This window comes from Mesorhizobium sp. WSM4307 (assembly GCF_007003945.1).
In the GTDB taxonomy this organism is placed as follows: Bacteria; Pseudomonadota; Alphaproteobacteria; order Rhizobiales; family Rhizobiaceae; genus Mesorhizobium.
In genome coordinates this window covers 107,834-163,227 of record NZ_VFTB01000012.1, presented here as the reverse complement: position 1 = coordinate 163,227, position 55,394 = coordinate 107,834, and the positions used below count along the sequence as shown (strand labels likewise).

At 64.6% G+C, this 55,394-nt stretch carries 55 protein-coding genes and 2 pseudogenes (2 of these 57 running past the window's edge); 25 read left to right on the top strand and 32 right to left on the bottom strand.

Annotation, left to right across the window (positions count from 1 at the left end):
* Positions 1-1,626, top strand: partial view of an acyl-CoA synthetase gene (locus FJV83_RS27905; protein ID WP_142885526.1) — the 3' portion only. The gene continues 21 nt to the left of window position 1, outside the view; the window shows 1,626 of its 1,647 coding nt (coding positions 22-1,647); its start codon lies off the left edge, out of view; it ends in the stop codon at positions 1,624-1,626.
* Between the two features lie 69 nt (positions 1,627-1,695).
* Here FJV83_RS27905 and FJV83_RS27900 read toward each other — a convergent pair whose 3' ends face one another.
* The 6 genes from FJV83_RS27900 to FJV83_RS27875 form a co-directional block, all read right to left on the bottom strand.
* On the bottom strand, positions 1,696-2,511 hold the full coding sequence (locus tag FJV83_RS27900; RefSeq protein WP_246691931.1) for a hypothetical protein: 816 nt from the start codon (positions 2,509-2,511) through the stop codon (positions 1,696-1,698).
* Positions 2,512-2,551: 40 nt separating this feature from the next.
* Entirely contained in the window at positions 2,552-3,778 is a 1,227-nt protein-coding gene (locus FJV83_RS27895; protein ID WP_142885525.1) for a hypothetical protein, read from the bottom strand.
* 234 nt (positions 3,779-4,012) lie between these two features.
* Positions 4,013-4,645 carry a class I SAM-dependent methyltransferase gene (locus FJV83_RS27890; RefSeq protein ID WP_095789303.1) on the bottom strand — a complete coding sequence of 211 codons (633 nt, stop codon included), beginning with the start codon at positions 4,643-4,645 and terminating at the stop codon, positions 4,013-4,015.
* A gap of 181 nt (positions 4,646-4,826) precedes the next feature.
* Positions 4,827-5,426: an NADPH-dependent F420 reductase gene (locus FJV83_RS27885; protein WP_142885586.1), complete on the bottom strand. Its 600-nt coding sequence runs from the start codon at positions 5,424-5,426 to the stop codon at positions 4,827-4,829.
* Between the two features lie 31 nt (positions 5,427-5,457).
* Entirely contained in the window at positions 5,458-6,210 is a 753-nt protein-coding gene (locus FJV83_RS27880; RefSeq protein WP_095789301.1) for a glucose 1-dehydrogenase, read from the bottom strand.
* A gap of 67 nt (positions 6,211-6,277) precedes the next feature.
* Positions 6,278-7,012 (bottom strand): SDR family oxidoreductase, encoded by a 735-nt coding sequence (locus FJV83_RS27875; protein ID WP_095789300.1) that lies wholly within the window; start codon positions 7,010-7,012, stop codon positions 6,278-6,280.
* Between the two features lie 228 nt (positions 7,013-7,240).
* Here FJV83_RS27875 and FJV83_RS27870 point away from each other — a divergent pair, with 228 nt between their 5' ends.
* The gene (locus FJV83_RS27870) at positions 7,241-8,164 is read left to right on the top strand and encodes a LysR family transcriptional regulator (protein WP_095789299.1); all 924 of its coding nucleotides are present in this window, start codon (positions 7,241-7,243) and stop codon (positions 8,162-8,164) included.
* A 114-nt stretch (positions 8,165-8,278) separates the two neighbouring features.
* Here the strand turns inward: FJV83_RS27870 and FJV83_RS27865 are convergent, their stop codons facing one another.
* On the bottom strand, positions 8,279-8,560 hold the full coding sequence (locus FJV83_RS27865; RefSeq protein WP_245318287.1) for a hypothetical protein: 282 nt from the start codon (positions 8,558-8,560) through the stop codon (positions 8,279-8,281).
* Positions 8,561-8,901: 341 nt separating this feature from the next.
* On the opposite strand from FJV83_RS27865, the gene FJV83_RS27860 reads away from it, so the two are divergent.
* From FJV83_RS27860 to FJV83_RS27835, 6 genes are all read left to right on the top strand, one after another.
* Entirely contained in the window at positions 8,902-9,786 is an 885-nt protein-coding gene (locus tag FJV83_RS27860; RefSeq protein ID WP_142885524.1) for a hypothetical protein, read from the top strand.
* A 223-nt stretch (positions 9,787-10,009) separates the two neighbouring features.
* Positions 10,010-11,896 carry a molecular chaperone HtpG gene (htpG, locus tag FJV83_RS27855; RefSeq protein WP_142885523.1) on the top strand — a complete coding sequence of 629 codons (1,887 nt, stop codon included), beginning with the start codon at positions 10,010-10,012 and terminating at the stop codon, positions 11,894-11,896.
* A 197-nt stretch (positions 11,897-12,093) separates the two neighbouring features.
* Positions 12,094-12,954, top strand: coding sequence for an ABC transporter permease (locus tag FJV83_RS27850; RefSeq protein ID WP_245429705.1), 861 nt, complete (start codon positions 12,094-12,096; stop codon positions 12,952-12,954).
* Positions 12,951-13,790, top strand: a complete 840-nt coding sequence (locus FJV83_RS27845) for an ABC transporter permease (protein ID WP_095789296.1) — start codon at positions 12,951-12,953, stop codon at positions 13,788-13,790. Before FJV83_RS27850 ends, FJV83_RS27845 begins: the two co-directional genes overlap by 4 nt.
* Positions 13,787-14,929: an ABC transporter substrate-binding protein gene (locus tag FJV83_RS27840; protein WP_095775108.1), complete on the top strand. Its 1,143-nt coding sequence runs from the start codon at positions 13,787-13,789 to the stop codon at positions 14,927-14,929. The genes FJV83_RS27845 and FJV83_RS27840 overlap by 4 nt, the downstream gene beginning before the upstream one ends.
* Positions 14,922-16,094, top strand: a complete 1,173-nt coding sequence (locus FJV83_RS27835; protein ID WP_246691930.1) for an ABC transporter ATP-binding protein — start codon at positions 14,922-14,924, stop codon at positions 16,092-16,094. Before FJV83_RS27840 ends, FJV83_RS27835 begins: the two co-directional genes overlap by 8 nt.
* Before the next feature lie 51 nt (positions 16,095-16,145).
* Here the strand turns inward: FJV83_RS27835 and FJV83_RS27830 are convergent, their stop codons facing one another.
* The gene (locus FJV83_RS27830) at positions 16,146-17,126 is read right to left on the bottom strand and encodes a GlxA family transcriptional regulator (protein WP_095793582.1); all 981 of its coding nucleotides are present in this window, start codon (positions 17,124-17,126) and stop codon (positions 16,146-16,148) included.
* A 161-nt stretch (positions 17,127-17,287) separates the two neighbouring features.
* Here FJV83_RS27830 and FJV83_RS27825 point away from each other — a divergent pair, with 161 nt between their 5' ends.
* The 4 genes from FJV83_RS27825 (at position 17,288) to FJV83_RS27810 (ending at position 23,283) form a co-directional block, all read left to right on the top strand.
* Positions 17,288-19,891: an EAL domain-containing protein gene (locus FJV83_RS27825; RefSeq protein ID WP_185973353.1), complete on the top strand. Its 2,604-nt coding sequence runs from the start codon at positions 17,288-17,290 to the stop codon at positions 19,889-19,891.
* Between the two features lie 264 nt (positions 19,892-20,155).
* The gene (locus tag FJV83_RS27820; protein ID WP_142885521.1) at positions 20,156-21,715 is read left to right on the top strand and encodes an FAD-dependent monooxygenase; all 1,560 of its coding nucleotides are present in this window, start codon (positions 20,156-20,158) and stop codon (positions 21,713-21,715) included.
* A gap of 80 nt (positions 21,716-21,795) precedes the next feature.
* Positions 21,796-22,506 carry a hypothetical protein gene (locus tag FJV83_RS27815; protein WP_142885520.1) on the top strand — a complete coding sequence of 237 codons (711 nt, stop codon included), beginning with the start codon at positions 21,796-21,798 and terminating at the stop codon, positions 22,504-22,506.
* 135 nt (positions 22,507-22,641) lie between these two features.
* Positions 22,642-23,283, top strand: coding sequence for a glutathione S-transferase family protein (locus tag FJV83_RS27810; RefSeq protein WP_142885519.1), 642 nt, complete (start codon positions 22,642-22,644; stop codon positions 23,281-23,283).
* A gap of 51 nt (positions 23,284-23,334) precedes the next feature.
* Here the strand turns inward: FJV83_RS27810 and fusA are convergent.
* Positions 23,335-24,234 (bottom strand): annotated as a pseudogene (gene fusA, locus FJV83_RS27805) (elongation factor G); the annotation flags it as partial.
* 61 nt (positions 24,235-24,295) lie between these two features.
* Positions 24,296-24,646 (bottom strand): hypothetical protein, encoded by a 351-nt coding sequence (locus FJV83_RS27800; protein ID WP_142885517.1) that lies wholly within the window; start codon positions 24,644-24,646, stop codon positions 24,296-24,298.
* Positions 24,647-24,896: 250 nt separating this feature from the next.
* On the opposite strand from FJV83_RS27800, the gene FJV83_RS27795 reads away from it, so the two are divergent.
* Positions 24,897-25,337, top strand: coding sequence for a hypothetical protein (locus tag FJV83_RS27795; RefSeq protein ID WP_095775100.1), 441 nt, complete (start codon positions 24,897-24,899; stop codon positions 25,335-25,337).
* A 123-nt stretch (positions 25,338-25,460) separates the two neighbouring features.
* Positions 25,461-25,898, top strand: coding sequence for a VOC family protein (locus tag FJV83_RS27790; protein WP_142885516.1), 438 nt, complete (start codon positions 25,461-25,463; stop codon positions 25,896-25,898).
* Between the two features lie 170 nt (positions 25,899-26,068).
* Here FJV83_RS27790 and FJV83_RS27785 read toward each other — a convergent pair whose 3' ends face one another.
* Positions 26,069-27,691 (bottom strand): ABC-F family ATP-binding cassette domain-containing protein, encoded by a 1,623-nt coding sequence (locus FJV83_RS27785; RefSeq protein WP_142885515.1) that lies wholly within the window; start codon positions 27,689-27,691, stop codon positions 26,069-26,071.
* A 386-nt stretch (positions 27,692-28,077) separates the two neighbouring features.
* On the opposite strand from FJV83_RS27785, the gene FJV83_RS27780 reads away from it, so the two are divergent.
* Both FJV83_RS27780 and FJV83_RS27775 read left to right on the top strand, forming a co-directional pair.
* A complete protein-coding gene (locus tag FJV83_RS27780) occupies positions 28,078-28,389 on the top strand; it encodes a hypothetical protein (RefSeq protein WP_179296013.1) in 312 nt (103 codons plus the stop codon).
* 31 nt (positions 28,390-28,420) lie between these two features.
* Positions 28,421-28,756 carry a hypothetical protein gene (locus FJV83_RS27775; RefSeq protein WP_142885514.1) on the top strand — a complete coding sequence of 112 codons (336 nt, stop codon included), beginning with the start codon at positions 28,421-28,423 and terminating at the stop codon, positions 28,754-28,756.
* 317 nt (positions 28,757-29,073) lie between these two features.
* On the opposite strand, the gene FJV83_RS37760 is transcribed toward FJV83_RS27775, so the two are convergent.
* Together FJV83_RS37760 and FJV83_RS37755 are read right to left on the bottom strand one after the other, a co-directional pair.
* Positions 29,074-29,358, bottom strand: coding sequence for an SDR family NAD(P)-dependent oxidoreductase (locus FJV83_RS37760; RefSeq protein ID WP_348645161.1), 285 nt, complete (start codon positions 29,356-29,358; stop codon positions 29,074-29,076).
* A 28-nt stretch (positions 29,359-29,386) separates the two neighbouring features.
* Positions 29,387-29,764 (bottom strand): annotated as a pseudogene (locus FJV83_RS37755) (SDR family NAD(P)-dependent oxidoreductase); the annotation flags it as partial.
* A 176-nt stretch (positions 29,765-29,940) separates the two neighbouring features.
* Here FJV83_RS37755 and FJV83_RS27765 point away from each other — a divergent pair.
* The gene (locus FJV83_RS27765; protein ID WP_142885513.1) at positions 29,941-30,570 is read left to right on the top strand and encodes a glutathione S-transferase family protein; all 630 of its coding nucleotides are present in this window, start codon (positions 29,941-29,943) and stop codon (positions 30,568-30,570) included.
* Positions 30,571-30,572: 2 nt separating this feature from the next.
* Here FJV83_RS27765 and FJV83_RS27760 read toward each other — a convergent pair whose 3' ends face one another.
* The gene (locus FJV83_RS27760) at positions 30,573-31,172 is read right to left on the bottom strand and encodes a YdeI family protein (protein WP_142885512.1); all 600 of its coding nucleotides are present in this window, start codon (positions 31,170-31,172) and stop codon (positions 30,573-30,575) included.
* Positions 31,173-31,423: 251 nt separating this feature from the next.
* On the opposite strand from FJV83_RS27760, the gene FJV83_RS27755 reads away from it, so the two are divergent.
* Positions 31,424-32,035 (top strand): hypothetical protein, encoded by a 612-nt coding sequence (locus FJV83_RS27755; protein WP_142885511.1) that lies wholly within the window; start codon positions 31,424-31,426, stop codon positions 32,033-32,035.
* Between the two features lie 28 nt (positions 32,036-32,063).
* Here the strand turns inward: FJV83_RS27755 and FJV83_RS27750 are convergent, their stop codons facing one another.
* The gene (locus tag FJV83_RS27750; protein ID WP_142885510.1) at positions 32,064-32,540 is read right to left on the bottom strand and encodes a cupin domain-containing protein; all 477 of its coding nucleotides are present in this window, start codon (positions 32,538-32,540) and stop codon (positions 32,064-32,066) included.
* Between the two features lie 65 nt (positions 32,541-32,605).
* On the opposite strand from FJV83_RS27750, the gene FJV83_RS27745 reads away from it, so the two are divergent.
* Positions 32,606-33,061, top strand: a complete 456-nt coding sequence (locus FJV83_RS27745; protein ID WP_142885509.1) for a MarR family winged helix-turn-helix transcriptional regulator — start codon at positions 32,606-32,608, stop codon at positions 33,059-33,061.
* Between the two features lie 126 nt (positions 33,062-33,187).
* Positions 33,188-33,916 carry an SDR family oxidoreductase gene (locus FJV83_RS27740; RefSeq protein ID WP_142885508.1) on the top strand — a complete coding sequence of 243 codons (729 nt, stop codon included), beginning with the start codon at positions 33,188-33,190 and terminating at the stop codon, positions 33,914-33,916.
* Here the strand turns inward: FJV83_RS27740 and FJV83_RS27735 are convergent.
* Entirely contained in the window at positions 33,913-34,902 is a 990-nt protein-coding gene (locus FJV83_RS27735; RefSeq protein ID WP_142885507.1) for a LysR family transcriptional regulator, read from the bottom strand. The genes FJV83_RS27740 and FJV83_RS27735 overlap by 4 nt on opposite strands.
* A 19-nt stretch (positions 34,903-34,921) precedes the next feature.
* Positions 34,922-35,827 carry a S1C family serine protease gene (locus FJV83_RS27730; protein WP_095200613.1) on the bottom strand — a complete coding sequence of 302 codons (906 nt, stop codon included), beginning with the start codon at positions 35,825-35,827 and terminating at the stop codon, positions 34,922-34,924.
* Between the two features lie 307 nt (positions 35,828-36,134).
* Between FJV83_RS27730 and yghU the strand changes: the two genes are divergently transcribed.
* On the top strand, positions 36,135-37,001 hold the full coding sequence (gene yghU / locus FJV83_RS27725) for a glutathione-dependent disulfide-bond oxidoreductase (RefSeq protein WP_095789277.1): 867 nt from the start codon (positions 36,135-36,137) through the stop codon (positions 36,999-37,001).
* 77 nt (positions 37,002-37,078) lie between these two features.
* Here yghU and FJV83_RS27720 read toward each other — a convergent pair whose 3' ends face one another.
* Positions 37,079-37,378 (bottom strand): DUF1236 domain-containing protein, encoded by a 300-nt coding sequence (locus FJV83_RS27720; RefSeq protein WP_095775199.1) that lies wholly within the window; start codon positions 37,376-37,378, stop codon positions 37,079-37,081.
* Between the two features lie 414 nt (positions 37,379-37,792).
* Complete coding sequence (locus FJV83_RS27715) at positions 37,793-38,008, bottom strand: exopolysaccharide production repressor protein (protein WP_348628976.1); 216 nt, start codon at positions 38,006-38,008, stop codon at positions 37,793-37,795.
* A gap of 243 nt (positions 38,009-38,251) precedes the next feature.
* Between FJV83_RS27715 and FJV83_RS27710 the strand changes: the two genes are divergently transcribed.
* From FJV83_RS27710 to FJV83_RS27700, 3 genes are all read left to right on the top strand, one after another.
* A complete protein-coding gene (locus FJV83_RS27710) occupies positions 38,252-38,992 on the top strand; it encodes a sulfotransferase family protein (protein ID WP_142876873.1) in 741 nt (246 codons plus the stop codon).
* A gap of 114 nt (positions 38,993-39,106) precedes the next feature.
* The gene (locus tag FJV83_RS27705; protein ID WP_095775085.1) at positions 39,107-39,391 is read left to right on the top strand and encodes a hypothetical protein; all 285 of its coding nucleotides are present in this window, start codon (positions 39,107-39,109) and stop codon (positions 39,389-39,391) included.
* A 515-nt stretch (positions 39,392-39,906) separates the two neighbouring features.
* A complete protein-coding gene (locus FJV83_RS27700; RefSeq protein ID WP_095775084.1) occupies positions 39,907-40,098 on the top strand; it encodes a hypothetical protein in 192 nt (63 codons plus the stop codon).
* A gap of 43 nt (positions 40,099-40,141) precedes the next feature.
* Here the strand turns inward: FJV83_RS27700 and FJV83_RS27695 are convergent, their stop codons facing one another.
* The 10 genes from FJV83_RS27695 to FJV83_RS27650 form a co-directional block, all read right to left on the bottom strand.
* Positions 40,142-41,389 (bottom strand): amidohydrolase family protein, encoded by a 1,248-nt coding sequence (locus FJV83_RS27695; RefSeq protein WP_246691929.1) that lies wholly within the window; start codon positions 41,387-41,389, stop codon positions 40,142-40,144.
* A 323-nt stretch (positions 41,390-41,712) separates the two neighbouring features.
* On the bottom strand, positions 41,713-42,264 hold the full coding sequence (locus tag FJV83_RS27690) for an isochorismatase family protein (RefSeq protein WP_142885506.1): 552 nt from the start codon (positions 42,262-42,264) through the stop codon (positions 41,713-41,715).
* A gap of 80 nt (positions 42,265-42,344) precedes the next feature.
* Positions 42,345-42,788 carry a hypothetical protein gene (locus tag FJV83_RS27685; protein WP_142885505.1) on the bottom strand — a complete coding sequence of 148 codons (444 nt, stop codon included), beginning with the start codon at positions 42,786-42,788 and terminating at the stop codon, positions 42,345-42,347.
* Between the two features lie 81 nt (positions 42,789-42,869).
* On the bottom strand, positions 42,870-44,393 hold the full coding sequence (locus FJV83_RS27680) for a WD40 repeat domain-containing protein (RefSeq protein WP_142885504.1): 1,524 nt from the start codon (positions 44,391-44,393) through the stop codon (positions 42,870-42,872).
* 200 nt (positions 44,394-44,593) lie between these two features.
* The gene (locus FJV83_RS27675) at positions 44,594-45,364 is read right to left on the bottom strand and encodes an exodeoxyribonuclease III (protein WP_142885503.1); all 771 of its coding nucleotides are present in this window, start codon (positions 45,362-45,364) and stop codon (positions 44,594-44,596) included.
* 7 nt (positions 45,365-45,371) lie between these two features.
* Positions 45,372-46,016 carry an alpha/beta fold hydrolase gene (locus FJV83_RS27670; protein WP_142885502.1) on the bottom strand — a complete coding sequence of 215 codons (645 nt, stop codon included), beginning with the start codon at positions 46,014-46,016 and terminating at the stop codon, positions 45,372-45,374.
* A gap of 208 nt (positions 46,017-46,224) precedes the next feature.
* Positions 46,225-47,349 carry a tetratricopeptide repeat protein gene (locus tag FJV83_RS27665; protein WP_142885501.1) on the bottom strand — a complete coding sequence of 375 codons (1,125 nt, stop codon included), beginning with the start codon at positions 47,347-47,349 and terminating at the stop codon, positions 46,225-46,227.
* Complete coding sequence (locus FJV83_RS27660) at positions 47,346-48,254, bottom strand: Ku protein (RefSeq protein ID WP_095775078.1); 909 nt, start codon at positions 48,252-48,254, stop codon at positions 47,346-47,348. The genes FJV83_RS27665 and FJV83_RS27660 overlap by 4 nt, the downstream gene beginning before the upstream one ends.
* A gap of 234 nt (positions 48,255-48,488) precedes the next feature.
* A complete protein-coding gene (ligD, locus tag FJV83_RS27655) occupies positions 48,489-50,993 on the bottom strand; it encodes a DNA ligase D (RefSeq protein WP_142885500.1) in 2,505 nt (834 codons plus the stop codon).
* A gap of 69 nt (positions 50,994-51,062) precedes the next feature.
* Positions 51,063-51,287: a hypothetical protein gene (locus FJV83_RS27650; protein ID WP_095775076.1), complete on the bottom strand. Its 225-nt coding sequence runs from the start codon at positions 51,285-51,287 to the stop codon at positions 51,063-51,065.
* A gap of 413 nt (positions 51,288-51,700) precedes the next feature.
* Here FJV83_RS27650 and FJV83_RS27645 point away from each other — a divergent pair, with 413 nt between their 5' ends.
* Complete coding sequence (locus FJV83_RS27645; protein ID WP_095775075.1) at positions 51,701-52,015, top strand: EthD family reductase; 315 nt, start codon at positions 51,701-51,703, stop codon at positions 52,013-52,015.
* Between the two features lie 107 nt (positions 52,016-52,122).
* On the opposite strand, the gene FJV83_RS27640 is transcribed toward FJV83_RS27645, so the two are convergent.
* The 3 genes in view from FJV83_RS27640 to FJV83_RS27630 are tightly spaced (at most 29 nt apart) and all read right to left on the bottom strand, a layout consistent with a single transcriptional unit that may run on beyond the window.
* Positions 52,123-53,346 carry a GNAT family N-acetyltransferase gene (locus tag FJV83_RS27640; RefSeq protein ID WP_142885499.1) on the bottom strand — a complete coding sequence of 408 codons (1,224 nt, stop codon included), beginning with the start codon at positions 53,344-53,346 and terminating at the stop codon, positions 52,123-52,125.
* 29 nt (positions 53,347-53,375) lie between these two features.
* Positions 53,376-54,611 (bottom strand): GNAT family N-acetyltransferase, encoded by a 1,236-nt coding sequence (locus tag FJV83_RS27635; protein WP_185973346.1) that lies wholly within the window; start codon positions 54,609-54,611, stop codon positions 53,376-53,378.
* Positions 54,612-54,614: 3 nt separating this feature from the next.
* Positions 54,615-55,394, bottom strand: the 3' portion of a protein-coding gene (locus FJV83_RS27630) for a hypothetical protein (RefSeq protein ID WP_179296010.1). It continues 522 nt past the right edge of the window; 780 of the gene's 1,302 nt are visible here — the last part of the coding sequence; the start codon falls outside the window, past its right edge; it ends in the stop codon at positions 54,615-54,617.

Genomic DNA, 55,394 nt, shown 5'->3' with positions numbered 1-55,394 from the left:
GAGGACGCCGTTGCGGCCTTTCGCATCGAGGATGAAATCGCCAGGCTTGACGGCGACCCGGCGACCGGCATCAACGCCTATGTCGAATGCTGCGGCCGCCATGCCGGTGAGAACCGGCTGGCGCTGCGCGCGATCTCGGCCGGCGGCGAACTGCGGCAGTTCAGCTTCGACGACCTCGCGGACATGTCGGGCCGCGTCGCCAACCTGCTCAAGGATGCAGGCGTCGGCCCCGGCGATGTCGTCGCCGGCATGCTGCCGCGCATTCCCGAACTCATCGCGCTCATCCTCGGCACCTGGCGCATCGGCGCCGTCTACCAGCCATTGTTCACCGCCTTCGGCCCGAAGGCCATCGAGCACCGCCTCGGCTACAGCGGCGCCAAGCTGGTGGTGACCAATCCGGCCAATCGCGGCAAGCTCGACGAGATCGAGACCTGCCCGCCGATCGCCACCCTTCTTGGTCCCGGCGATGCCTTGCCTCAAGGCGACATCGATTTCCGCGCCGCCCTTGCCTCTGCCTCCCCCGATTGCGAACCCGTCATGCGCAAGGGCGACGACCTGTTCATGATGATGTCGACCTCGGGCACGACGGGCCTGCCCAAGGGCGTGCCGGTGCCGCTCAGCGCGCTGCTGGCCTTCGGCGCCTATATGCGCGACGCCATCGGACTGCGCCCCGATGACGTCTTCTGGAACATCGCCGATCCCGGCTGGGCCTATGGCCTCTATTACGCCATCACAGGCCCGCTGCTGCTCGGCATCGCCACCACCTTCAACGAGGGCGCGTTCAACGCCAGGAACACCTATGACGTCATCGAGCGGCTCGGCGTCACCAGCCTTGCCGGCTCGCCCACCGCCTTCCGCCTGCTGCTCGCCGAAGGCCCTGAAGCCGCCGCCCGCATCAAGGGCCGGCTGCGCGTGGTGAGCAGCGCCGGCGAGCCGCTGAACCCGGAAGTGATCCGCTGGTTCGACGCCCATCTCGCCGTGCCCATCCATGACCATTACGGCCAGACCGAAAACGGCATGATGGTCAACAACCACCATGGGCTTTCGCATTCCGTGCGCGCGGGCTCGGCCGGCTTTGCCATGCCGGGCTATCGTATGGTGGTGCTGGACGACGAAGGCAACGAGCTCGGCCCCAACCAGCCCGGCGTCCTCGCCGTCGACATCGCCAACTCGCCGCTGCGCTGGTTCGACGGCTACCACCAGGCCGAGACGCCGGCGATCGCGGGCGGCTACTACCGCACCGGCGACACGGTGGAATATGAGCCGGACGGCTCGGTGTCCTTCATCGGCCGCGCCGACGATGTCATCACCTCGTCGGGCTACCGCATCGGCCCGTTCGATGTCGAAAGCGCGCTCATCGAACATCCCGCGGTCAACGAGGCGGCGGTGGTCGGCGTGCCCGACCCGCAGCGTACCGAGATCGTCAAGGCCTTCGTCATCCTGGCGCCCGCCTACCAGGCCAGCCCTGACTTGGCCGAGGAACTGGCGCAACACGTCCGCAAGCGGCTCTCGGCCCACGCCTATCCGCGCGAGATCGATTTCGTCGCCGAATTGCCGAAGACGCCGAGCGGCAAGATCCAGCGGTTCCTGCTGCGGAAGGCAGAGGTGGAGAAGCGGAAGGGGTGAAGGGCCGCATATGCCGGCTCAACCCGGGCGACGCCTGCGGAGCGGCGCGTGCCCTGTTGCAGATCGGTTCTACATTATCGCTATGACCCTGCCCGCCGCATCGAGGCGACAACCGACTTGCGCTTGCCGGACTTCGATGCCACCGCGCCCTGCATAGTCTATTCGCACCTGGATCGGCGCCGTCAGTGCACTCCCACGTCGACGCAAGGCACCAGCGCTCACCGCGCGGACCCGCACGGCGCCAAGCGGCCTGGCGGCGGACAGGATCGCCGCTCGACAGGCTTGCACGACCGCGACCGGCGTGCCGGGTTTCGCTTTCAGTGCTTCCACGGGTGCAAAGGGATATCCCCTGGCGAGGTCGCCCTGACCGGCTTTGGAAGGCCTGAGGACGGGCGGCAGGGCGATCGATGGCCTGGCGGTCTTGGCAATGACGGCGTTGGCAGTGGCGGTCTTGCCAGCGGCGGTCTTGGCGGACCCAGTGCCTTTCGCGGCAGAACCGCTGGCTGCCGTGGCGGCCGAACCACCGGAAGCGGCCGCCGATCCGTTTCCGGCGGACGGATCGGCGCCCAGGCCGACACCGGTCGAAAGGCCTCCGCCTGTGGAGCCAACGTTGCCGCCGGCACTGACGCCTGCGGAGCCTACGCTACCGCTGGCACTGACGCCTGCGCTGACTGATCCGGCGCCTGCGCCGACGGAAGCGCCGACATTTGCTCCGCCGACACCGCCGACGCTCGCGCCCACCCCTACGGACGCGCCTTGCGAACCGGCGCTCACTCCGGCATCGAGCCCGAGACCGCCGACCTTGCCGCCTAAACCTGCATCGAGGGCCGAGGCAGGCCCGATCGCGATGCCGATCGTCAACGCGGCCGCGACATATTTTTTCACTGTCATCCTCCCTGCGCCGTGCATTTCGCTCACCTGTCTTTCACTGCGAGAGTGGGCGGGTTGGCAGCAATGCGGGGGGAAGAGCCATCGTTGCCAGCAGGACAGCTTGTGCTGACCTTCGACCCTTCACCTTCCATTTTTTCGGCAAGCCCGGTTGATGGGCTGCGACCGGCAGCGAACTCGCGAGCGCGCTCTTGGAAACACCTGCCTTGGGCGCGCGCACCACTGCCGCGGTCCGACGTTTCTCCCTGATACTGTCGATTTTGGCGCTGTCGATTTCGTCGCGCGCGGCACTGAGGCTGCGGGCCAGGCCGTTGGCTCTTTCGCGCTCCTGGTCCAGAGCCGCGCTCAAATCCATCGAGCTCTGCTTCAAGGCGTCGCTTTGCTTGCGAGCAATGTCGAGGGCACGCATGGCTGAATCTGCTCGTTGATGTTCCAGTTCGAGCGCTTTGCGAGCCTGCTTCGCGGCGTCGTCGGCCTGTTGCCGGTCCTTCACCGCCTTGGCCTGCTCCGCGGCGGCCAGATTTGCGCCTGTCTTGAGCGCATCGATGGTGTGACGGGCCGTGGCGAGTTCCTGCTCTAGCAGCCCGACCTTATGGCGCTCTTCATCCAGCGCCTGCTTCGCGGCGTCGTCGGCCTCTTGCCGATCCTTCACCGCCTTGGCCTGCTCCGCTGCGGACAGATTTTCGCCTGCCTTGAGCGCATCGATGGTCTGACGGGCCGTGGCGAGTTCCTGTTCCAGCAGCCCGACCTTGTGGCGCTCCTCATCCAGCGCCTGCGTCGCGGCGACCTGGGAGCCATCCACGGAGGGCGGCGCTTCAGGCATCGCGGCTTTCTTGCTGTCCCAGAGACTGGCTTCCGCCCTGAAATTTTCGATGGCACGCTGCGCCGTCTCCAGATTGAGCGTGAGTGCTTCGTCCGTCCGCTGCTGCGCTTTCAGGGCCTGCGCTTGCCTGGCCAATTCAGCCCGTGCCGCGGCCAGTTCGCGGCGCAAGGCCGCCTGCTCATCGTCGCCTTTGGCGATATCGGTGCGCTCCGAAACCGCGACCGGCGACCCGCCATTGGCTGCGGCGGTCGCGGACGCATCGGGCGCCAGCTGGCTATTTGCCGGAGATGCCAACAGCAGGATGAGGATTGACGAAACGACCGGCAGCATGGCGTTGCACCCGCTGCCAAATATCCCGTGAAGCACGATCGAAGGCCGTCGTTCGGTAAAGGTGAAGTCAAAGCGCAGACATTTGGACCTGGTACCCTGCAAATGATTCATCACTTGACCTCACCTGGCGCGACCCTCACCGCGATCGTATTCTCCACTAATTCGAGCTACGGCTGGATGCCGCGTCACCTGGACGCTACCTCCTATTTCCTTGCTTGTTGTCATTCGAACGAACGAAACCTTGCTGGGGGACGGCTCCGTTCGAAATAGCGGCGCCGAGCATGCCCCGGCAGGCGCGCGGCCAGATTTCCGCGGCAGTGCCAATCTCATCGTTGGCGAACAGTGTCAGATCTTCACAAACCGATAGGCGAAGCGATCGGTCTCGCCCTTGATCGAGGGATCGAACACCTTGATCGAATGCGCATCGTCCTTGTTCGCCAGTATGGTGCTTTCGGCGTCTAGTACGAACCCGGCTGCCTCCACCTCCTCGCGGACGGATGCAGGTTCAATCCGATGCAGCGACTGGGCGTCGCTCGTGCCCGCCCCTGCGGCGGCGGCGTGGTCGACGATGACGTATGACCCACCGGGCTTCAGCCGCTCGTGGACGGCTCGATTGAAGTCGGCCGCCGTCGCGCCCTTCTTCTGAATCAGCGCGGTGTGGAGATCGTGGTAGAACAGGTGCAGCCACAGGACATCCGCGGGTTGCGTGGCCTGCGGCATCGCGACGAGGTCCGCCGAGACGGCTTCGACGTTCTCTCGGCCCGGTTCCTTCGCAAGCGTCCGCATGCGGCCGACCGGATCGTTCTTGAAGTCGGCGACTTCGGCCGGCACGAAGCTGTAGACCCGTCCTTCGGGTCCCACGACGTCGGAGAACAAGCGCGTCCAGTCGCCGTCGCCTGGGTAAACGTCAATGACAGTGGAGCCCGCGTCTATACGTGCGAACCGGATCAATTCGGATAGCTTGGATTGGTCGTACATCGGAGTCTCCTTTAGGTTGAGCATTCGACGAGTGCGAGGGGGCGATCCATGGCTGAGCCACCGTCAAAGCCGATGGCTGCAGCGGGCTTCTCAAGGCTCATGGGAATTTCTCAATTCCGCACGGATCGGATCGTGCCCGATCCGCGCATCGTGGCCCCGCCGGTTGGCAGGTCAGTGTTCATCAGTCGAACTTGACCAGGTCCTTGAAGATCAGTTGACCCCAGCTGTTTCCGCGCGCCTGGACGAGCAGCCCACCTTCCGACAGCCCGCCAAGTTTGATCGGCGAGAAACCGAGATTTTCCGCAAGCGCACCAATCTCCGCCGCGGCGTCGTCATGGTCGCTCGCCAGGAACACGACCCTCCTGCCACCATGCACGGCCGGATCCTGATCAAGGACGGCAGCGACCAGATGGTTGAAGCCCTTGACCAGTTTTGCACCGGTGAAGGCCTGTGCGATGAACCTGGAAGAAGGCTGTCCCCCCAGTTTTTCAGGAGGCACGCCGTAAGCATTGGTCACATCGACGATGGTCTTCCCCTGCCAGGTGGCGAGCGCCTTCGCGACCTCAGGGTGCGACTCGAAACGGACAGCCAGAAAGATGATGTCCGCCTTGACCGCGTCGGCCAGCTTCTTGGGAATGATCGTGGGTCCGATCGCGGCCGCATCGGCTGCAAAGCTTTCCGGCCCGCGCGTCGTTGCAACGGACACGTCGATGCCCTTGCGGGCAAACGCCTTGGCCAATGCCTGGCCGATATTGCCGAAGCCGATAATTGAATAGCTCATGATGCTTCTCCGATCTTGTTTTAACGCGGGGTCAGACCTGCGCCATGCCTCCGTCGACGGCGAGATCCACGCCGGTGATGAAAGAACTTTCATCGGAGGCGAGGAACGTGACGGCAGCCGCGATTTCCTCTGGCTTGCCCCTGCGACCCATTGGGATCTGTGACGCAAACTGCGCGGCCGCTTGCTCGGCTTGCTCAGGGGTAAGGCCTGTCGTTGTCTCCAGCGCGGGGGTCTCGATTGCTCCGGGGCTCATCGTATTCACTCGGATCTTGCGGTCTTTCAGCTCCAGTGTCCAAGCGCGCGAGAAGTTGCGCACGGCCGCCTTACTCGCGGCGTATGTGCTAAACCCCGGCAATCCCAACACGTTCGAAACCGAAGAATTCAGGATGATCGAACCGCCGTCTTTGAAGAGGGGAAGGGCCTTCTGCACCGTGAAGAACAGCCCCTTCACGTTCACATCGAAGGTCTGATCGAAGTGGGCCTCAGTAGCGACCGCGAGCGGTGCGATTGTCCCCGCGCCCGCGTTCGCGAAGAGAACGTCGATGTGACCATGTTTCTCTTTCACGATGGCATAGAGCCGGTCCAGATCCTCCAAGCGAGCCACGTCGCCCGTGACCGTCGTAATGTTAATCTTGATGACGGCTGCGGCCTCCTTCAGCTCTTTCTCTCGTCGCCCGGTGATGACGACGTGTGCACCTTCTTCCACGAAGCGCTTGGCCGTCGCCAAGCCAATCCCGCTGCTTCCGCCTGTGACGACTGCAACCTTACCTTCGAGTTTTTTCATAATCTTTCACCTTTGGTCGTGTGTTTGGTTTTTCGTAGAGTTTGAGAAGCGTGGTCCCGCATCGGGGTCACAGTTGTGCCAGGCCGCCGTCGACGGCGACTTCGCTGGCAGTCATGAAGCTGCTGTCCGACGACGCGAGAAAGGCGGCCACGGCCCCGATCTCCGCCGGATCGGCCATGCGCTGGAGCGGAGTCATCGCGCCGTAGGCCTTCTGGCCTTCCTCGCCCAGCGCCTCTCTCGCGAGTTCGGTCGCCGTCGCCCCTGGCGACAGCACGTTGACCCGGATGCCGGTGCCCTTCAGGTCTTCCGCCCAGGTCCGCGCGAGGTTGCGCACTGCCGCCTTGCTCGCGCTGTAGGCGGTGAACCCCGGAGCGCCCGTGGTGCCGGCGCTCGATCCGGTCAGGATGATCGAGCCGCCCTGGCCCATCAGCGGCAACGCCTTCTGGACCGTGAAGATCGTACCCTTCACATTGGTGTCGAAGGTTTCGTCAATGTGCTCGGCGGTGATCTGGCCGAGCGGAAGCGGGCCGCCGGCCCCGGCATTGGCGAAGACGATGTCGAGGCTTCCGCGCTCGGCCTTCACCGCCGCGTAGAGCCGGTCGAGGTCGGCCTCATTCGAGACCGAGCCCTTCACCGCGCGGGCATTGGGCCCGAGGTCGGCCACGGCGGCGTCGAGCGCTTCCTGCCGGCGGCCGAAGATGAAGACGAAGGCGCCCTCCTCGATGAAGCGCTTTGCCGCGGCGCGACCGATGCCGGTGGCGCCGCCGGTGATGACGGCGGTCTTGCCATTCAGTCTGTTCATGTCATGTATCCTTTGTTTCGCCGTCTCGTGTCCTTGGCTGTACGGGGAAGTCCCGCGAGAGCCTCAAGATGGGTTCGCCGAAGTCGGGCGGTGAGTGCGCAATCGCGCACATCGGTGGTGCGAAAACGATCCAGCTGGATGATTGAACGCCGCGACGACCGCGCGAACCACGGCTGAGCGTGTTAGAATGGGCTTTGCAAACCGCACTGCGCGGCGCAGGAACGCACCATGATCGACTGGGATGACGTTCGCTACTTTCTTGCCGCCGCGCGCGGAGGCTCGGTGCGGGCTGCCGCCGCGCACCTCGGAGTGAATCATTCAACCGTGCTGCGACGCATCGCCCAGCTCGAGGAACGTCTCGGGGCGCAGATGTTCGAAAAGCTGCCTTCGGGCTACCGCCTGACGGCTGCGGGCGAGGAGGTCCTCGAACTCGCGGAGCGGATGGAAGCGTCGTCGCACCAGTTAGAGACGCGCGTCTTCGGTCGCGACCAGAGCGCGCGCGGGCTTTTGCGGGTGACACTTCCACCGTTTCTCGCCACACACCTGCTCATGCCAGATCTCGCCGACTTCGCGCGTATGCATCGCGACATCGAGATGGAAATCTTGACCACTGGCGAGGTGGCGAATCTGACCAACCGGGAGGCCGACGTCGCGATCCGCATTGTCGCCGACCGCAAGACCCTGCCGCTCAATCTTCACGGACTGAAGGGGCCGGAGTTGTTCAGCGGCGTCTACATGTCTCGCGATCGACTAGCCGCGTTGCGTGCGGGCACGCCTGATCCCATCCGGTGGATCGTCATAGACAATCATGGAATTCCGGACTGGGCGCGCCAGGGAGAAGTTCACACCATGGGAGCTCCGTTCAGGACGCCGGATGCCGAGACGCAGATCATCGCGGCGCAGCAAGGAATCGGGATGACGAAACTGCCGTGCTTCGTCGGAGATACCGACCCCCTGCTGGTCAGGGTGCCGGGCATCAACCCGCCCATGCATGGGACACTCTGGCTTCTCACGCAGGGCGAGACACGCAAGACGAAGCGCGTGCGGCTCTTCACCGACTTCGTATCCCGCAGGCTCGCCGCGTACGCGCCGCTTCTCGCGGGCCTGTCCGTATCGCGCGAGGCGACAGTGCAGCCGTTGCCAGCCAGATGACCGAATGGCGGCTTTTAGCAGCAAAGAAACCTTGGCACGAATGACCGAATAGAGGCGCATTGCCGCCATTCGAAGCCCAGACAACCTGAGCCGATCAAGGACGCTTGGCCGAAATCAGTGCGCCACGCCATCCGAAGCGTGCAGCAGCCTCCAGGCCGAGCCTACGTGCCCATGGAACTGCGACGCAAACCTCTCAGCGGCGACATCCTCCAGGCCGTCATCGACCAGCGCCTCGATGCTTCGCCGCATCAGGGCGAGTTGCATCTGCCTTGCGTGTTCCTGGTCCGCCTCCCGCATGATTTCCGTCACGTGGTAGGCGACGACGGGTTGGCCGAGGCATGAGAGCAGCGCGTTGGCCTCGGCTGTTACAGCGGTCACTGCGTCTTCGATCTTCATTCTGGCGATCCTCATCAAGAATGATGCTGACGCCTCCCCGCAAAGGCGACGGTGGTCCGTCGCTTCTTCTTTGATTTCAGCCTGCTGCGCCACGGAAAGCGGCGCGCCAGGCTTGCAATTACTGTCTTCTCCGGCCCCTCGGGCTGCCTCGTTTGGCCTGGAAATAGTATCCGTCAAATTTGATTCAAAGGCGAACGGATAGTTAATCGATGGTTAATGGCAGCACTGGCCACGCCTCCCCGATCAGGATATTTCGCCTCGGCGTCTTCTGCCGCGCAATAGCCGCAAAGCTGCCCGATGGCTGCCTGGCCTGTTGATCCGCCACGAAGAAAGGTTCTGTCATGCGGTTGGTCTGGACGGTCATGTTTGCCCTGGCGAGCAGCGCTGCCTTCGCCGCCTCGCCCGAGGATGATTATATCGCCGCGCGCGACAAGGCGATTGCCGACATCGCGGCGATGGAGAGCACGAACACACCCGTGGAGACGCTCGATGCGGCCAATGAAAAGGCCCGCGCCGATCTCGAAAAACGGCTTTCCGCCCTGCTCGGCCCTTTCACGGTCAAGGATTTTCCGGCGGCCGGCACGATCAACATCGAAAGCCTGAGTTCCTCCGATGTCGGCTTCGGCATGCTGGACGGGCTGCGCCACGGCACCGAGGACGGCCCCAGCATCGTGGCCTCGACACGCGGGCTGGTCGAGCGCTGGCTTAAGTCGCGCGCCGCCGAGACGGACGCCGATCTCAAACTGCCCACCAGCTTCGACGCGGCGCTCAAGCTCGATGCCTTCTACACCCAGGCCATCGGCAGCGACGCCGCCTTCACCAGCACGCTCGACTTCGCGCTGAAGAAGCCTGACGGCGCCGACATGGCGATCGCCCGCCTCGGCGGCTGGGCACAGGATATCGGACCGAACTCCGACCAGGAGGTCGTCGTCACGGTCGTCAAGGGCAACAGCGTCCTGATCGCCGAAGCGCCTGCGACTCCGCCAGTCCCGAAGATCGCGGCCTGCGACGCCGCGTGGACCGCCGCCGACGCCGCCGCCCAGAAACTCGCCAAGCAGGCCACCGACGACAGCGACGAAAACACATCCGACGCCGCCAACGCCGCCTGGACGAAAGGCGACAACGACTTCCGCGCCTGCATGGGCAAGAGCCTGCCGGACACCCCGGCCTACCCCGCCCTGCTCGCCCAGGCGCAGGCGCTGGCGGATCACATGGCGGCGAATTAGGCGCGCAAGAGAGTGGCGCGACGCCGACGCTGCCAATCTCCCCACCTGTGGGGGAGATTGGCAGTTCGCCGCCGGCGCCCTCTTGTTGCCCCGGCATCCCACCACCATATCGTCGGCGCGCTGGCACACTGAACGCAGTTGCCAGCACCGCAAAAAATGGTTGAAAGGAAAGTCCCGAACGCGCCAGGCGCGGCGGGCCGATGAACAGCGTGGGGAAATCTGCATGACGACGGATACGAAAGCGACGGAAACCAGGGCATTCGAGGCGGATGTTTCGCGGCTGCTGCACATGATGGTGCACTCGGTCTATTCCGATAAGGACGTGTTCTTGCGCGAACTGATTTCCAACGCCGCCGACGCTTGCGAGAAGCTGCGCTTCGAGGCCGTCAGCCGCCCCGAACTGCTGGGCGACGACCCCAAGCCGCGCATCTCGATTTCGGCTGACGCCGACAACAGAGAGATCACCGTCGAGGACAACGGCATCGGCATGAGCCGCGACGACATGGCCGAGGCCCTGGGCACGATCGCCCGCTCGGGCACGCGAGCCTTCATCGAGCGCGTCGGCGCGGGCACCGAGGACACGCAGCTCATCGGCCAGTTCGGCGTCGGCTTCTACTCCGCCTTCATGGTCGCCGACCGCGTCGACGTCATCAGCCGCCTGGCCGGAAGCGAGGAGGCCTGGCGCTGGTCCTCCGACGGCAAGGGCTCCTACGAGATCGCCCCCGCCCCGCTGGAAGCCGCGCCGAAGCGCGGCACCCGCGTCGTGCTGCACCTGATGGATGACGCCGTCTCCTACACCGGCTCCTACCGGCTGGAGCAGCTGGCCAAGTCGCAGTCCGGTCATGTGCCGGTACCGATCACGCTGGTGGAAAAGCCCGGCGCCGAGGCGCGCGACATCGCCGATGGCACTGCACTCTGGGTGCGGCCGAAGAGCGAGATCAAGCCCGAGGAATACACCGACTTCTACCGCGGCGTCGCCGGCCAGTATGACGAGCCGGCCGCCACCATCCATTTCCGCGCCGAGGGCCGGCAGGAATACTCCGTGCTCGCCTTCGTACCCGGCTCGCGGCCGTTCGATCTGTTCGACCAGGACCGCAAGGGCCGCATGAAGCTTTATGTGCGCCGCGTCTTCATCACCGACGATGCCGATCTTCTGCCGCGCTATCTGCGCTTCGTGCGCGGGCTGGTCGATTCCGCCGACCTGCCGCTCAACGTCTCGCGCGAAATGATCCAGGAAAGCCCGCTGCTGGCCTCGATCCGCAAGGGTCTGACCAACCGCGTGCTCGGCGACCTCGCCAAGCTGGCGGAGAATGAGGCCGAGGCCTATGCCAGGATCTGGGAGAACTTCGGCGTTGTGCTGAAGGAAGGGCTCTATGAGGATTACGAGCGGCGCGAGCAATTGCTGAAGCTCGCCCGCTTCCACTCGACCGCCTCCGGCGAAGGCTGGCGCGGCCTTGCCGACTATGTCGCGGCGATGAAGGAGGGCCAGAAAGCGATCTTCTTCATGGCCGGCGACGACCGCGCCCGGCTCGAAGCCTCGCCGCAGCTCGAAGGCTTCAAGGCGCGCGGCATCGAGGTGCTGCTCTTGACCGACCCGGTCGACAGTTTCTGGGTGACGATGGCGCCGGACTTCGACGGCAAGCCGTTCAAGTCGGTAACGCAAGGCGTGGCCGAACTGTCCGACATCCCGCTGCTCGACGAAGCGAAGAAGCCGGACGCGGCGGCAACGCCTGAGGTCGACGGCTTCCTGGCTTTCATCAAATCAACGCTTGGCGATGCCGTCTCGGATGTGAAGGCCTCCGACCGCCTGACCGAGAGCGCCGTCTGCCTGGTCGCCCCGGAACATGGACCCGACCGGCAGTTCGAGCGGCTGATGAACGCCGCCGGCCGTCTCGACAAGGCGGCCAAGCCCATCCTCGAAATCAACCCGCGCCACGCGCGCGTGCTGGCGCTCGCCGGCCTCGGCGATGAAGACCAGGCGTTCAAGGACGACGCGGCTCATCTTCTCTACGACGAGGCGCGCGTGCTCGACGGCGACAAGCCGGCGGACGCCAGGGCATTCTCGGAGCGTCTGGCGCGGCTGATCGCACGCGGCATCGCGAAGGGCTGAGCTTCGCCTACCGGAGCCGCTGCGATGCCGTCCGCCGACACGGTTTCGACATCCATCGCAGCCGGCGACGCGCCCGATGTCCGCTGGCTCAATCGCCTGTTGTAGACATCGGGCCTCCAATCACCCAATCTTGGCCCGGGAACAAAACAGGCGCTTCAAAGCAAGCGCACCGGGTGCTCATGAAACGACGATGGACATTGTATGATCCACGGCTGGCATGGCTGCTGGTCGCGCCGGTGCTCCTGCTGCTGATCTTCTTCCTGGTGTTGCCGATCGCCGTGATGGCCGCCTACACCTTCTTCACCTTTGTCACCGCCGGCGTGGAAACCAGCGCGCTGACGACGGCGAACTGGCACGAATTCCTGACCGACAGCTATTATGCCGGCTTCCTTTTGAAGACGCTGCGGGTCGGCGCCATCACCGCGCTGCTTTGCGGGGTGCTCGGTTATTTCCCGGCCTATTTCATCTGGGCGACGACCTTCAAGCACAAATGGCTGCTGCTTCTCCTGCTCATCGTGCCGTTCTGGATCAGCTTCACCATCCGCACGTTTTCCTGGATCAACATCCTTGGCGAACAGGGCGTCATCAATGTCGCGCTGCTGAAGATGGGCATCATCAGCGAGCCGCTGCCGATGCTCTACAATGAAGGCGCGGTCATCCTGGGCATGCTGCACTTCCTGCTGCCCTACATGATCCTCAACGTCTATGTCAGCCTCGAGGGCATCGACCGCACCCTGATCTCGGCCGCGCGCTCGATGGGCTGCACCAGTGCGCAGGCGTTCCGCGAGGTCACTCTGCCGCTTTCGCTGCCCGGGCTGGCGGCAGGCCTGCTGCTCTGCTTCGTGCTGGCCGCCGGCAGCTATGTGACGCCGCAGCTGCTCGGTTCCGGCCGCGACGCGCTGTTCGGCAATCTGATCTACGACACCATCATGGGCGAGCTGAACTGGCCGATGGGCGCCACGCTTTCGATCGTGCTGTTCCTCGTGCTCGGCTCCTTCGCCGCCATCTACACACGCTTCATGGGCATGTCGCAGATCGTCAAGGGATTGGGCGGATGAAGGCGCGGCGCAAAGAGGAAGGCAGATGGGCGTGGCGGCTGACCGGCTTCGTCACGGTCTGCGTCTACATCTTCATGTTCGCGCCGATCGTGGCGACGGTGATCCTGTCGTTCAACGCCTCGATGTTCGGCGGCTTCCCGATGACCGGCTTCAGCCTGCAATGGTACGTCAAGCTGATGGCCAACGAACCGGTACTGGCCGCCTTCCGCACGTCGCTTTGGATCGCGCTGGTCACCGCCGCCGTTACCACGGCCATAGGCGTCGTCACGTCGTTTGCGCTGGTGCGCTTCGAATTCCGCGGCAAGCAGGCGCTGAGCACTCTGGTGATCCTGCCGGCGCTGGTGCCCGAGACCATCCTCGGCGTCGGCCTTCTGGTGCTGATCAAGGCGGTCGACCAGCCGCGCACCATGCTTCTCCTGGTGCTCGGCCACATCCTGCTCGCCGTGCCCTATGTGGTGCTGATCACCCAGGCGCGCATGGTCGGCATCCGCCGCGTCTACGAGGAGGCGGCGCTCTCGCTCGGCGCCTCGCGCTTTTCATCCTTCCGCGAGATCACGCTGCCGCTGCTCATCCCCGCCGTCATCGGCGGCGCGCTGCTCGCCTTCACCATCTCGTTCGACAACACCTCGGCCAGCCTGTTCTGGCGGCCGGCGGGCGTCGAGACCATGCCCACCCAGATCCTTTCGATGCTCAAGATCTCGATCAGCCCGGAGATCAACGCGCTCGGCACCGTGATGATCCTGGTGACCGTCGGCATCCCGCTGCTCGGCGGCCTGATCCTGCAAAGCCTGACCAGATTGAAACGACGCGACGAACCAAAGGAGGAAGCACGATGAAACTGTCCAACGGCAAGCGGCTTGAACGGCTGCACGATAGGTACCAAAACGGCGATCTCAGCCGCCGCACTTTCCTGACGCTGACCGCCGCCGCGGCCGCCGCGGCCGGTCTCGACATGCCCTGGATGCGGCAGGCGCTCGCCGCGGTCGAGGAGGTTCGCTTCGATGGCTGGGGCGGCACGGTGCAGGACGCGATCGACAAATACGCCTTCAAGCCCTACACGGCCAAGACCAAGATCAAGGTGGTCCAGGGCACGTTCGGCGACGAGGACGAGATCATCACCAAGATCAAGACCGCCAAGCCCGGCGACTACCAGGTCATCCATTCCTCCGGCGTCAACTACTACATCAAATACGTGAATGGCGGCCTGACCTCGGAGATCAACGAGGCCAACATCCCCAACATGGCCAATGTGCTGCAGCCGATGATCGACCCGTTCCGCAAGCTGACGCCGAAACTCTCGGCCGTGCCTTACGACTATGGCACGACCGGCATCGCCTACAACACCAAGGTGATCTCGCCCGAGGAAGCCAAGGAAAAGGGCGCGGCCCTTTTGCTCGACAAGAAATATGCCGGCAAGGTCGGCGGCTATTCCGACATGACCACGCGCGTCTGGTACGCCGCGCTCGCCACCGGACAGGATCCCAACAACCTCAAGGACATGGACGCGATCTGGGCCAAGGTGCGCGAAACGCGCGACCTCGCCAAGAAGTTCTGGAGCTCCGGCGCGGAGCTGATGGACCTGCTTTCCAAGGGCGAGATCGTGGTGACCGACGCCTGGTCGGGCCGCGTCGCCGCCTTGCAGGACCAGGGCCATCCGATCGGCTATCTCGATCCGGCCGGCTCCTATGCCTGGATGGAGGACATGCTGATCCTGAAAGGCTCGCCGATGGCCGAGTGCGAGGAGTTGATCAACTTCATGCTCGACCCGGCGACCGCCATTGCAGTTGCCGAGGGCCAGAGCTATCCGCCGTCGCTCGACCCGACAAAGGTCAAGCTCACCGAGAAGATCGAGAAGCTGCCGGCCTTCGACAAGACCGGCACGATGAAGTCGCTGACCTTCGCCGACCCGGTCTACTGGGCGACCAACGAGGATGCCTGGACCAAGCAGTGGAACAGGATCTCGAAAGGTGCCTGACAGAAACGACCTTTCGGAAGTGCCCCCGCCGGAAGCGGCCGGGGCGGCAAGGAGCGCAGCCGCTCTGGGCGGCGGCATCGGGGCCGGCCAGCCGGCGGTCGAGTTCCGCGACATCGACATCGCCTATGGCAAGTTCGTCGCCGTGCGCGATTTCTCGCTCTCCATCGCCAAGGGCAGCTTCGTCACCTTGCTCGGCCCTTCGGGCTGCGGCAAGACGACGATCCTGCGCTCCATCGCCGGCCTCGTCGACATTTCGGGCGGCCAGATCATGATCGACGGGCGACGGGTCGACGACGTGCCGATCTACAGGCGCAACATCGGCCTGGTCTTCCAGAGCTATGCGCTGTTTCCGCACAAGAACGTCTTCGACAATGTCGCCTTCGGCCTGAAGTACCGCAACGTGCCGAAGCCCGAGATCGCCCGCAAGGTCGGCCAGGCGCTCGAGATGGTGCGGCTGCCGGGCAGCGAGAAGAAGCTGCCGTCGCAGCTGTCGGGCGGGCAGCAGCAGCGCATCGCGCTCGCCCGCGCCATCGTCTTCGAGCCGCAAGTGCTGCTGCTCGACGAGCCGCTGTCGGCGCTGGACGCCAATATGCGTGAGGAGATGCGCGTCGAGATCAAGAAGATCCAGAAGGAAACCGGCATTACCGCCATCTTCGTCACCCACGACCAGGAGGAAGCGCTCTCCATGTCGGATCGCATCGTGGTGATGAACGCCGGCGCGGTCGAGCAGATCGGAACCCCGCAGGAAGTCTATGAGACGCCCGCCACGGCCTTCGTCGCCGACTTCCTCGGCAAGGCTAACATGCTCGCCGGCACCGTAAGCCGGTCTGGCCAGGCAATAGCGGTGACGCTAGCCACCGGCCAGACGGTCGAGGTGGCCTGCCCAAGGCCGCTTGCGCAGGGCAGCAAGGTCACTGTCGTGCTGCGGCCGCAGAAACTGTCGGTCGGCACGGCGGCAAGCATCAACAGGCTGTCCGGCCGTGTCGTCTCGGCCTCGTATCTGGGCGGCAGCGCGATCTACGAGATCGACATTGGCGGCAAGACGATCATCCGCGCCAACGCGCCGATCACCGGCCGCGTCCTTCGCGAAGGCGAGGCGATCGACATCGGATTCGATCCCGAAGACTGCGTTCTGCTCGACGAGGATGGTCGGCGGATTTCGTGATGCATGTCGCCGGGAAGCCGGCCCGGCTTGGAGGCCGGTCAGCGACCAGCTTCATTGCCCCGCCGCGCCGGCGGGCACGCGGTTGGGATGCCGCAGATGGGTCGGCGTGACGCCCGTCTGCTGGCGGAACACGCGGCTGAAATGGCCGGCATTGGTGAAGCCGCAGCGGTAGGCGATGTCGCCGATCTGCAGGTCGCTGCCTTCGAGCAGCGACTTCGCATGATGCACCCTGAGCGCCAGGTATGCCGCCATCGGGCCGATGCCGAGCTCGGTGCCGAAGAGCCGTTCGAGCTGGCGCCTCGAGCAGTTGAGCCGGGTTGCGATCTCGCCGACGGACAGCGTCTCCTGCAGGTTGCTCTCCATCAACAGCAAAGCGCGCTTGACCGCGCGGCTTGACGCCGCCGGGAACAGGTCGCCGACAGGCTGCACGTCCCGGCTGCTCCTGATGCGGTCGAGCACCAGGATCTTGGCGGCCTTTTCCGCCGCCTTCTGGCCGATGAACTGCGACACGAAATAGCCGGCAAGGTCGGCCGCCCCCGTGCCGCCGGCGCAGGTCGAGCGGCCTCGGTCGACGGAATACAGGCTGTCGGCATGGGCGTTGACATCGGGGAACTGGCTGCGGAAATCCTTGATGTGGAACCAGCTGACGGCGGCGGCGTAGCCGTCGAGCAGGCCGTAGCGCGCCAGTACGAAGCTTCCCGTGCAGAGCGCCGTCAGCGGCACCCCCTTTTCGGCAGCCCGCAACAGGAAGGCCTCCTTGTCGGAACTCAGGCTGCGGTTGGTGTCGAGCAGGCCGCCGACCACGACGATATTGTCGAAATCCTCCGGATTGCCGATCCCCTTGGTGGGCAGCAATTCGACGCCGCAGCTGGCCCGGATCGGCAGGCCGCGTTCGCCGACGATCTCCCAATCGAACTCGATCCTGCGGCTGCGGTCGCCCTCATCGCCCGCCAGCCGCAGCGTGTCGATGAACAGCGACAGCGGCGACAGCGTGAAGTCGCGAACCAAAAGAAACGCAAAACGCCTTGCCATTGTACTTCCGCCGCCCGTCCGCCTGCCATAGCTGATGCCGAAACTTGCCACCAGTCTGGAAGGGTAAATTTAAGCGTTTTCTACTACAGTCCATCGATGAGCTATAGTTCAGGAAAGGTGTCAGGGTCGAATTGACCATCACTGGATTCAGCCTCGGCCGCCTGAGACGGGCCGTTCTTTCTTCCGCCAACTTGCCGGCGGCGATCGCTTTTGTCGTGCTTCTGATCTGCTCCATCGTTGCCGACCAGCAGAACAGGAGGGTCTCCGACCAACTGGCGCGCGCCGACGTGCTGGCCAAGGTAAACATCATCCGCGCCAAGCTCGAAGGCAACATTAACGGCAATCTTCAGCTTGTTCAGGGTTTGGTCTCGGCCATCGATACCGAACCCTTTATGGGCCAGCAGAGATTTGCCTCGCTTGCCGGAAATCTGTTCCAGCAGAAATCGCAATTGCGCAACATTGCCGGCGCGCCCGACCTGGTGATCTCGCTGATGTACCCCATGGAAGGCAACGAGAAGGCCATCGGGCTCGATTACCGCAAGAACGAAGCGCAGCGCATGGCGGCGCTGCGGACGCGCGACCAGCGAGTCCTGGTGTTTGCCGGCCCGGTCGACCTCGCCCAAGGCGGGCGCGGCTTCATCGGCCGCATCCCGGTCTTTGTTCCGACCGCGAACGGCGGCGACCGTTTCTGGGGCATCGTCTCGGCGGTGGTCGATGTAGACCGGCTCTACGCGGCGAGTGGGTTGACCGATCCGGATCTCGACATCGATGTCGCGCTCACAGGCAAGGATGCGCTGGGCGGCGGCGGCGAACGCTTTTTCGGCGGCGGCCAGGTCATTGCCGGAAATCCCGTATCGGCCGATGTGCAGCTGCCATCGGGTTCCTGGCAGATTTCGGCCCTCCCCAAGGGCGGCTGGCCGGAGGCTCCGAAAAACGAGTGGGCCTTGCGGTCGCTTATGTTGCTCGCCGGGGCGCTGGTGGTGCTGCCGATCATGGTGGCCGGTCGGCTGTTTGGCGAAAGGCAGAAAAACTACGCCGAGCTGAGGCGCCTGTCCGGGCGTCTGGAGCTGGCGCTGGAAGCCTCTGGCATTGGCGTTTGGGAACACGACCTCACCACCAATGAAATGGTGTGGGATGACCGCGTCAACGAGATCTACGGCAAGTCAGCCGACGGCAAGCCACGCGGCTATGATGACTGGGCGCAGGCGATCCATCCTGAAGATCTGGCACGGGCGAGACAGGACTTCGATCTCGCCGCGGCCAAACAAGGCCCCTATTCCTCACAATACCGGCTCCTACGCCCCGACGGCACCGTCCGCCATGTGCGCACGCGCGCGACCTACTTCCAGGACATTGGCGGAACGCCCAAGCTGATCGGCGCCGAATGGGACGTGACCAGCGACGTGCTGCTCAACGAAAACCTCATTCGTGAACGCCAGTTGACGGAATCGAATAACGCCGAAATCAATCTCGCCAAGGCACATATCGAGTATGCGGCGCTACACGATTCGCTGACCGGCCTGCCCAACCGCCGCTATCTTGATGAACTGCTGGCCGAAAACGGCGAACCGGACCGGCGCACAGCACTGCTGCACCTGGACCTCGACCGCTTCAAGCAGATCAACGACACGCTCGGCCACGCTGCAGGCGATGCCATGCTGGTGCATGCATCCAAGGTTATCCAGGCCAATGCGGGCCATGACGATTTCGTTGCGCGCATCGGCGGCGACGAGTTCGTCGTGGTGAGCCATGGGCTTGACGACGACGGACTGTCGGCACTTGCCCATCGCATCGTCGAGGACATGCGCCAACCTGTCGATTACCGCGGTCATCCGTGCCGTTTCGGGGTCAGTATCGGCATTGCCGCCAACAATGGCGTCGACGCGAAACAGTTGCTGGTCAACGCCGATCTGGCGCTCTATCGGGCCAAAAGCCGTGGCCGCAACCGCTACGACTTCTTCAACGATGAGTTGCAGAGCGAGATCGTGCGGACCAAGCAGATCGCCGACGAGATCCTGGGCGGGTTGGAGCGGAACGAATTCGTCGCCTACTATCAGCCGCAGTTCGACGCCAGCACGCTCGAGATCGTCGGCGTCGAGGCGTTGTCGCGCTGGAAGCACCCGCGACGCGGCATCCTGGCCCCTGACGCTTATCTCAAGGTGGCTGAAGAACTCAACGTCGTGGCGCTGATCGACCGCATCGTCCTCAAACACGCGCTGGAGAATTTCGAGCGTTGGTCGCACAGTCATCTCAACATCCCGCGCGTGTCGGTCAACGTCTCGGCCAGGCGGCTGGAGGACAGGGACCTGATTGAAGGTCTGCGCAAGCTCGCCATCAAGGCTGGAACGGTGTCGTTCGAACTGGTGGAGTCCATTTTCCTCGATGAAAACGACGACCTGGTCACGTGGAATATCGACCACATCAAGGAGCTCGGCATAGACATCGAGATCGACGATTTCGGCACCGGCCACGCCTCGATCGTCTCGCTGCTCAAATTGCGTCCGCGCCGCCTCAAGATCGACCGCCAACTGATCACACCCATCACCGGCTCAATGGCACAACGGCATTTGGTGGCGTCGATCATCGAGATCGGCAAATCGCTCGGCATCGAAGTGGTCGCCGAGGGCGTCGAGACGATGGAGCATGCGCGCATCCTCAAGGAACTTGGCTGCGATATCCTGCAGGGCTACCTTTTTGGCCGCCCGATGGAGGCCAAGGCCTTCAAGGCCTTCGCCCCATCGCGTAAATGGCTGGCCGCGGGCTAGATTGCCCCTAACCAATGGCGTTGCCCTTGGCCGCCGCCTCACCCGTTGCAGACCAATCGCCGCATCGCTATATAGCCCCCGTCGGAAAAGGCAGAGTTGGTTTGGTAAGCCCAACTCCTCTCGGTAACGAGAGCTCTGGTCTTTGGCTTCGTGCACGAGATCCCCACGACGAACATCGGACGCTGATCCAGCGCCCTGTCGTTCGTCCGTGTGGTTCTTATCTCGAGGAACGCTCCGGTCGAACATCGACCAAGGAGTAGTTTCATGCACAGCCACCACCCAATTTCCTATGACGTCATCATCTCCGGCGCCGGCCCGGTCGGCTTGTTTCTCGCTTGCGAGCTGCGCCTGGCCGGCCTCTCGGTCCAGGTACTGGAAAAGGCCGACGACACCAGCTCGCCGCTGAAACGGCTTCCTTTCGGCATGCGCGGTCTGTCAGCGCCGACCATCGAGGCCTTCCATCGTCGCGGCCTGCTGGACGCCATTGTGCCGCCGCCGGCGAAGAATGGCCCGGGCGACGACACATTGGCCGCCGCGCACTGGATGCGGCAGCCGCGCCGCCCGGGCGGCCATTTCGCCGGCATCCAGTTCCATCTCGACGCCGTCGACAGCTCGAAATGGCCCTATCGCCTGCCCGGCCCGGCGGGCACCAGCATGGCGGTCGAGATGGAGCATCTGGAAACAATGCTCGCCACCCGCGCAGACGCGATGGGCGTCGAGATCAGGCGCGGGCTCGGCGTCGAAAACTTCGCCCAGTCGCACGAGGATGTGACCATCCGCGCCGGTGGCGAGGTCTTTCGCGCCCGCTGGCTCGTCGGTTGCGATGGCGGCCGCAGCACGGTGCGCAAGCTTGGCGGCTTTGCCTTCACCGGCACCGCTGCCGAGTTCACCGGCTATTCCGTCGACGTCGAAATTGCCGATCCGGACACGCTCGGCCTTGGCCGCCACTACACCCCGACGGGCATGTACACCTACTCGCGGCCAGGCACCATCGCGATGGTCGAGTTCGACGGCGCCGCTTTCCATCGGACAGAGCCGGTCACGCTGGAGCACGTGCAGGCGGTGCTGCGCCGCGTGTCCGGCACCGACGTCACCCTGACGACGCTGCGCCTCGCCACCACCTGGACCGATCGCGCCTACCAGGCGACCACCTACCGCAATGGGCGGGTGCTGCTTGCCGGCGACGCCGCGCACATCCATTCGCCGCTAGGCGGCCAGGGGCTCAACCTTGGGATTGGCGATGCGATGAACCTCGGCTGGAAGCTCGCCGCCACCATCCGCTGCGACGCGCCGGCCGGCCTCATCGACAGCTATTTCGACGAGCGGCATCCGGTGGCCGCGCAAGTCCTCGACTGGTCGCGCGCCCAGGTCGCGCTGATGCGGCCAAGCCGCAGTTCACGCGCGCTCGAAGCCATCATCCGCGACCTCATCGACACGCGCGACGGCGCGACCTACTTCGCCGAGCGCGTCTGGGGCGTTTCGCTGCGCTACGACCTTGGCGGCAGCCACCCACTGGTGGGCCGCAGCGCGCCCGATATCGAACTGGCCGACGCAACGAGGCTCGGCGAGCGCTTGCGGAACGGCCAAGGCCTGTTGCTGGACTTCGATTCCCACCCTGCCCTGCAAGCGATTGCCAGCCGCTGGAGCGGGCGGATCGCCTATGTCGCCGGGGATGCCAGGGAGCGCCTGGGCCTGAACGCCCTGCTCGTGCGCCCCGATGGCTTCGTCGCCTGGGCCGCTGATGGCGAGCCTGACCTTGGCGAAGCGACGCACGCCGCATCGCAATGGTTTGGCGAAGCCGAAACAGGTGGCTGCGCATGCTAAGGAACTGTTTGACCCTGATTTCGGTTGTCTGCTGTGCGAAGTGCCGTTCCACGAAGGCACCTGATGAGCGAACATGAAACATGGCGGACAAGAAGCGCGATTCCCTGCGAAAGGTCCTGAGTGGCATCGTCGCGGCAATTGCCGGCGCGCCTGATCGCGAGCAAGGCCTGAGCACCGCCAAAGCGTCAGTAGTCGCCGAATGGCCGCTGCCGCCATCGGCAACGCTTGGCTCCGCCTTGCGCCTGAAGGGGATCGAACGCGAAATTCGAGCCCGCCTGCCGTGGGCTGTGAGGAGATTTGCCAAGGCCGAGACGGGTCGCATCGTCCTGCGCATGTTGAAAACCGACGCGGATGCCTTCCAGGCGGCCTCGGCAACCATCTCCAGGACACTGGAGGGGATCGAAACCCTCGCCGTGCTTCCGCGCGAGGCAGAGGATATTCTCACCATCTCCGCCCGCGAGCGCCACAAATGGCTGAAGGACGGCCGCCTAAAGAGCATCGGCACCCGCACCGTCAAGATGCGCGGGCGATCCAAGGCCGTGACCTTCCATGTCTTCGATCCACGCCACATCGAGGATGTTCTCGACCGCGACCTGGCGAGCGCCTGGCGGGAGGAAGATGCGCAGGAAGCGTCCGAAAACAGGCGGCGCGGTGCCGGCAAGGCCGCCCTGACGCGCGCGGGAAAACGACAGCGCAAGGCGCGCAGCGCCAGGACTTCGGGAAAGGATGACGCTCCACCGCCGAAGCTGGAGGGCTGGGACACATTCGAGGCGGAAGGCCTGCTGCGCTAGAGCCGAGGACGCTTTTCAACCAGTCCGAACCGCTAAATCCCGCGGTCCGGAAAAACCAGGCGGTTGTCGGGAATCGCCCGGGCCGTTCGTCCTCTGGGTGCAACCAAGAACCGAACCAACCAGCCGGAGCCTGCCATGATCCCCACCATCACCGCCTTCGAACGATCGCCCGACGGCGGCAAGGGACTGGCGCGCGATACGCGCGTTCGCTGGGCGCTCGAAGAAGTGGGGCAACCCTATGAAGTTCGTCTCGTTTCCTTCGCCGGGATGAAGGCGCCTGGCCATATGGCCATCCATCCGTTCGGCCAGATCCCCACCTATGAGGAAGGATCTCTGTGCCTGTTCGAGACCGGCTCGATCGTCTTTCATCTTGCCGAGCGGCATGCGGGCCTGCTGCCCAGGGATCGCGATGCCCGCGCGCGTGCCATCACCTGGATGTTTGCCGCCCTCAACACCGTCGAGCCGCCCATCCTCGAATTGACGACGGCGAGAATATTCGAAGCCGACAGGCCGTGGAGCGAAGAGCGCCTGCCGTTGGTCAAGGGCCGGGTTCGCGCCCGGCTGGACCAGCTCTCGGCCTATCTGGGCGCCGCCGAGTGGCTCGATGGTGCGTTCAGCGCCGGTGACCTTTTGATGGTATCGGTACTGCTGCGGCTACGCATGTCGGGCATTCTGGACGAATATCAAAACCTGGCTGCCTATGTGGCGCGCGGCGAAGCCCGCCCCGCTTACGCCAGGGCCTTCGCCGCGCAATTCGCGGTCAACGCCGCATCATAAAGCCTAAGCCGACAGCAGGAGCAGTGCGACCACAGCAGAAATGAGCGGAAGTCAGGCGAACGCGGCCGCGGCGGGCGGCGGATCGCGATTGTCAGGCATCGGAACGGGCTCGTATCCGGCATAGAAGGCGCTCAAGCGTGCCTGCCCGTTCGAACGCGACCGCAGTGTCTCTTCCAGCTTGAACGTGGCTGAGAGCGGCACCATGGCGTGGATGACGACGGCAACATCGCGACCTTCCTGGTCCCCGATCCGGCCACGGCGGCTCTTCAGCTCGCCGGTGATGCTGCCGGCATAGTCCGCCGGCGTCACCACCTCGACCTTCATGATCGGTTCGAGCAGTTGCACGCCGAGATACGGCGCGGCCTCGCGAAAGCAGGCGCGGGCCGCAACCTCGAAAGCCGGGGCCGAGGAGTCGGTCTCGTGCCAGGCGCCGTCCACCAGCGTCGCCTTGACGCCGATCATGGGAAAGCCCGCGAACGGCCCCGACGACAGGGCGCTGCGCAGCCCCTTTTCGACCGCCGCACCATATTCGTTCGGAACCGCGCCGCCGGCGATCCTGGACGCGAAAACGAAGTCCGGATTGTACGCGTTCGGCTCGAACGCAATCTTGACGCGGGCGAACTGGCCCGCGCCGCCGAACTGCTTCTTGTGGGTGTAGTCCTGCTGGTGGCTGCGGGTGATCGTCTCGCGATGGGCGACCTGCGGTGAGCCGACGTTCACGTTGATCATGAACTCGCGGCGCAGACGCTCAATGATGCTGTCGAGCTCAGGCTCGTCCATGTAGGCCACAATTGTCTGACCGGATTCCTCGTCCCACTTGACATGGAACCAAGGATTCTCGTCCGCCAGCCTCGACAGGGCGATACGCAGCTTCTCCTCATCGGCTCTCGACTTCGCCTCGATCGCGATTTGCAGCAAGGGCCATGGCGCGGCAGGTTCTTCCATGACGATATGGTCGCAGGTTGGCCGGATGTCCGCAACGGCAGAGGACGGGCGCCGTCAACAGCCACGGCTACGGATATTTCGCCTTTGCGCCCGGGTTTGGATCGCCCTGCAACTCCTTCGGCAAAGGCAGGCTTGAGCATTGCAGGTGCACGTCGCGGGCGTAACGCTTTCGCTGCTTCTGCTCGGCCTCCTTGGTGGCCGCGATGATGCCCAGGCCGTACGGGCCGAGGACCGCGAATTCCCAGCCCGGATGTTGTTTTTCGCGCGCCGCGTAGTCCGAAGCCGCCGCCCGCGCCTGCTGGCATTCCGGCGACGCCCATTTCGGATCCTGCGGCGAAAGCGACGCGCCATAGTCGACCGGAGAGGTCGCGCATCCGGCCACTGTCGCGGCCAATGCGACGGACACTGCAATTCGCATCTCAACCCTCATCCGAAGCCCTTCTCGCTGTCCGCAAACCTCGCAGGCGCCCCGTCCGCGCCAATCACGTGTATGCGATGTCTCGCCGGAGCGCTTGCCATAGGCCTCGCTTCATGTCGATCTTCCCGCGGCCAGATTCAGGCCGCGTGCCTGGAACCAAATGACGGGCGAGACTGTTCCGTTGTAACTTTAACACAGCGCTGGCGCGCCCGGTCGGTTGGGCAAGCGGCGACTTCGAGGAGCTCTCATCATGAATATTTCGTCCGGATTTCGTAGAATCGCGGTTGCCGCCATCGCCACCGCGGGCATCGGCTTTGCCAGCGCCGCGCATGCCGACAGCGGCACAATCCGCTTTGCCGTCTACAAGGCGGCCTTCTTCGTCGGCGGCTCCGGCGGCGAAGGCACGTTCACCTTCCACGGCAAAACCTATCCCATCTCGATCGGCGGCGTCTCGGGCGGCCTCGCCTTCGGCGTTTCAAAGACCTATTTCCGAGGCACCGTGCGCCACATCAGGCGCGTCCGCGATGTGACGGGGGTCTACGGTGCGGCGGGCGGCGGCGGCACGCTCGGCAAAGGCGCCCAGATGATCGTCATGACGAATGACAGGGGTGCCCAGCTCGAGCTCACCGGCAAGCAGGTCGGGCTGCAGGTCAACGCCGATCTCAGCGGCATGGCCATCTCGCTGAGGTAAGGGACTCTCGCCCCGACGGTAAGAGGTCTGACGGAAAAGTCCAGAAGGCGGCGTCGGCTCGACAGCCGCCTTTTCCCTGGCCGAAGACCCGCAGGCTGTTGATCCAGACACGAGGTTGGACGCATGGCGCTCAAACGGATGGACAATGTCGGAATCGTCGTCGATGACCTCGAAGAGACGATCGGTTTCTTTCGCGAGCTCGGCCTTGAACTCGAAGGGCGGGCCACGATCGAAGGCGAATGGGCGGGACGTGTCACCGGACTGGGCGATCAGCACGTCGAGATTGCCATGATGCGCACGCCCGACGGTCACAGCCGGCTCGAACTATCCCGCTTCCTCACGCCGCCGGTCGTCGCGGATCACCGCAACGCCCCGGTCAACGCGCTGGGCTACCTGCGCGTCATGTTCACCGTGGACGACATCGACGATACGCTTGAAAGGCTTCGCAAGCGCGGTGCGCGGCTCGCAGGCGAGGTCGTTCAGTACAAGGACGTATATCGGCTCTGCTACATTCGCGGACCCGGACACCTTCTCATCGGCCTCGCCCAGGAACTCGGCTGAGCGCAAGGCGATGACAATGGCCAAGAGCGACCAATGCCGGCGGGCGCGTCTCACAAGGTCCCTGGCAGCCTAGAGCGTTTCACCGTTTCATGGAAACGGCGAACCGCTCTAACTCTTTGTTTTGACGCAATTCCGGACGGAAAACCGCTCACACTTTTCCTGGAATTGCTCTAGCTCCGCAGCCCCGGCGCCTCCTGGCCCGTCCTCTCGACATACTCGGTATAACCGCCGCCATAGGTGTGGATGCCTTCCGGCGTCAGTTCCAGCACGCGGTTCGACAGTGCCGCCAGAAAATGCCGGTCGTGCGAGACGAACAGCATGGTGCCCTCATATTGCGACAGCGCCTCGATCAGCATCTGCTTGGTGGCGATGTCGAGGTGGTTGGTCGGCTCGTCCAGCACCAGCAGATTGGGCGGGTCGAACAGCATCAGCGCCATCACCAGCCGCGCCTTCTCGCCGCCTGACAGCACGCGGCACTTCTTCTCGATCTCGTCGCCGGAAAAGCCGAAGCACCCGGCAAGTGCGCGAAGCGGCGCCTGGCCGGCCTGCGGGAAATTGTCTTCCAGCGTCTGGAACACGGTGCGCTCGCCTTCGAGCAGCTCCATGGCGTGCTGGGCGAAATAGCCCATCTTCACGCTCGGCCCGCGCGCCACCGTGCCGGTGTCGGGGTCGGAAGCGCCGGCCACCAGCTTCAGCAGCGTCGACTTGCCGGCACCGTTGACGCCCATGATGCACCAGCGCTCGCGGCGACGGACCTGGAAGTCGAGCCCCTCATAGATGGCGCGGCTGCCATAGGCCTTGTGGACGTTCTTCAAGGTGACGACATCCTCGCCGCAGCGTGGCGCCGGCTGGAACTCGAAATTGACGATCTGGCGGCGCTTGGGCGGCTCGACGCGGTCGATCTTGTCGAGTTTCTTCACCCGGCTCTGCACCTGCGCGGCATGGGAAGCGCGCGCCTTGAAGCGCTCGATGAAGGCGATCTCCTTGGCCAGCATCGCCTGCTGGCGCTCGAACTGCGCCTGCTGCTGCTTGTCGGCAATCGCCCGCTGCTGCTGGTAGAATTCGTAATTGCCCGAGTAGGCGGTGAGCGAGCCGGCATCGATCTCGACGATCTTGTTGACGATGCGGTTCATGAACTCGCGGTCGTGCGAGGTCATCAGCAGCGCACCGTCATAGCCTTTCAGGAACTGCTCCAGCCAGATCAGGCTTTCGAGATCCAGATGGTTGGACGGCTCGTCGAGCAGCATGACATCGGGCCGCATCAGCAGAATGCGCGCCAGTGCCACGCGCATCTTCCAGCCGCCGGAGAGTTTTCCGACATCGCCGTCCATCATCTCCTGGCTGAAGCCGAGGCCATCCAGCACCTCGCGGGCGCGGCCGTCCAGCGCATAGCCGTCGAGCTCCTCGAAGCGATGCTGCGCCTCGCCATACTTCTCGATGATCTCGTCCATCCGGTCGGCCTGGTCGGGGTCGGCCATCGCCGCTTCCAGTTCCGCCATCTCGGCCGCCACGTCGCTCACCGGCCCGGCGCCGTTCATCACTTCGGCGACGGCGCTGTGGCCTTCCATGTCGCCGACATCCTGGCTGAAATAGCCGATGGTGACGCCGCGATCGACCTGCACCTGGCCCTCGTCGGGCTGCTCCTGGCCGGTGATCATGCGGAACAAGGTCGTCTTGCCGGCGCCGTTCGGCCCGACAAGACCAATCTTCTCGCCCTTCTGCAAGGAAGCCGACGCCTCGATGAAGACAAGCTGACGGCCGTTCTGCTTGCTGATGCTTTCAAGTCTGATCATGCGGTTTCCGGACAATGCCTGCGCTAAAAGGATTTGCCCGGCGCCTTACGCGAAGGATGGCGGCAAAGGAAGAGGCACAAGCGCCGCAGCGGGCGCGACGCTCTTCCTTCCCCCCTTGTGGGGGAAGGTGGATCGGCGCGCAGCGCCGAGACGGTTGAGGGGTGTTCCAGCGGAGTGAGACGTTGGCGTTCCCTGGAGCACCCTCATCCGACCTCGCTTCGCGAGGCCACCTTCTCCCGCAAGAGGAGAAGGAAAAACCCTGCCAGACACACTTCAGAAACAAGATTCAACATGCGGGAAAAACTGAAGAAAACATCGTCTGCGATAACCATCCCCGTAGCGGCCGGACAGCGGTCGCCACACGACGCAAAGGGATGGTCCCGACAATGCAACGACGTTCGACCGGATGGATGGGTGCCCTCGCAGGCATTTCGCTCGCCATGCTTGCGGTCGCGCAATCGGCTGCGCAGGCGGCGGTCACCCGGAGCGAATATTGCAGCCGGCTCGGTTCTCAACTCGACGGAGCCATCCGGACCAAAGCCGAACCCGGTGCCAGCGCCAGCCAGATCGCCACGGCAGAGGCACTCCAGGACAAGGCCAACCGGTTTTGTGCCGAGCGCAAGGAGGCGCAAGGCATCCGGACCTACGCCAACGCCCTGAAACTTCTTGGAGTGACACCGGTCGACCTCGACCAGTGACGGCAACCATCAATCCGAAGGAAAGCCTATCATGAACAAGCCCCTCCTCTCCGCGCTGGGTCTCGCCATTGCGCTCGGTCTGGCCATGCCGGTTATCGGCACCAGCACGGCCAACGCGGCCGCCACCACCGCCGCTGCGCCGACCACGGCTCCCGCCGCGCCGACCGCGCCCGCGACTGTTCCGGCGGCTCCCGCTGCCGTCGATGCAGCTAAGACGCCGGTCAAGGCGGCGGCGCACAAGCACCACAAGAAGCATCGCAAGCATGTGCGCAAGCACGGCCACAAACACGTGGGCAAGAAGCACGGCCACCGGCATGTCGCCAAGAAGCACACCCACAAGAAGCACGGCCACGCCAAGGCGGCTTGATCGCCAGCTTTTTTCTGACTTCCTCCCGGGAAAAGGCCGCCATTCGCTAAAAGCGAGGGCGGCTTTTTCTTGTGTACAAGAAGGCAAGCCGGATCCGCTGAAAGTTAGTCAAAACAGGCGCTTACGGTAACTCCTCGCTTCAGATCGTGAACCGCCTCAAGCCACCCCGAGTGCTGTCCGGACTTGCGGACCGCTCATGCCGCTGTCGAAGACGGTGGTGTCGGCATCGAAGCGCCGGGCTTGCGACAGCCGTCCGACCGTGCCACCGATCATGCCGGCGCCCAGAATTCCAATTCTCATCTTCGCCTCCTGTTCGCTCACCACGGCAGTCTTTTGCCGTCGCGGAAGAAGCCGCCCGTCGGCCCGTCGTCCGGCAAGGTCGCGGCCCAGACGATGCCGGCCGCCCCTTGCGCCACCGGGCGTCCGCCCGGCCCGCCCATGTCGGTGGCGACCCAGCCCGGGCAGATGGCATTGACCAGCACGCCGGAGCCGCGCAATTCCGCCGCCAGCACGCAGGTCAGCGCATTGAGCGTCGCCTTCGATGTCGAATAGGCCGGCGCCCGCTCCCATCGAGGCCAGCGAACCGCCCTCGGACGACACATTGACCAGCCTTCCGTGGCCGCCGGCCTTGAGCAGCGGCGCGAAGGCGGCCGCCACCCGCCAGGCGCCGAAGACATTGGTCTCGAAGGCTTCGCGGATGACAGTCCAGTCCGGTCGCGAGGCACGCGAGCCGGTGTCGTAGTGGATGGCGGCATTGTTGATCAGCACGTCGAGCCGGCCGAACCGGCGTTCGACCCCATCGGCTGCCCTTGCAGCCGCGTCGGATGCCGCGACATCGAGCGCGATGGCCTCGACATGGCCGTCGAGCGCTTTCGCTGCCGCCTCGCCCTTGGCCAGATCGCGCACGCCGAGCAGCACGCTGAAACCGAGTTTCGCCAGTTGGCGACCGGTTTCAAGTCCGATGCCGCGATTGGCACCGGTGATGAGGGCGACTTTGTCGGGATGCATGGTCATGTGGAATGCCTCCGTTATCGTCTCGGGAAAAGATGGCATAGCCGTAATTGATTTATTAGGCGGCGGAGATCGCAATCATTGTGCGGCCGAGTGCATGAATTGACCGGGCAGGAATCGGGTGTCGTCCGATGTCGTGCCATGCGATCGTTCGCCGATCACGAGGATCGGCCATGCTCACGCTTCACGATTATCTGCCATCGCAAAATGGCTGGAAAGTCCGGGTTCTGCTCGGCCTGCTGAAGATCCCTTACCAGACCCGCCTCGTCTCGATCTTCGAGGGCGAGAGCCACAGCGATGCCTTCCTTGCCCTCAACCCGGCGGGCGCGGTTCCCGTGCTCCAGCTCGAAGACGGCAGCGCCATCGCCGAATCCAACGCGATCCTCACCTACCTCGCCGAAGGCACGCCCCTGCTGCCGGCGGACCGCTACCGGCACGCCAAGGTGATGCAGTGGCTGTTCTTCGAACAGTACAATGTCGAGCCCGTGATCGGCTCGCTGCGTTTCTGGACCTTGACCGGACGGCTCGAGCGCAACCATGCCATGGTTGCCGGCAAGCGCGAGGCCGGCGCCCGCGCGCTGGCCGCCCTGGACCGCAGCCTTGCCGAGACGCCGTTCCTCACCGGAAACGACCTCACCATCGCCGACATCGCCATCTACGCCTACAGCCACCGCGCCGGGGATTGCGGCTTCTCTCCACCGGACTACCCGGCATTCCTCGCCTGGACCGGCCGCGTGGGCGAAGCCATCGGCCAGGGCTATCCGGTTCACCCCTACAGCATCGACCCGCATTCGGGCGGCTGAGACTACTTCTTGCCCTGCGGATAGATCGTCTCGCCACGCTTCAGCATCGCGACAAAGGTCTCGATCTTCTTCTTGCGGCCGGCCTCGGTCTTCATGTTGTGGATGCGGAAGGCGAGCGAGAAGCGGTTCTGCGCACTGAGTTTTTCCAGCATCGCCTTCGCCGCCGGCTCGGCATCGATGGCCGCCTGCAAATCGTCGGGGATTTTCATCTCCTTGCTGCCGCCATAGGCGCGCGCCCAGCGCCCGTCGGCCTTGGCGGCTTCGACCTGTTTCAGCCCATGCCCGGTCATGCGGCCCTCCTCCACCAGCCGCGCGACATTGTCGATGTTGATCTTGCTCCAGATGCTCTTCTTGCCGCGCGGCGTGTAGCGCTGGAGAAAACTGTTCTCGTCCAGCCCCTTGCGCACCGCATCGATCCAGCCGTAGCACAGCACGACGTCGATGGCCTCCTTCGGCGTGATCGACTTAAGTCCCGACCCGGCCTTGTGCACCTTGATCCACACCTCGCTTTCGGTGGCGTGGTGCTGGCCGAGCCAGGCATAAAAACTCGCCGCGTCGGAGAATTCCCGCACCTTGTCGGGATCGACCTTGACCGGCGCCATCAGCGCCCCCGCGGGTTCAGAATTGTCGTCACTGGCGTCCCTGTCATCTTGCCTCCATCATGCTGCGATTTCCGGCATCATGGCATCGGCCACTGTCAATTCCCGTCAGCAGTGAGGCACGGTGCCGCGAAATAGGGAACGCGCGATACATCGCCGTGTTGCGGCTGGAGCGCGCCCGACCAGATGGAGGAGCGCGACGCTTCCCCACCGTGCTATAGGACCACAAATGCCACGCTGGGGAACACGCCACAATGAAATCTCTGCTTTTCGGCCTTGCCTTGTTGCTGCCGGGCGTGGCGCTGGCCGAACCGATTGAAACCCGCAAGATCATCACCGCGCTGACCGGCGACTTCAACGGCGACGGCGCTCCCGACCTTGCCATGGTGGTCGAGACCGGGCCGACCGACCCGATGGACATCCACTTCTTCCTCGGGGACAAGGAGCACAATTACCTCAAGCCTGTCGAAATCGTGAGCGAACAGATCGGTGGCGAGTGGAACGGTTACGACCGGCCGGGCTACGAGAACTCCGCCACCGAGCCGGAGCTGACCATGCTGCCCAACGGCTCGATCAAATTCTATCTGCCGGCGCCGGAGATCGGCAGCGAGCGCACCAACCAGACGCTGACCATCGCCTACCGCGACGGCGCCTTCATCGTTGCCGGCTTCGCCTACGATTCCGATGATTACCTGCAGGAGAATGCCGCCAGCGCCTGCGACTACAATGTGCTGACCGGCAAGGGCACCAGCTCGAAGCAGCAGCCGGACGGCAGCACCAAGCACAAGACCGTGTCGGCTGAAGGCAAGACCATCGCATTCCGGGACTGGAACTCGGGCGACGCCTTCGCTGCTTGCCAGGAATAAGTGGCGCGCGCTGGGCCTTCGGCCGGCATCAGGGCGGTGGCGGCATTGCCGGCGTCAGGCCGTGGCGGCGCATGATCTCCATCATCGCAGCCTTGTCAGGCGGCCCGCCGGCAGCGGCGTTGAGCAGACCGAATGCCTCGCGGAAATAGTCCGGACCAATTGCCGCCGGCGTGATGACGCACAGCGTCTTGGCATCCCGGGTGCCGTTATTGTCGAAGCGGTGGACGGCGCCGCGTGGAATGCACAGCGCCTCCCCCGGCCCAACCTCGATCGGCTTGCCGTTCACGGTCCAGGTCAAGACCCCGTCAATGCCGTAGATCGTTTCCTCGTAATGATCGTGGCTGTGCGCCGGCGCGGGCAGGCGCTGCGCGCCCGGCACCACCAGTTCGAAAGCGGCGACACTGCCGTTCGAATTTTCGCCCGACACCAGGAAACGGACCGACAGCCCCTTGGTGCCGCCGATGGTCTCATTGGCTGGGTTGACCTGAAGATCCATGGCTGACATTGCGCAAACCCCTCCGGTAAATTACATTTACTAGCAGTCAGTAAACTCAATTTACCGGATCGTCAATGGCCACCTCCACCGAAGTCCTGCAGACCAAGACCACGGAGCTTTTGATCGGCGCCCTGCTGCGCGTGCCGGCGCAGGCCATCCAGCGCCGGCTGATCAAGGAGCTCAACGCCGCCGGTTTCGACGAATTGCGCCTGCCGCATATGGCCGTGCTGCAGTTTCCCGGCCCGGACGGCGCGCGCCCCGGCACCATCGCCGAACGTGCCGGCATGAGCAAACAGGCGATCAACCAGTTGCTCAGCAGCCTCGAAAATTACGGCTATATCGTCCGCTCCGACGGCGAAGGCAGCGCGCGCGTGGTGCACGCCACCGAACGCGGCCACGCCGCCTTCTGGAAGATGGTCGACATATTGCGCGACATCGAGGAGGAGTGGCGCACCGAGCTCGGGCCGGAGCGCTTCGACCAGCTCAAAGCGCTGTTGTTCGCCGTCTGGGACAGCCCGCTAGTGCGCTGACCGAAACCGCATTCGTGCATCATCATCGGCATTTCCGATGACGCTATCGGTTTCTTCCGTTTCCTTCTCGGCACACCGACCTGCCAATCCTCTGCCCTTGTCCCATCAAAGCAAAGGCAGAGCGAAATGAACCTTTCGAACCAGAAGATCCTGATCGTCGGCGGCGGCTCCGGCATGGGCCTGGCGCTGGCCAGGCGCTGCGTCGAGGCCGGCGCCACGGTCATCATCGCCGGGCGCAGCGAAGACAGGCTGCAAGAGGCGCGCGAGGCGCTTGGCAATCCCGCCGGCCTCGACGTTGCCGTCGTAGACATCGCCCGGGAAGGCCAGGTTGCGGCGCTGTTCGCCGAGATCGGTGGGCTCGACCACATTGTCAGCACGGCGGCCGACATCGACGGCGCCTACAGGCTGCTGCCGGAGCTTGACCTGAAGGCGGCGCAACGCATGGTCGACAGCAAGCTCTTCGGCCCGCTGCTGCTTGCCAAGCACGGCGCGCCACGGCTTGCGGCGAGTGGCTCGATGACCTTCATCTCCGGCATCGCCGCCTACCGGCCGGCCGCGCGCGGCTCGGTCGTCGCCGCCGTCAACGCGGGGCTCGAAGGGCTGGTGCGGGCGCTGGCCGTCGAACTTGCGCCGATCCGCGTCAACGCCGTTTCGCCCGGCTGGGTCGACACCACGATCTGGGCGCAGGTCGCCGGCGACCGCAAGGCCGAGATGCTTGCGGCGATGGCCGAGCGGCTGCCGGTCGGCAGGATCGGCCAGCCCGAAGACATCGCCGACGCCATTTTCTTCCTCATCGGCAACGGATTTGCCACCGGCATGACGCTGCATGTCGAAGGCGGGCACCGGCTGGTTTAGCCGGTGACGGTCTTCGCCAGGGAGTTGTTTGGAAACAATGCTTTGGAGCCATCTGCCGATTCAAGTCCTGAGCCCGTCTCAAGACGTTCCGGCACCAGCGTGTCGCGCGCGGCGGCGAGCAATTGCCTGAGCGCCGGCGGCTGGATGCGCCGGCGTCGCCAGATCATCGTCAGCGGTGCCGTCCGCATTCGGCCGGGCCATGGCAATTCCCTGAGCTCGCCGCGCGCCAGCGCATCGCTGACGGCGAGACGGGGAAGGAGGCCGAGCCCGGCACCCGTCGCCACCAGCCGGGCAATGGCGCCGATGCTGCCGACTTCGGCCGCGGGTTGGGGCGGAACCATATCCGCCTCGGCAAAAGCGGTGTCGAACATGTGCCGGTAGACGCATCCGGGCTCCGTCGCCACGAAGCGCAGAGCGGCCAGGTCTGCCAGGTCGCGCGGCGCGGCGGCTTGCCCGGGAGCCGCGACCAGCACCAGCGGTTCGGCCCCTATCGTGCGCCTGGCCAGGCGTCCGTCGGCGGCGCGCTTCGCACCGTCCTGACGCTCGAAGCAGAAGGCGACGTCGATGTCGCCGTCCTCCAGCAGGCGCCGCAGCGTGCCGCTGTCGGCCACCTTCATCCGCACGGTGATGTCGGGATGGCCAGCCTGGAACCCCGGAAGCCAGGGCGCCAGACGGGCCGAGGCGATCGTCTCCAGCGCGCCGATGGTCAGTGCCCCGCTGCCGCGCCCGGCAGCCGCCAGCACCGCGGCGCGCGCCTCGCCGTCGAGCCGCAGCAGCTCTTCGGCGATCGGCTTCAGCGCCAGCCCCGCCGGCGTCAGTTCAAGGCCGGACTTCGAACGCGTGAACAGGGCAGCACCCAGTTCGGCCTCGAGAGACTGGATCTGGTCGCTGACGCTCGATTGCGCGAGGTGAACCGCCTCGGCGGCACGCGTGATGTTGCGGCAGCGCGCCACCGCGAGGAAGGTCTTGAGCAGTCTGGGGTGCATTGCCGGGCCGACACCAGGCCTATTGCAGTTGCGGCTTCTTCAAGAAACTGCCGCGGTCTGCGGATTTGACGCGCAGCCAGGTCTCGCGGCCGTCGCGCACCACCCGCATCGGGATCTCGGCGCCGGCCGAGCCGCTGTCCCACAGCTTGCGATAGAAATCCGCGAGCCCGTCGACGGCGCCGTCGCGCACCTCTGAGATGACGTCACCCTGGCGCAGGCCGGCTTTTGCCGCCGGGCCGCCCTCGGTCACGCTCATCACCACCACCTTGCCGTCGCTTTCGGCCGACAGGGCGCCGAGCCACGGGCGCGGCGGCTTGGCCACCTGGCCGCGCGTCAGCAGATCGTCGAGGATCGGCGGCAACAGGTCGATCGGCACCACCATGTTGATATCGGCGACTTCGCCGGCGCGGCTCATCTGCAGGCGCAGCGAACCGATGCCAAGCAGCGCCCCGTCGGCGCTGAACAGCGGCGCCCCGCCCCAGGACGGATGCGCTGGCGCGATGAAGATCGCCTCGTCGAGCAGATACTCCCAATAGCCGGCGAATTCCTGCTTGGTGACGATCTTGGCCTCGACCGCCCGGCCGACGCCGTCGGCAAGCACCACCGCGTCGCCGATCCTGGCCTTGCCGGCATCGCCCAGCGCCACGGCCGGCAGGCCGGTCGGCGCCAGCGCCTGGACAAGGCCGAAACCCGATTCCTGATCATAGGCCAGCGCGTGCGCCGGGATGACACGGCCGTCATGCGCGGTCAGCCAGACCTCTTCGGCCTCGGTGATGAGATAGCCGATGGTCAGCACCAGCCCGTCATTGCGGATGACGACGCCGCTGCCTTCCCTGAGCGTGCCCAGCGCGCCGGCTGTGAAGGCATCCTCGGGAACAGTGGCGCGCACGGCAACGACGGAGCGCGGATTGGGATTGATGGCCATGATTTTGTCCTGCGATGCAAATGCTTGGCGGCTTCTCCTATAGGTATGGCTCGGAGGGGATGCTGCAAGGGGTGAGAAGCGGTGGCCGCAGGCCACGAAAAGCCAATTGCTTGGCTTTCGAGTTTCGAACGGTGAAGGCCCGGTCCGCCTTCAGGCAGATCAAAAGTTCCAGTGGGCGTTTTGAAGGGCTGGGGCGCGGCGCCCGCATAAACAATAGTTCAACGCAAGTTGAACTTTCGCCTCCGCGGCCCTAGCTGTAGATGCATCCGCTCAATCACATCCTTCCCATCCCCACCCGAGGCCCGACATGACAGACTACACCCCGCCGAAAGTATGGACCTGGAACAAGGCAAATGGCGGCGCCTTTGCCAGCATCAACCGGCCGATCGCCGGGCCGACGCATGACAAGGAATTGCCCGTCGGCAAGCATCCGCTGCAGCTCTATTCGCTGGCCACGCCGAATGGCGTCAAGGTCACCGTCATGCTGGAGGAGCTTCTGGCGCGCGGCCACAAGGGCGCCGAATACGATGCCTGGCTCATCCGGATCAACGATGGCGACCAGTTCGGCAGCGGCTTCGTCGAGGTCAACCCCAACTCCAAGATCCCGGCCCTGATGGATCGCAGCGGCGCCACGCCGGTACGCATCTTCGAATCCGGCTCGATCCTGGTCTATCTCGCCGAAAAGTTCGGCGAATTCCTGCCCACCGAGCAGCCGGCGCGCGCGGAAGTCCTGTCCTGGCTGTTCTGGCAGATGGGTTCGGCACCGTATCTGGGCGGCGGCTTCGGCCATTTCTATGCCTACGCGCCGCAGAAATTCGAATATGCCATCGACCGTTTCGCCATGGAAACCAAGCGGCAGCTCGATGTGCTCGACCGCCGGCTGGCGGAGACGGAATATCTCGGCGGCGAGGATTACACGATCGCCGACATGGCGGTGTGGCCCTGGTATGGCGGGCTGGCGCTCGGACGCATGTACAATGATTCCGGCGAGTTCCTGTCGGTGCAGGAATACAAGCACGTCCAGCGCTGGGCCAAGGCCATCGACGCCCGGCCGGCGGTCAAGCGCGGCCGCATGGTCAACCGCGCCTTCGGCGAGCCGGCCCTGCAACTGCATGAGCGCCACGACGCCAGCGACTTCGACACCAAGACGCAGGACAAGCTGGCCGCCGAATAGGCGGCGGCAAAAGCTGGCAAGAAAAACCCGCCACCAGATTGGTAGCGGGTTTTTTCAAATGCCTGATGCTGAACCGGTCAGTGCAGCACTTCTACGATCTGACGGGTGTCCGGGTCGACCAGGACAGTCTGGTCGTTGATCACGGCGACGCGATACTTGACGTTGGGCACTTCGCGCAGTTCGACCTTATCGGGCACCGGCGAGCCGAGCTTGAGCTCAAGGCCCAGCAGATTGACCGACGCCAGCGGCTGCTTCTTGACGTATTCGCGAACCACAGTTTCCTGCTCCGGCTGAACGACGATGGTATCCGCCAGGGCCGCACCGATGCCGCCCATCAGGACGATCGCGGCTGCCGCACTCGAAAGATAATGTTTCATAACAACCTCCATATCCATTATCCGGGCTTCCGGCCCTGTGGGAGAACTCGGCCACCGTCACGAGGTTCCATTTCGATTTGTGGAATAAATGCGACACGCCCAACAAATGCCTATTTTCTATTTTTTCGAAATCGAGCGAAAGCGCGCAATCTATGCTTTTGACAATCCGCGATTAATTACCGGATTTGAGGAATGTCGCGGAATGCACTTGACTCGGAGGATGCATCCAACGTGCTCTTTCCATAGAACGCGAACCGTCGATTGCCTTGGCGACAGCTAACGTAGAGCGAACGCTGTCGTTCCACGTGCCGTCATGGAAGACATTAAAAGGCTCGCCGGCCGGGAACAGGGGCTGGTAGTCGGTCGTCCCACTGCCGATCTATCCCCGGTATCCGGCCTCACAAGTGATCGGCCTCACAGCGAAACACCGTCGCGATGCAGCGGCGGAACACCGTCGACCTCACCCTCGCTCACCGCCTTGCGTGCGCGACTGTAGATCAGCCGCATGACGAGCGCGAAATAGCCGACTTGGAGGACCACCAGCACGGCTATCGTCCAGCCCAGCGCCTTCCAGAAAGAACCGGTGGCCATGTAAGCCCAGACCGCCACGATGATGGTCGTGGCTGACATCCCCACGAGAAATTGTCCAAAATACATCGATCCCGCATCGCCGAAACCACCCGGTTTCGCACGACTCCCTGCCCGAATTCCCAATGCCCGCCTATAAAGTTTCATTATTTTAGCAACTACGCAACTATGTGATCGTCCGACCTTAGCCCAGCCTCGAAATTTGTTGCGCGTTGACCTGGTCGGGAGCAATTTGATGCTCACGGACTGCGGGTGGCGCAGAAAATAAGTCCGGGGGATGGGGAAATGACGCTCAAACTGATCGGAGCCGGTTTCGGCCGCACCGGCACGTGGTCGACTTTTGCCGCGCTGAACAGGCTCGGTCTGCCCTGCTATCACATGCAGGAAGTGATCATGAACAAGGCCAACAAGGGCCATCTCGATTTCTGGCGCAAGGTGGCCAACAGCCCACCCGGCAGCCAGCACGACTGGAACCGCGTCTTCGCCAACTATACGGCGACAGTCGACAATCCCGGTTGCTGTGTGTGGAAGGAATTGCTGGCCGCCTTCCCCGACGCCAAGGTGCTTTTGACCTTGCATCCGCGCGGCGCCGAGGCGTGGTACGAAAGCACGATCGACACGATCTACTTCACCGAGAATGTCTGGCAGTTCAGGATCCTGGAATGGCTGACGCCCTTCGGCTGGAAATTCGGCGACATGTCGCGCAAGCTGATATGGGGCCGCACGCTGGATGGCGTGATGAATGACCGCGCCAAGGCGGTTGCGCGCTACAACGCCTATGTCGAGGAAGTGAAGGCGGCCGTGCCCCCGGACAGACTGCTGGTCTACAAGGTGACCGAAGGCTGGGCGCCGCTCTGCGATTTCCTTGGCGTGGCGCTGCCCAACGAACCCTTCCCCAACCTCAACGACCGCGAGACGATCAAGAAGATCATCCGCGACATCATCAAGGGCTCCTACATCATGCTGGGTCTGGCGCTTGCCGCCGTTGCGGTGGTGGTTGCGGCGCTGTGGTGGTGGCTGGGGTAGTGGCACCCGCAAGCTTAAGTCCGAAGGGCATCCGAACCCCTTGCCACGGGGACCGGGAACCAACCACCGCACCTCGAGTTTCGCTTTCAGTCTTTTCAAGGATTGGAGGCCAGCATGGCACCGCGCAGCAAACCACGCACCGGCGATGACGAAAGCCCTGAGGTCGAGGGTCCGACCATCGAGCAGCAGGACTGGGACGCGATCAAGGGTGCCCAGATCCTGCCCGATACCGTGTCGGAAAACGGCGACATGCGCTACGCCGTCGAAAAGGACGGCGACCTGCCGGAGGAGGACGATGACAACGCTCTCCAGCACAGCGACGACGCCTTGCCCGACGACGAGGAAGAAGCCGCGATCAAGCGGCACCCGACACGCGAGGGGCGGTTCGACGAGACATGAGGGCCAACGCCCTTTCAGACCTGCAAGCGCTCCCTCCCCGCAATGTCCGCGTAATCCTCCGGGCTTGCGGCATCCAGCGTTTCCTCGCCCGCTTCGCCGGCGAGCCGGTGAGCTTCCTCAAATGGTTCCGCTTCTCGGCGACGGCCTGTTTGCCGCGACATCCGGACTGAACCAAGTTCCACTTCACCTGCCTTCTGAGGGGCATTTTCTCCAATGAATGTGAAAGTTGGCACACCGCTATCAGATGCCGGGCGGCCGATATCTGCTCTGCTCGACGCCCGAATTGGCCCTCGACAAGGCAAAGCCTTCATATCCGAGTTGGCTAAAATAGCGGAACATCCGATGGACATTGCCGGAACCGAACAGGACCCGTCGGACCTTTGCATACCTCACCTAAGACCTTGGTCCCAAAAGGAAAGGCAAAAGGCCGATGTGGCCCGTCACCGGGAACATACCGCCTCCGCCGTCGTTTGCCGCAAGATCTGCTGACCGGACGGGATTTCGGAGGAAGAGCCATGCACCATCGGTCCATCATCACCAGAACAGGCCACGGCCCGGGCACGGCGGTCGCCGTGTTGATGGTCGGACTTGTGGCGGTTGGGATCGTTTTCCTTGTCCTGGGCGGCTTGCTCTATTTCGGCCAGCAGCCGCCTGATCAACGCGCGCTGTCCTCCGTGCCAGCCCGATCGGCCCAGGCGGTCGATTGATGTGTGCGCAATCCGCGACGCCGCCCTCTGCCGGCAGCGCGTGTCAGCGCGCCAGCACCTTGCCATCTCTGGCAACGGCCTTGCCCCGCCGGTAGACCGTGCGGTCCTTCGGCACGGCCACCACCGCTTCGGGCACGTGCTGCGCCGGCATGGCGACGAAGTCGGCCTTGGCGCCGACGGCAATGCCATAGTCCGCCAGCCCCAGTGCCCTGGCGCCGGCATGGGTCACCACATCGAAGGCCGCCGCGAGCTCGCGGTCCTCGTAGAAGCCGGAGCGATAGCCGATCATGTTGGCCCGGTTCAGCATGTCGCCATCGCCATAGGGCCACCAGGAATCCCGGATGTTGTCGGAACCGCTGAACACGGTGACGCCGGCCTGCCGCAGGGCCGCCACCGGCGGGAAGGCATGGTTGCCGGGCGCATTGGTCATGATCGCGACGCCGGCCGCCGCCAGCATCGCGCCGGCCCTCGCCAGCGCGTCGGGCGGGATGTCGCCAAGCCCATAGGCATGGCTGACGGCGACATGGTCCGCCATGCCGAGCGTCTTTGTCCGCGCGGCGATCTCCTCGACCTGGAATAGGCCGAGCGCGCCGCCGTCATGCAGATGGATGTCGACGCCGGCGCCATGCTTCCGCGCCAGGGCGAACACCACATCGAGATGGCCCTTCACATCGCGGTCGAAGCTGGCGGGGTCGAGCCCGCCGACAAGGTCGCAGCCGAGCCTCAGCGCCTCGTCGAGCAGCTCCGCCGTGCCGGGCGAGGACAGGATGCCGCTTTGCGGGAAGGCGACGAGCTGGATGTCGATGAGGTCGCGGTATTTTTCGCGCACGGCCAGGATGGTCTCGACATGGCTGAGCCCGACCGATGCGTCGACCATGACATGGCTGCGCATGGCTAGGCTGCCATTGCCGACGCAGAGCTCGAGCTGGTTCTTCGCGCGCTCCGCCATCGGCGCTGCGGCGGCAAGGTTTCGCGCCTGGAAGGCGACGCGCTCGCGCACGTCGAACCCGTTGGTGCAGGGAATGTGCGGGCGCCAGGCATCGCCATAGAACGAGGTGTCGAGATGGATGTGCCCCTCGACGAAGGCCGGCACGACAAGCTGGCCATCAAGGTCGATGATGGCGGGGTCGACGATGCCGGGGGCGACGGCGGCGAAATCAGCCGGCGGCGCCTTGCCGGCCGGCACGATGGCGCTGAAGCGGCCGCCGATGACGAAGAAATCCGCCAGCGACCCGTCGGCCAGTTTCGCGTTGCGGAAAATCGTCTGTTCGCTCATCGTCTGCTCGCTCATGGGCGCCATCGCTGCTGAAGCGCCAGTCCTCGCCGCCCGCCTGCCGTGGGTCAATGCGGCAGCCAAGGAAACTGTTTCGCGCAATTGCCGCTGGTGCCGGCGAGACAGAGCGCGAATCCGAGCCGCGGCTCTTGCCTATTCCGCTTTCGCGGAAGTTTCGGCGGCCCCGCAATGTGCCATTGTGTTATCGCGGCGGTACGAGCCGCCCTGGTTGACGCGGGCGCCCAGCCATCCCCAACAATGCGCCGCCCCGTCCGCGTCGACCATGGCTTGGCATTGTGATCCGTCCGGCAGGCCGGGCTGTCATGACCGTCGTTGCCGCTTCAACCGCCAACCAGCGCCTTTGTCGTCACCAGATTGACGCCGGCCTCGGCGAATTCGTCATTGTGCCTGGCGATGATCTGCTCAGCGCTCTCGCTGGCACTGTCCAGCGTGCTGTGGGCGTCGGAAACCACGGTGACGCCGAGCCCTCTGGCGATTGCGGCCCTGACGGTTGCCGCGACACAAAAATCAGTCTGCGCACCGACGATCACAACCCCACCGGCCCCCTGCCCAACCACCCAGTCGCCGAAGGCTGAATTGCTGAAAGCATCGCGCACGGACTTGGCGAAGGTCGGTTCATGATCGGCTTGCTGAAGAGCGGGCCATACCGGCCAACCCGCCTCGCCCGGCGCCAGCGGATCGCCTTCGGGTCCATCATGCCTGACGAAAGCGACCTTGCGTCCATCCCGTCTTGCCCAGTCGATCACCGCCCGGGCGCGCTCGGCAATGCCGGGCGCGTCGTGGATCGGCGGCTCGTGCAGGCCGTCGAACATTCCGGTCTGGAGGTCGATGACGATGAGCGGCGCGTTGGCCATGAGGCTGGGTGCTGACATGATTTTTACATAGCATGGCGGGGAAGGCGATCAAGAATTTCGGAGTGCCTTCATTGTCGTCTTATTGGCCTGTCGCTCGATCATTGGTTCTGCAAAAGATGGCGACCGACAAAAAGCCCTGCACCAAGAACGCCCGTGGCGACGGCAAACAGCACCAACGCTGCGGCAATGCGGCCGGCAGCTGCCATCGATCTTACGCTGTGCTGCAAGCCGCTGATTTCACGAAGCGTTCGGAGGGCCAGTACGGAAATTCCAGTGGCAACGGCAGCGGTCACCGCCAAAACAAGAAGCACCGCCAGATTTGGGGGATGGTTATAGACACCGACAACCGCCTCACCAAGATGGGAAAGGAAAAACGGGGCATATCCTATGGCCGCAAAGACGCCGCCAAGCACAAAGTAAGTGACCAGGCGCCAGGGCCACTCCGAGAGCCAACGCTTGCCGGCCAGTTTTCGTGCGCGATGGTCCAGTACTGCAAAGCAAATACTGCCGGCAATCCAGCAAAAGCCGATCCACCAATCCATCCAGGCATGATATCGGACCGGACGTTATCTAGAGGTTAAACCATCACTATATTCGGCTATCGATCCCTTTGCGCGTACATTTCACTCCGGCGCGCCGGCAAACAGCACCACGCCATCCCCTCCAGCCGCCGGCCAGTCCCTGATGGTGCGGTCGTAGCCGCCGGTCAGCACCGTGCCGTCCGGAGCGAAAGCCACGGCGTAGATCGGGCCGGTCTGGCTGTCGAACAGGGCGATCTGGTTGCCGGTTTCCATGTCCCACAGCCGCGCCGTGCCGTCGAGCGAGCCCGACAGCAGGCGCTTGCCGTCGGCCGACAGCGCCAGTGTATAGACCGTGCCTTCATGGCCCTCGAAGCGCTTCACCTCGCGGCCGCTGTCGAGATCCCAGACCTTGATCGTCAGGTCGCCGCTGCCGGTGATCAGATGATGCCCGTCGGCGGTGAAGACGGCGCCATAGGTGCCCTGCTCGTGGCCGTGCCAGCTGCGCAATTGCTTGCCGCTTTCGATGTCCCAGAGTTTCAGCGTGCCATCGATGCTGCCGCTGAGCGCCTGCTTGCCGTCGGGCGAAACGGCGACCGCGCTGATCGACCAGTCGTGCCCGCTCAGCACATGCAGCACGGAATTGTCGACGAGGTCCCAGACGATGACGTTGCCGGTGTCATGCCCGCTGACGGCGCGCTTGCCGTCCGGGCTGATGGCTAGCTTGTTGACGCCGCCATTCTGGCCGGCCTGGAAGACATGCAGCACGGCGCCGTCGGCAAGTTTGCGCAGCACGATCTCGCCATCGTCGCCGCCCGTCAGGGCGCTGACGCCGTCGGGCATATAGAGCGCGGTGCGCGCCATGTCCTTGTGGACGCCGAGGTTGCGGATGAGGTGCTTGCCGCCAATGTCCCAGAGCTTGATCACACGATCGGTGCTGGCGCTCATGATCGATCGGCCGTCCGGCGCCACCGCAAGCCAGACGACGGCGTCGCGATGGCCGTCGGGCTGCGTCGGCGCCGCCGGTGGCGGTGGCGGCAACGGCGCCACGGTCGGCGGCGGAATGACGGCGAGCTCCGGCGGCGCGGCCGGCGCCTGCGGCGCGGGCACCGGCGGCGGGTTGGCGGCTATCGGTGGCGGAGCTGGTTGCGGGGCCGGCGCAGGAGCCGGCTCAGGTGCCGGTGGCGCGCTGGCGACATCCTGGCCCTTCGGCTCGGCGGGTTTGGGTTCGGCCATCTTCGGTTCATTCGGCTGGGCGGCCACCTCGCCGCCGCCCCACGGGCCGAACCGGTCGATGGCCAGTGCCGCCAGCACAATCAACGGCAAGGCGAAGAAAATCTTGCGCAGGCCGGGCCTGCCGGTCTCCTGCACGTCGGCCGCGCGGCCGAACAGCGGTGTCCCGGCCAGATGCGCCGGCCGCCCCGGCAACAGCCCGGCCCAGAACAGCACCGCGCCGACAAGGCAGGCGAGCGCCAGCAGCGAGAAGACCGCCATCTGCGTCGCCCAGGGCTCTTGCATGGCCGTCAGGCCGAAACCCTTGCCGCCCGGCAAGAGATAGAGATGTGCAAGGCAAACCGCGGCCAGCGCCATCAGCAGCACCGCCATCAACCTGTCGGCAAGCCTGTTCATGGCGCAAGGCTCATGCCGGTGACCCCGCCGATGACGGCATCGGCCTCGATATTGGCAGGCTGTGGTCGCATCGAATTCCTCGCCACGGCCGATCTTACGCAAGGCCGCGGCGGAGTCGAGTGGCCGCCGGTGCGAATGCCGCGCGGGCGCGAACGCACGATGAACCTGCAGACGTCGCCGGGAGATGACCCGGGCGCGAGCTACCTCAACTCCACCCAGACCGGCGCATGGTCGCTGGCGCCGTCCTCGTCGCGCACGGCGCGGTCGATGCCCGCCCCCTTCAGCCGGCGGGCGAGCGTCTTCGACAGCAGGATGTGGTCGAGCCGCAGACCCGCATCGCGCGGCCAGCGGTTTCGGCGGTAGTCCCAGAAGGTGTAGAGCGTCTCTTTCGGATAGACCTTGCGCAGCGCATCAAGCCAGCCCTGCTCGATGAGGGCCGCGAAGGCGGCGCGGCTTTCCGGCTGCACCAGCGCGTTGTCGTCATAGGAGCGCGTGGCATAGATGTCGCGCGGCTCGGGCACGATGTTGTAGTCGCCGGCCAGCACGACCGGCAGGCCGGTGTCGAGCAACTGCCCGGCATGCGCCTCCAGCCGCTTGTGCCAGCCCAGCTTGTACTGAAATTTCGGCCCCGGCCGCGGATTGCCGTTCGGCGCATAGAGGCAGGCGATGACGATGCCGTCGACCGCCGCCTCGATGTAGCGGCTCTGCCGGTCGGCATCGTCGCCGGGCAAGGCATCGCGGGTCAGCACCGGCTCCGCGCCACGCGCCAGGATGGCGACGCCGTTCCAGGTCGGCTCGCCCTTCCACACCGCGCCGTAGCCGGCATCGGCAAGCGCGGTGCGCGGAAACTGCATGTCGCGCGCCTTGAGTTCCTGCAGGCAGACGACATCGGGTTTCGCGACCGCCAGCCAGGCCAGAAGGTTTTCCAGGCGGCTGTTGATGTTATTGATGTTGAAGGTGGCGAGTTTCATGGGCGGGTCAGGACGCGAACCGCCCCGCCCAACCCTTCACCGTCTCCGCCAGCGTCTTCAAATGATCCGCCGTCGAGAACCCCGACACACTCTTGCGCGGCTTGAGATCATGGTCGCCGTCCTCCAGCCAGATCACCTCGATCGCATCGGACAGCCCATAACCCGCCACCTCGTCGCGCGTGCCGAACTCGTCGCGCGTGCCCTGAAAAATCAGCGTCGGCGTCTTCAGCCCGGTCAGATGCTTTGTCCGCAACTGGTCGGGCTTTCCAGGCGGATGGAAGGGATAGCCGAGGCAGACCAGCCCGGCAATTTCGCCCTTGGCGAACATCTCGTCCGCGACCATCGAAGCGACGCGCCCGCCCATCGACTTGCCGCCTATGACGAGCTTGCCGGTCACGCCCCTGGCCCTGAGATCAGCGATCGCCTTGATATATTCCGGATTGACCGTCTCGGCGCGCGGCGGCGGCTTGCGCTGGCCGTAGCGGCGGGCGGCCATGTAGTGGAATTCGAAGCGGGCAACCTGGAAGCCGGCCGCAGCCAGAGCCTTGGCGGTTGCGGTCATCGAGGGCGAATCCATCGACGCGCCGGCGCCATGCGCGAGCAGGATGGTGACGGGAGCGGTGTCGAAGCCGTCGAAGAGGAAGCTGGTCATGGGGCGTCTCGCGCCGCAGTGACGTTGCCAATCTCCCCCCTCGTGGGGGAGATGCCCGGCAGGGCAGAGGGGGGCGCCAAGGAATGCCGGCCTTCAGTCAAATCTCTCCCGGGCAAGACGGTCTCAAATGAGCCGATCCGTTGGCGGGACAGCGCCCCCCTCTGTCCTGCCGGAGATCTGCTGTCATCGCGACCTTCGCCAATCATGGTCACCCCGCCGTCCGTGCCAGCTGCATATCCACGAACTGCACGCCCCTGGCGGCCACCCCGGCCCATTCGGACTCCGCATCAAGCTCCAGATACCGCACCCAGAGCCGCCGCGCCTCGGGCAGATTGCCGGCGTCGAATTCCAGCCTGGCCAGGTTGAACACCGGATCGGCATAGCTCCTGTCGAGCGCGATCGCCTTGTGCAAATGCCGCCGCGCGGAGGCGTCGCGGCCCTGCTCGCTCATCAGCCCGGCGAGGTTGAACCAGGCTTCGACGAAGGCCGGGTCGAGCTTGATCGCCCTGGCATAATCATGCGCGGCATCCGCCGCGTGGCCGCCGGCGCGCAGGCAGTTGGCGCGGTTGAAGGCGGCGATGGCGTCGCTGGGGTCGATGGCGAGGCAGCGCTGGTAGAGCACGGCGGCACCATCATGGTCGCCGCCCTCCTCGGCCGCTTCGGCCTCGGCGAACAAATCTTCCAGCGTGTCGTCGCCTTGTGCCGCGGCGCCCAGGTCGAACAGCAATTGCCCGTCGAGCTCACTCTGGCCGCCTTCGAGATAGATCGCGTCGGGGCGGCCGTGCTGCGAGCCGACATTGAGCGATTTGGCGGTGAGCGAGGCGACCGGGCCGGAGCGGTGCACGGAGCGCGCGATCGCGCCCCAGGTGGCGCCGCCGGCAACCAGCCCGGCATATTTGCGCGCCAGGATCAGGTCGCGGAAGGAATAGGGCTCGCAGTCATGCTCGAAGGCATCGAACAAGCTGAGTAGGTCGAGGTCCGCGCCCGACAGCCTGGATTGCTCGATCAACGATTGCCGCGACAGTGACGACGCCTCCGGCGCCTTCATCAGGCCGAGCAGGCGCAAAAAGCCATTCTCGCTGATCAGCGTGCGCCCGGCCGCGCGCTCGGCGGCGACGCGACGCTCGATCCCGGCATCGCCGCTTTTCGTCAATCCGGCCTTGGCGAGCAGCGTGCGGCCGAACACGACATGCGTGGTGCGCCTGGTGATGCCGCGCCTGAGCTGGCCGTGCTGGCGCTCGACCTCACGCGCGGCGAGCCGCAGGGGAAACGCCGCCAGCGCGCCGATGGTACCGAAGACGGCGCCCGGAACCGAAACGGCCGGTGCCGTCATTTCTTGCTCTTGCCGACCGCCTTGAGCAGACTGGCCTTCAACGGATTTTCAGGCGCGCCGCCCGCTGCCGCCTTCTTGGCGGCGGGCTTGGCCGCCACTTCATCGGCCTTGCTCTTCGACTTGGCCGGCGGCTTCGACTGCGACAGGCTGGCCTTCAGCGCATCCATCAGGTTGATGACATTGCCGCGCTCGGGCGCGGCCGCGATGATCGGCTTGTGACCCTTGAGCTTCTCGCGGATCATCGCCATCAGCGCGATCTCGTAGCGGTCCTCGTAATCCTTCGGATCGAAGGTGGTTTCCTTCTGCTTGATCAGCGCTTCGGCGAGCTGGAGCATTTCCGGGTCGGGTTTGCCTGCCGGGATGTTGCCGAAATATTCAGCTGTGCCACGCACTTCGTTCGGGTTCCTCAACGTGCACACGAACATGCCGTTCTCGCGCGCGCCGATCGTTACCACCCGCTCGCGGCTGGACAGCACCAGCCGCGCGATCGCCAGCTTGCCGGATTTGCGCATGGCTTCGCGCAGCACGGCGAAGGTTTCCTCCGCCATTGCCCCGTCCGGCGCCAGGTAATAGGGCGCGTCCTGGTAGATGACATCGACCTCGCCCTCGTCGACGAAGGCCTCGATGTTCATCGTGTGGTTGGATTCGATGCGCACCGCGTCGAGGTCGGCTTCATCGATGATGATGTACTGCTTGTCCTCGTACTCGTAGCCCTTGACCAGGTCCGAGCGCTCGACGAGCCCGAGTTCGGGATCGACCGGCTTCATGTTGATGCGGTTATGGGTCTTCTTGTGCAACTGATTGAACGAGATGCGCTCGCTGGTCGTCGTCGCCGGATAGAGCCGGACCGGACAGCTGACGAGGCTGAGCTTGAGATAACCCTTCCAACTTGCCCTGGGCGCCATGATACACTCCTACGCGGCCATGCACTGATACTGCTCAGCGCTTTTCGTCCGAAGGACGATTGACGCCGTGGAAATCCTACACCGACCCCGCATGATACCGGCAAATCCCTGACGAAGTGTTTTAGGGCGCTGGAGGGGTTGTTGGGGAGAATAATTCAAATTGTAAGAAGCGTCGATGGACTGGAATTTTAAACGCTGGCGGGACCACCGATCGGGGCGGCCCTTATCTCGCGCCTACTTCCTCGCCCCCTCGAATACCGGCAAATCCCGCGCAAAATCCTCGATATCCGCCCAGGGATCGCCCGATGTCTCCAGCAGCCCCGGCAGCGAGGAATAATTCAGGTCCTGCGGCGCGTCGATCGCCTCCAGGTCGCTCCAGCTCACTGGCGTCGAGGCCGGCAGATTGGTGCGGGCGCGCAGCGAATAGGGCGCGGCGGAGGTGTGGCCGCGGGCGTTGCGGTGATAGTCGATGAAGATGCGCTTCTTGCGGTTTTCCTTGCCCATGGTGGTGGTGAATGTGTCGGGCGCGGTCGCCGCCAGATGCGTGGAGATGGCGCTGGTCGCCTGGTGCAGCTTCTTCCAGTTCTGCTTGGGTGTCACCGGCACGGTGATGTGGATGCCGTTGCCGCCGGACGTCTTGGCGAACGGCACCAGCCCCAGCCCCTCGAGCTCGCCCTTGATGTGGACGGCGGCTTCCACCACTTCGCGCCAGGAAATCCCCTCGCCCGGGTCGAGGTCGAAGACGATCTGGTCGGGTTTGTCGAGGCTCAAGCGATGCGTGCCCCAGGTGTGGAACTCGACGACGCCGAACTGCGCCAGCGCCAGATAGCCCTTTGCCCCCTCGACCGAGAGGTAGGATTTGGTCTCGCCCTCGGAATTGGTCGCCTGGAACGTCACCACCGAGGGCGGCATGCCGGTGAAGGCATGGCGCTGGAAGAAGCAATCCTTTGGCAGGCCGGTCGGGCAGCGCACCAGCGACACCGGGCGGCCGAGGATGTGCGGCAGCATGAAGTCGCCGACCAGCGCGTAATAGACGGCGATGTCGAGCTTGGTCGGCCCGGTCTTGCCGAACAGCCTCCGCTCCGGATTGGTCACCCAGATGGTGGCGAGATCCGCCTCCGAGATCAGCCGCTTGCGCTTGGCCGAGACCGGCGTCGACAGGCCGACATCCCTGAGACCGCGAAATACGCCATGGCGCAACGCATTGTCCGCCGTGCGGTTGGCGTAATGGATGCGCGCCGAAAACAGCGGCTTCACCCAGTGCATCTCGCGCATGATCTCGCGCGGCACGCCTTCCGGCGCCGTGGCGCCGGAAGTCAGCGGCTCTAGCCGGGCGAGCAGGTCGGCAGCCGTCTCGGCATCGAAGCCGGTGCCGACCTTGCCGCGATAGTGCAGTTCGCCTTCCTCCCACTCGGCCATGCCGAGTGCCGCCAGCCCTTCCGCCGCGTCCGAAATCGTGTAACCCGCGATGACGAAATCGTCCTTCTGCAGCGCCTTGCACTTAGTCCAGCTCTTGGTGCGGCCGCTCTGGTAGATCGCGGAGGCGCGCTTGGAAATGACGCCTTCGAGACCGAGCTCCGTCGCCTGGTCATAGAGCCCCTGCCCGGAGCCCTCGACATGGTCGGAGAACTGGATGGCGGAATTCGCCCCGAGCCCGCCAAGCAGCTCGGCCAGCAGCGCCTTGCGCCGGATGAGCGGTGCTTTCAGCAAGTCCCAGCCGTCGAGATGCAGGAGGTCGAAGGCATAGAAATGCAGCTTGCTGCCGGCGCCCTCGGCCAGCGCGTCCTGCAGCAGCGCGAAGCGGCTGATGCCCTTGGCGTCGAGCACGACGATCTCGCCATCGACGATCGCCTCGCGGCACGGCAGTTTGGCGAAGGCATGCGGCAGGTCGCCATAGCGCTTCGTCCAGTCGATGCCGCCGCGGGTGATCAGCCGCACCTGCCCGTCGGACAGATGCGCCATGGTGCGGTAGCCGTCGAATTTGATCTCGTGCAGCCAGAGTTCGTTGGTGTTCTCGGCAGGGCCTTCGCCGCCCGGCGGCCTAAGCGCCGGCGTCGCCAGCTGCGGCTCGATGCGGCTGAGCGCCGGCGCCTTCACCGCGCCGGGCAGTTCGCCGGGTTTCAGGGAACCCGGCTTTGGCGCGGACTTCGCCGCCGGTTTCGCGGCGGCCGCCAGTTCCTCGATGCGCAGGCCGGATTTCACGCTTTCCGGCCGCGCCTCCAGAATATTCAGCGCCGTGTCGGCGGCGAGGTCGCGCTCCTTGAACAGCAGCCAGTTCTTCTTGTTCTCGTCCTCGCCGGGCTTGGGCTTCAGGCGGGTCAGCATCCAGCCGCCATTGAGCTTTTCGCCGGCCAGCCGGAACTTGAAAGCGCCGGTGCGCAAGCTCTTCTCGACATCGTCCATCGGCGCCCAGGTGCCGGTGTCCCAGACGATCATCGGCCCGCCGCCATATTCACCCTCGGGAATGACGCCCTCGAAATCGATATATTCGAGTGGATGGTCCTCGGTCTCGACCGCCAGCCGCTTGTCGGCCGGGTTGAGCGAAGGTCCGCGCGGCACCGCCCAGCTCTTCAGCACGTCGCCGACCTGCAGGCGCAGATCATAATGGTCCGCGGTGGCGTGATGCTTGTGGACGACGAAGCCGTTGCCGTCGCCGGTGATCGGCCCGCCGGCCGGTTCCGGCGTTTTGGAAAATTCGCGCTTGGCGCGATAGGTTTTGAGTTTGGCGGGAGCGGGCATGGTCAAGGACCGAAGCGCTTGGCAAGCAGGAGCAACCGCCGCGTTCCGGAACGGATGGAAGTCACGCTCTCAATCGTCGGCAGCCGGGGTCAGCTCGAGCTCGGCCGGCGACAGGCCCTGCTGCAGCTGGGCGAGCCGGAACTCATCCACCCAATAGGCCTCGCCGTCGACCAGCACGCGTGCGCGGTAGGCCCCGTCCGAAAAGCTTTGCGCTGTGATGTAGACCTTGTGGGCGTCGAGCGCCTTGCGCACCGCGGCGCGCTTGGCATTCTGGCCGGTGACGGGACTGAACATGACGCTGCCCTCGGTCGCCCTGACACATCAGGCGACTGGGCTCAAGGATGACGGAGACACGCCTTGCTGTCAATTTCGGGCATGAACACGGCGCGGACCGGCAAAATCTCGCAGGCAGTCCGGACCGGAGCTGTTTTCAGCTTGCCGGCCCGGAACCACCCACCGCCTTGTGTCCTTCCCAAGACAGTGGACCAGATAAAAGCGTCGTCGCCGATCCGCTTTGACATGGATCAACTGCATCGCCGTGCGGGCACCGGCCGGCGGCCGCGATGGCGATGCGCGGAATATCTTCTGGCGCCGGCCCCATGCCGTTGGTCTCGCGAAAACCCGCATCCCTGTCGAAATACGCTCCCGGCGAACGACATTGGTGCGGCGCCGACGCGGCGCGGTCACCTCAAACAGGGAGCACCACCATGGCCAAGATGCTTGTCATCTACAAAACCCCCGCCGATCCGGCGGCCTTCGAGCGCCACTACCACGACATTCACGTGCCGCTGGCCAAGCAATTGCCCGGACTGCGGCGCTACGAGATCAGCCGGCAGCCGATCATGAATGTCCTGCCTGGCGAGACACCTTTCAGGGTCGCGACGCTCTATTTCGACAGCCTGGAGGCCATTCGCACGGCCTTTGACAGCGAGATCGGCCGGGCCTGCGCGGTGGACCGGCGCAAACTCGCCGGGGATGACGATCTGGTGACGATGCTGCTCTTCGACACCGAGGCGCTGTGAGCGGTCACCTCGTCGCGCGCGATTGCTGCTCCCGAAGCCACCTCGGGAGCAGCAATTCTCCAATTCTTCAATTCGTCAATTCTTCAATTCTTCAATTCTTCAATTCTTCAATTCTTCAATCGCCGAAACCGCCGCATCACGCCCTGCACGGCCTTGTACAGCCCGGGCTTGGAGCGCACGAAAAGTTCGGTCTTCCCGCGCAGTTGGATATAGGTCGTCGAGCCCCGGCCGCGCAGCGTCACCGCCTCGCACAATTCTGCCAGCACCGCGCTCGAAGCGCCGATGTGCTGCTTGTAGCCCTGGCTTCCGACCGACAGGTCGAAACAGTCGAGCCCCTGCGTCACTCCCCACATCATCAGCTTGCCAATCGTCGTCAGGCCTGGCGCGGCGTTGGCCACCGCGTCCTGATCGATCCCGAGCAGAAGCGCGTGCAAGGTGCCCTTCATGACAAGCACGTACATGACGGCGAGATAGGCGTCACCGACACGCAGCCCAAAGAGCCGCACGGAGCCGTCGGACAGGCCGTGCAGGGCGGCGTTGCGGTAGAAGTCGACGACCGGCGCCTGCGTCAGGAGGTCGAAGCGCCCGAGCTCACGGAAGCGGTTGAGCCTGAGCTCGAGCAGGGTCGCGAAATGCGCCTCCACCATGTCGGGCGTCTCGGCTTCGACCAGATCGAGCTTGCCCATCTGTTCGAAGCGGCGGCAGTGCTTGTGGAAATTCTTGGCGAAGGACGATTTGCAGATGCGCTTGATCAGCGTCTGCGGATCGCCACTCAGGGCCAGGCTCGAAGCGATCTGGATGGAATCGCGCGCCTGTGAAAGCAGCGCCAGCGGATTGGCGACGCCGTGAATCTCCCGCGGAATCCCCGCTATGTGGAAGCGGTCCGTCGGCGGCAGAACGGCGCGCACCGCCGCCCAGGCGGCGTCGGCGCTCTGCGTGGTCCAGGGTCTCGCATCGGCCAGCAGCGGCGCGGAATAATCGCACACGCCGCAGCTCAGCCATTCGATCACATAATGGCCCATGGCCCGGCGGCGCATCAGCGGCAACAGCATGACCGGCGCGCCCGTATCGGCGTCGTTGACCTCGACGACCAGCAGTTCCGCGCTTTTGGGCATCAGCCGGGTTGCGATCCCTTCCACCCAGGCAAGGCCTTGATGGCCCGTGCACACGCCGGTCGCCTCGAGGCGCAGCCACAGCGGCCTTACGGAATCGAAGCTGGTGTGCAGCCGCGCGGCAAAGCGCGCGGCGGCGCCCCAACCGGCGATAATTGGGGAAAGAGGTTGGTCCGGTGCATCCCCCACCGCGACTATTCGTACTGCCTGGCCTGCCACGTACCTCTCCCGTCCGTTCAGGCCTGCTCTCAACGTCCTCCACGCGAACGCCGCAAACCTCGCATCAGTCTCTGGGCCACGTTGAGCAGCCGTGGTTTGGATCGCACGAAGGCTTCGGTCCGGTTGCGTAGATCGATGGCGTTGCTCGCCGCCCTGCCCCGCATCGTGTACCCATGGCAGAGTTCCACAAGAACCGAACCCTTGGCGCCCATATGTTCCTTGTAGCTCTGGTTGCCGACCGACAGGTCGAAATAACCAAGGTCTTGCTCGCGTGCCCACCTCATCAACCTGCCAATGATCGCCATTCCAGGCGAGACATTGGGAACGACGCTCTGGTCCATAGCTATCAGGAGAGCATGAACAGTCCCTTGATGGACAAGCAGATATTGAACCGCGATCAGGGAGCCGCCGACGCGCAGCCCGAAGAGCCGCACCGAACCGTCCGACAAGCCCTGAATGGCCGCGTCACGGTAGAAATCGACAACCGCCTCCTGCGTCAGCAGGTCGAAGCGGCCAAGTTCGCGGAACCGGCTGAGCCGCATCCGGACCAGTTCGCCGAAGATTTCCTCCACCTGGTCCGGCGAAACGGCCTGGACGAGTTCCACATCGCCGAGCCTTTCGAGCCGGCGCCAGTCCTTGCCGAATTCCTTGACGAAAGATGGCCTGCAGAGACGCTTGAGCACGGTTTCCGGGTCGCCGTCGATGGCAAGGCCAAAGGTGGTCTGCACGGAATCGCGCGTGGTCGTCAGCAAGGCCAGGGGATTGGCGACGCCGCTGATCTGCTGCGGTATTCCCGTGATATGGAAGCGATCCGCCGACGGCAGCACGGAACGCACCGCCGCCCACGCCGCCTGCGCCGATTGGGCGGTCCACGCACCCGCATCGGCCAGCAGCGGTGCCGAATAGTCGCACACGCCACAGCTCAGCCACTCGATCACCCGATGCTGGAAGGCCGAGCGCAGCATCAGCGGCACCAGCATCAAGGGCGCGCCCGTCACCGCGTCGTTCACTTCAACGATCAGCGGCTCCGCGCCTGCCGGCATCAGCCGCGCCACGATCCCCTCGACCCAGGCAAAATGCTGGTGGGCGGTGCAGACACCGTCCATTTGGAAGCGCAGCCAGAGCGGCCTGACCGCTTCAAGGCTTGTGTGCAATCGCGCCGTGTAGGCATCGTTTGCGGGGACGGTCACGGGACGGGAGGCTTCCGCCACGGGCAAGCCGTCATCCACCGCAGCAATTTGCATCGCCTGGCCAGGCACATCCATCTCCTATCGCTTTACCGCGGCGAACGTGAGCGCCCGCCGCCAGGAGCCCAAACGGCTGTTACGCTGCTGGTCCGGATGCTCGATGTTCCACATGCGGTGGTGCGCGAAATACCATGATGCCGCGAGCACGAAGGTCTCGGAGACCGCGGAACCCAGCAGCGCCCATGGTGGGGACGCAACGGCCAGCAGGATGGCTATCAGCGCCAGCCCGACGATGGCGCCGCCCATGGTGATGAAGGCGACGATACGGAAATCACCGAATATCTCCAGGACGATGCGGGGCATGATGTAGAGCATGATCGGGATAAAATTCGCCGTCACGAAAAGCCCGATGAACCCGACCGAGGCATCCTGCAGAGCCTGGGACTTTATCATCGGCAGGACGAACAGGATGGCGCATCCATAGGCCAGGCCGCCGAGCCCCATGACCACCGACCAGATCTTCGCCTGAGACCAGACGCGGCGCGTTTCATTGCGCCGCATCAGCTTGGCGAGTTCCGGCTGCGTCATGTTGACGAAAGCAAGACTGATGATGCGCAGCGGCGCGAACAACACGATCACCGCCGCCAGCGGCGCGTAAGCCGCGGGTCCGGCAATGCCGGCGACCAGCAGTGCCAGGCATTGCCCCTGGATGTTGGTGGTGGTCGCGCTGAAGGCCGACCAGCACAGCTGACGCCAGAGTCTGGTGTAGCGCCGCCGTGTCGGCATGCGGAAGCTGATGCGAAGCGTGCGCGGCGCCAGCCGGGCCAGGACGAGGATGCCGATCACATTGGCAGCGGCAAG

Excerpts from the sequence above, each read along its gene's own strand:
- FJV83_RS27895 (WP_142885525.1), bottom strand. The coding sequence starts at position 3,778 with ATGAATCATTTGCAGGGTACCAGGTCCAAATGTCTGCGCTTTGACTTC.
- FJV83_RS27890 (WP_095789303.1), bottom strand. The coding sequence starts at position 4,645 with ATGTACGACCAATCCAAGCTATCCGAATTGATCCGGTTCGCACGTATA.
- FJV83_RS27885 (WP_142885586.1), bottom strand. The coding sequence starts at position 5,426 with ATGAGCTATTCAATTATCGGCTTCGGCAATATCGGCCAGGCATTGGCC.
- FJV83_RS27880 (WP_095789301.1), bottom strand. The coding sequence starts at position 6,210 with ATGAAAAAACTCGAAGGTAAGGTTGCAGTCGTCACAGGCGGAAGCAGC.
- FJV83_RS27875 (WP_095789300.1), bottom strand. The coding sequence starts at position 7,012 with ATGAACAGACTGAATGGCAAGACCGCCGTCATCACCGGCGGCGCCACC.
- FJV83_RS27870 (WP_095789299.1), top strand. The coding sequence starts at position 7,241 with ATGATCGACTGGGATGACGTTCGCTACTTTCTTGCCGCCGCGCGCGGA.
- FJV83_RS27865 (WP_245318287.1), bottom strand. The coding sequence starts at position 8,560 with ATGAAGATCGAAGACGCAGTGACCGCTGTAACAGCCGAGGCCAACGCG.
- FJV83_RS27860 (WP_142885524.1), top strand. The coding sequence starts at position 8,902 with ATGCGGTTGGTCTGGACGGTCATGTTTGCCCTGGCGAGCAGCGCTGCC.
- htpG (WP_142885523.1), top strand. The coding sequence starts at position 10,010 with ATGACGACGGATACGAAAGCGACGGAAACCAGGGCATTCGAGGCGGAT.
- FJV83_RS27845 (WP_095789296.1), top strand. The coding sequence starts at position 12,951 with ATGAAGGCGCGGCGCAAAGAGGAAGGCAGATGGGCGTGGCGGCTGACC.
- FJV83_RS27840 (WP_095775108.1), top strand. The coding sequence starts at position 13,787 with ATGAAACTGTCCAACGGCAAGCGGCTTGAACGGCTGCACGATAGGTAC.
- FJV83_RS27830 (WP_095793582.1), bottom strand. The coding sequence starts at position 17,126 with ATGGCAAGGCGTTTTGCGTTTCTTTTGGTTCGCGACTTCACGCTGTCG.
- FJV83_RS27820 (WP_142885521.1), top strand. The coding sequence starts at position 20,156 with ATGCACAGCCACCACCCAATTTCCTATGACGTCATCATCTCCGGCGCC.
- FJV83_RS27815 (WP_142885520.1), top strand. The coding sequence starts at position 21,796 with ATGGCGGACAAGAAGCGCGATTCCCTGCGAAAGGTCCTGAGTGGCATC.
- FJV83_RS27810 (WP_142885519.1), top strand. The coding sequence starts at position 22,642 with ATGATCCCCACCATCACCGCCTTCGAACGATCGCCCGACGGCGGCAAG.
- FJV83_RS27800 (WP_142885517.1), bottom strand. The coding sequence starts at position 24,646 with ATGCGAATTGCAGTGTCCGTCGCATTGGCCGCGACAGTGGCCGGATGC.
- FJV83_RS27795 (WP_095775100.1), top strand. The coding sequence starts at position 24,897 with ATGAATATTTCGTCCGGATTTCGTAGAATCGCGGTTGCCGCCATCGCC.
- FJV83_RS27790 (WP_142885516.1), top strand. The coding sequence starts at position 25,461 with ATGGCGCTCAAACGGATGGACAATGTCGGAATCGTCGTCGATGACCTC.
- FJV83_RS27785 (WP_142885515.1), bottom strand. The coding sequence starts at position 27,691 with ATGATCAGACTTGAAAGCATCAGCAAGCAGAACGGCCGTCAGCTTGTC.
- FJV83_RS27780 (WP_179296013.1), top strand. The coding sequence starts at position 28,078 with ATGCAACGACGTTCGACCGGATGGATGGGTGCCCTCGCAGGCATTTCG.
- FJV83_RS27775 (WP_142885514.1), top strand. The coding sequence starts at position 28,421 with ATGAACAAGCCCCTCCTCTCCGCGCTGGGTCTCGCCATTGCGCTCGGT.
- FJV83_RS37760 (WP_348645161.1), bottom strand. The coding sequence starts at position 29,358 with ATGTGTCGTCCGAGGGCGGTTCGCTGGCCTCGATGGGAGCGGGCGCCG.
- FJV83_RS27765 (WP_142885513.1), top strand. The coding sequence starts at position 29,941 with ATGCTCACGCTTCACGATTATCTGCCATCGCAAAATGGCTGGAAAGTC.
- FJV83_RS27760 (WP_142885512.1), bottom strand. The coding sequence starts at position 31,172 with ATGGCGCCGGTCAAGGTCGATCCCGACAAGGTGCGGGAATTCTCCGAC.
- FJV83_RS27755 (WP_142885511.1), top strand. The coding sequence starts at position 31,424 with ATGAAATCTCTGCTTTTCGGCCTTGCCTTGTTGCTGCCGGGCGTGGCG.
- FJV83_RS27750 (WP_142885510.1), bottom strand. The coding sequence starts at position 32,540 with ATGTCAGCCATGGATCTTCAGGTCAACCCAGCCAATGAGACCATCGGC.
- FJV83_RS27745 (WP_142885509.1), top strand. The coding sequence starts at position 32,606 with ATGGCCACCTCCACCGAAGTCCTGCAGACCAAGACCACGGAGCTTTTG.
- FJV83_RS27740 (WP_142885508.1), top strand. The coding sequence starts at position 33,188 with ATGAACCTTTCGAACCAGAAGATCCTGATCGTCGGCGGCGGCTCCGGC.
- FJV83_RS27735 (WP_142885507.1), bottom strand. The coding sequence starts at position 34,902 with ATGCACCCCAGACTGCTCAAGACCTTCCTCGCGGTGGCGCGCTGCCGC.
- FJV83_RS27730 (WP_095200613.1), bottom strand. The coding sequence starts at position 35,827 with ATGGCCATCAATCCCAATCCGCGCTCCGTCGTTGCCGTGCGCGCCACT.
- yghU (WP_095789277.1), top strand. The coding sequence starts at position 36,135 with ATGACAGACTACACCCCGCCGAAAGTATGGACCTGGAACAAGGCAAAT.
- FJV83_RS27720 (WP_095775199.1), bottom strand. The coding sequence starts at position 37,378 with ATGAAACATTATCTTTCGAGTGCGGCAGCCGCGATCGTCCTGATGGGC.
- FJV83_RS27715 (WP_348628976.1), bottom strand. The coding sequence starts at position 38,008 with ATGTCAGCCACGACCATCATCGTGGCGGTCTGGGCTTACATGGCCACC.
- FJV83_RS27710 (WP_142876873.1), top strand. The coding sequence starts at position 38,252 with ATGACGCTCAAACTGATCGGAGCCGGTTTCGGCCGCACCGGCACGTGG.
- FJV83_RS27705 (WP_095775085.1), top strand. The coding sequence starts at position 39,107 with ATGGCACCGCGCAGCAAACCACGCACCGGCGATGACGAAAGCCCTGAG.
- FJV83_RS27700 (WP_095775084.1), top strand. The coding sequence starts at position 39,907 with ATGCACCATCGGTCCATCATCACCAGAACAGGCCACGGCCCGGGCACG.
- FJV83_RS27695 (WP_246691929.1), bottom strand. The coding sequence starts at position 41,389 with ATGAGCGAGCAGACGATGAGCGAACAGACGATTTTCCGCAACGCGAAA.
- FJV83_RS27690 (WP_142885506.1), bottom strand. The coding sequence starts at position 42,264 with ATGTCAGCACCCAGCCTCATGGCCAACGCGCCGCTCATCGTCATCGAC.
- FJV83_RS27685 (WP_142885505.1), bottom strand. The coding sequence starts at position 42,788 with ATGGATTGGTGGATCGGCTTTTGCTGGATTGCCGGCAGTATTTGCTTT.
- FJV83_RS27680 (WP_142885504.1), bottom strand. The coding sequence starts at position 44,393 with ATGAACAGGCTTGCCGACAGGTTGATGGCGGTGCTGCTGATGGCGCTG.
- FJV83_RS27675 (WP_142885503.1), bottom strand. The coding sequence starts at position 45,364 with ATGAAACTCGCCACCTTCAACATCAATAACATCAACAGCCGCCTGGAA.
- FJV83_RS27670 (WP_142885502.1), bottom strand. The coding sequence starts at position 46,016 with ATGACCAGCTTCCTCTTCGACGGCTTCGACACCGCTCCCGTCACCATC.
- FJV83_RS27665 (WP_142885501.1), bottom strand. The coding sequence starts at position 47,349 with ATGACGGCACCGGCCGTTTCGGTTCCGGGCGCCGTCTTCGGTACCATC.
- FJV83_RS27660 (WP_095775078.1), bottom strand. The coding sequence starts at position 48,254 with ATGGCGCCCAGGGCAAGTTGGAAGGGTTATCTCAAGCTCAGCCTCGTC.
- ligD (WP_142885500.1), bottom strand. The coding sequence starts at position 50,993 with ATGCCCGCTCCCGCCAAACTCAAAACCTATCGCGCCAAGCGCGAATTT.
- FJV83_RS27650 (WP_095775076.1), bottom strand. The coding sequence starts at position 51,287 with ATGTTCAGTCCCGTCACCGGCCAGAATGCCAAGCGCGCCGCGGTGCGC.
- FJV83_RS27645 (WP_095775075.1), top strand. The coding sequence starts at position 51,701 with ATGGCCAAGATGCTTGTCATCTACAAAACCCCCGCCGATCCGGCGGCC.
- FJV83_RS27635 (WP_185973346.1), bottom strand. The coding sequence starts at position 54,611 with ATGGATGTGCCTGGCCAGGCGATGCAAATTGCTGCGGTGGATGACGGC.